The organism is Chromatocurvus halotolerans (assembly GCF_004340525.1).
GTDB classification, from domain to species: domain Bacteria; phylum Pseudomonadota; class Gammaproteobacteria; order Pseudomonadales; family Halieaceae; genus Chromatocurvus; species Chromatocurvus halotolerans.
On the sequence record NZ_SLWX01000001.1, the window covers coordinates 461,371 to 506,625 of the forward strand.

At 61.4% G+C, this 45,255-nt stretch carries 38 protein-coding genes (1 of these 38 only partly in view); 21 read left to right on the forward strand and 17 right to left on the reverse strand.

Going from position 1 to position 45,255, the window contains the following annotated elements:
* Window positions 1–760 carry the 5' portion of a UDP-glucose 4-epimerase GalE gene (galE, locus tag EV688_RS01995; RefSeq protein ID WP_117316824.1) on the reverse strand. The gene continues 275 nt to the left of window position 1, outside the view, so the window shows 760 of its 1,035 coding nt (coding positions 1–760); the start codon lies at window positions 758–760; the stop codon falls past the left edge of the window.
* A gap of 180 nt (window positions 761–940) precedes the next feature.
* Between galE and EV688_RS02000 the strand changes: the two genes are divergently transcribed.
* The 4 genes from EV688_RS02000 to EV688_RS02015 all read left to right on the forward strand — a co-directional run bounded on the left by EV688_RS02000 (window position 941) and on the right by EV688_RS02015 (window position 8,201).
* Window positions 941–1,972: an NAD-dependent epimerase gene (locus tag EV688_RS02000; protein WP_117316826.1), complete on the forward strand. Its 1,032-nt coding sequence runs from the start codon at window positions 941–943 to the stop codon at window positions 1,970–1,972.
* The gene (locus EV688_RS02005) at window positions 1,969–3,273 is read left to right on the forward strand and encodes a UDP-glucose dehydrogenase family protein (RefSeq protein ID WP_117316827.1); all 1,305 of its coding nucleotides are present in this window, start codon (window positions 1,969–1,971) and stop codon (window positions 3,271–3,273) included. Before EV688_RS02000 ends, EV688_RS02005 begins: the two co-directional genes overlap by 4 nt.
* 94 nt (window positions 3,274–3,367) lie before the next feature.
* Window positions 3,368–5,821: an EAL domain-containing protein gene (locus EV688_RS02010; RefSeq protein WP_162883867.1), complete on the forward strand. Its 2,454-nt coding sequence runs from the start codon at window positions 3,368–3,370 to the stop codon at window positions 5,819–5,821.
* 10 nt (window positions 5,822–5,831) lie between these two features.
* A complete protein-coding gene (locus EV688_RS02015) occupies window positions 5,832–8,201 on the forward strand; it encodes a putative bifunctional diguanylate cyclase/phosphodiesterase (protein ID WP_117316831.1) in 2,370 nt (789 codons plus the stop codon).
* 17 nt (window positions 8,202–8,218) lie between these two features.
* Here EV688_RS02015 and EV688_RS02020 read toward each other — a convergent pair whose 3' ends face one another.
* Window positions 8,219–8,482 (reverse strand): DUF3144 domain-containing protein, encoded by a 264-nt coding sequence (locus tag EV688_RS02020; RefSeq protein ID WP_240624306.1) that lies wholly within the window; start codon window positions 8,480–8,482, stop codon window positions 8,219–8,221.
* A 162-nt stretch (window positions 8,483–8,644) separates the two neighbouring features.
* On the opposite strand from EV688_RS02020, the gene EV688_RS02025 reads away from it, so the two are divergent.
* Window positions 8,645–9,574 (forward strand): surface lipoprotein assembly modifier, encoded by a 930-nt coding sequence (locus EV688_RS02025; protein ID WP_240624307.1) that lies wholly within the window; start codon window positions 8,645–8,647, stop codon window positions 9,572–9,574.
* Window positions 9,575–9,610: 36 nt separating this feature from the next.
* On the opposite strand, the gene EV688_RS02030 is transcribed toward EV688_RS02025, so the two are convergent.
* Complete coding sequence (locus tag EV688_RS02030; RefSeq protein WP_117316939.1) at window positions 9,611–11,410, reverse strand: S8 family serine peptidase; 1,800 nt, start codon at window positions 11,408–11,410, stop codon at window positions 9,611–9,613.
* Between the two features lie 178 nt (window positions 11,411–11,588).
* On the opposite strand from EV688_RS02030, the gene EV688_RS02035 reads away from it, so the two are divergent.
* Window positions 11,589–12,062 carry an RNA polymerase sigma factor gene (locus tag EV688_RS02035; RefSeq protein WP_240624308.1) on the forward strand — a complete coding sequence of 158 codons (474 nt, stop codon included), beginning with the start codon at window positions 11,589–11,591 and terminating at the stop codon, window positions 12,060–12,062.
* 22 nt (window positions 12,063–12,084) lie between these two features.
* Window positions 12,085–12,813 carry a hypothetical protein gene (locus EV688_RS02040; RefSeq protein WP_117316835.1) on the forward strand — a complete coding sequence of 243 codons (729 nt, stop codon included), beginning with the start codon at window positions 12,085–12,087 and terminating at the stop codon, window positions 12,811–12,813.
* Between the two features lie 224 nt (window positions 12,814–13,037).
* On the opposite strand, the gene EV688_RS02045 is transcribed toward EV688_RS02040, so the two are convergent.
* Window positions 13,038–13,469 (reverse strand): CBS domain-containing protein, encoded by a 432-nt coding sequence (locus EV688_RS02045; protein WP_240624309.1) that lies wholly within the window; start codon window positions 13,467–13,469, stop codon window positions 13,038–13,040.
* A 135-nt stretch (window positions 13,470–13,604) separates the two neighbouring features.
* On the opposite strand from EV688_RS02045, the gene EV688_RS02050 reads away from it, so the two are divergent.
* Complete coding sequence (locus tag EV688_RS02050) at window positions 13,605–14,456, forward strand: SDR family oxidoreductase (protein WP_205686581.1); 852 nt, start codon at window positions 13,605–13,607, stop codon at window positions 14,454–14,456.
* 23 nt (window positions 14,457–14,479) lie between these two features.
* On the forward strand, window positions 14,480–15,175 hold the full coding sequence (locus EV688_RS02055; protein WP_240624310.1) for a hypothetical protein: 696 nt from the start codon (window positions 14,480–14,482) through the stop codon (window positions 15,173–15,175).
* 30 nt (window positions 15,176–15,205) lie between these two features.
* Here the strand turns inward: EV688_RS02055 and EV688_RS02060 are convergent, their stop codons facing one another.
* Window positions 15,206–17,356: a 3-hydroxyacyl-CoA dehydrogenase NAD-binding domain-containing protein gene (locus tag EV688_RS02060; protein ID WP_117316837.1), complete on the reverse strand. Its 2,151-nt coding sequence runs from the start codon at window positions 17,354–17,356 to the stop codon at window positions 15,206–15,208.
* Window positions 17,357–17,419: 63 nt separating this feature from the next.
* A complete protein-coding gene (locus tag EV688_RS02065) occupies window positions 17,420–18,628 on the reverse strand; it encodes an acetyl-CoA C-acetyltransferase (protein WP_117316839.1) in 1,209 nt (402 codons plus the stop codon).
* A 268-nt stretch (window positions 18,629–18,896) separates the two neighbouring features.
* Between EV688_RS02065 and EV688_RS02070 the strand changes: the two genes are divergently transcribed.
* The 3 genes from EV688_RS02070 to EV688_RS02080 are packed head-to-tail and all read left to right on the forward strand — an operon-like array spanning window position 18,897 to window position 22,522.
* The gene (locus EV688_RS02070; RefSeq protein ID WP_117316840.1) at window positions 18,897–19,877 is read left to right on the forward strand and encodes a sugar ABC transporter substrate-binding protein; all 981 of its coding nucleotides are present in this window, start codon (window positions 18,897–18,899) and stop codon (window positions 19,875–19,877) included.
* A 9-nt stretch (window positions 19,878–19,886) separates the two neighbouring features.
* Complete coding sequence (locus EV688_RS02075; RefSeq protein ID WP_117316842.1) at window positions 19,887–21,521, forward strand: sugar ABC transporter ATP-binding protein; 1,635 nt, start codon at window positions 19,887–19,889, stop codon at window positions 21,519–21,521.
* Window positions 21,518–22,522, forward strand: a complete 1,005-nt coding sequence (locus EV688_RS02080) for an ABC transporter permease (RefSeq protein WP_117316844.1) — start codon at window positions 21,518–21,520, stop codon at window positions 22,520–22,522. The genes EV688_RS02075 and EV688_RS02080 overlap by 4 nt, the downstream gene beginning before the upstream one ends.
* Here the strand turns inward: EV688_RS02080 and EV688_RS02085 are convergent.
* Genes EV688_RS02085 through EV688_RS02110 form a run of 5 tightly spaced genes read right to left on the reverse strand, consistent with a single transcriptional unit; the run spans window position 22,507 to window position 29,379 of the window.
* Window positions 22,507–23,577 (reverse strand): adenosine deaminase, encoded by a 1,071-nt coding sequence (locus EV688_RS02085; protein ID WP_117316846.1) that lies wholly within the window; start codon window positions 23,575–23,577, stop codon window positions 22,507–22,509. The genes EV688_RS02080 and EV688_RS02085 overlap by 16 nt on opposite strands.
* Window positions 23,570–25,843, reverse strand: a complete 2,274-nt coding sequence (locus EV688_RS17635; RefSeq protein WP_240624311.1) for a nucleoside hydrolase — start codon at window positions 25,841–25,843, stop codon at window positions 23,570–23,572. The genes EV688_RS02085 and EV688_RS17635 overlap by 8 nt, the downstream gene beginning before the upstream one ends.
* Before the next feature lie 17 nt (window positions 25,844–25,860).
* Window positions 25,861–26,688, reverse strand: a complete 828-nt coding sequence (locus EV688_RS02100; RefSeq protein WP_117316849.1) for a sulfite exporter TauE/SafE family protein — start codon at window positions 26,686–26,688, stop codon at window positions 25,861–25,863.
* A 58-nt stretch (window positions 26,689–26,746) separates the two neighbouring features.
* Window positions 26,747–27,874: a purine nucleoside permease gene (locus EV688_RS02105; RefSeq protein ID WP_240624312.1), complete on the reverse strand. Its 1,128-nt coding sequence runs from the start codon at window positions 27,872–27,874 to the stop codon at window positions 26,747–26,749.
* Window positions 27,871–29,379, reverse strand: coding sequence for an adenosine deaminase family protein (locus EV688_RS02110; RefSeq protein ID WP_117316853.1), 1,509 nt, complete (start codon window positions 29,377–29,379; stop codon window positions 27,871–27,873). The genes EV688_RS02105 and EV688_RS02110 overlap by 4 nt, the downstream gene beginning before the upstream one ends.
* 273 nt (window positions 29,380–29,652) lie before the next feature.
* Here EV688_RS02110 and puuE point away from each other — a divergent pair, with 273 nt between their 5' ends.
* From puuE to EV688_RS02145, 7 genes are all read left to right on the forward strand, one after another.
* Window positions 29,653–30,573 carry an allantoinase PuuE gene (gene puuE / locus EV688_RS02115; RefSeq protein ID WP_240624313.1) on the forward strand — a complete coding sequence of 307 codons (921 nt, stop codon included), beginning with the start codon at window positions 29,653–29,655 and terminating at the stop codon, window positions 30,571–30,573.
* 3 nt (window positions 30,574–30,576) lie between these two features.
* Complete coding sequence (locus EV688_RS02120) at window positions 30,577–31,215, forward strand: cupin domain-containing protein (RefSeq protein ID WP_117316855.1); 639 nt, start codon at window positions 30,577–30,579, stop codon at window positions 31,213–31,215.
* Between the two features lie 329 nt (window positions 31,216–31,544).
* The gene (locus tag EV688_RS02125) at window positions 31,545–33,962 is read left to right on the forward strand and encodes a TonB-dependent siderophore receptor (protein WP_117316857.1); all 2,418 of its coding nucleotides are present in this window, start codon (window positions 31,545–31,547) and stop codon (window positions 33,960–33,962) included.
* Between the two features lie 162 nt (window positions 33,963–34,124).
* The gene (locus EV688_RS02130; protein WP_117316858.1) at window positions 34,125–35,423 is read left to right on the forward strand and encodes an NCS2 family permease; all 1,299 of its coding nucleotides are present in this window, start codon (window positions 34,125–34,127) and stop codon (window positions 35,421–35,423) included.
* Between the two features lie 17 nt (window positions 35,424–35,440).
* Window positions 35,441–36,010, forward strand: a complete 570-nt coding sequence (locus EV688_RS02135; protein WP_117316860.1) for a phosphoribosyltransferase — start codon at window positions 35,441–35,443, stop codon at window positions 36,008–36,010.
* 9 nt (window positions 36,011–36,019) lie between these two features.
* Complete coding sequence (locus EV688_RS02140) at window positions 36,020–36,949, forward strand: ChaN family lipoprotein (RefSeq protein ID WP_117316862.1); 930 nt, start codon at window positions 36,020–36,022, stop codon at window positions 36,947–36,949.
* Window positions 36,946–37,542 carry a nucleotidyltransferase family protein gene (locus tag EV688_RS02145; protein WP_162883868.1) on the forward strand — a complete coding sequence of 199 codons (597 nt, stop codon included), beginning with the start codon at window positions 36,946–36,948 and terminating at the stop codon, window positions 37,540–37,542. The genes EV688_RS02140 and EV688_RS02145 overlap by 4 nt, the downstream gene beginning before the upstream one ends.
* Window positions 37,543–37,813: 271 nt before the next feature.
* On the opposite strand, the gene EV688_RS02150 is transcribed toward EV688_RS02145, so the two are convergent.
* The 3 genes from EV688_RS02150 to EV688_RS02160 form a co-directional block, all read right to left on the reverse strand.
* Window positions 37,814–38,209 carry an antitoxin Xre/MbcA/ParS toxin-binding domain-containing protein gene (locus tag EV688_RS02150; protein WP_117316867.1) on the reverse strand — a complete coding sequence of 132 codons (396 nt, stop codon included), beginning with the start codon at window positions 38,207–38,209 and terminating at the stop codon, window positions 37,814–37,816.
* Between the two features lie 312 nt (window positions 38,210–38,521).
* On the reverse strand, window positions 38,522–38,701 hold the full coding sequence (locus EV688_RS02155) for a hypothetical protein (protein ID WP_117316869.1): 180 nt from the start codon (window positions 38,699–38,701) through the stop codon (window positions 38,522–38,524).
* A 277-nt stretch (window positions 38,702–38,978) separates the two neighbouring features.
* Window positions 38,979–39,566, reverse strand: a complete 588-nt coding sequence (locus EV688_RS02160) for a TetR/AcrR family transcriptional regulator (protein ID WP_117316871.1) — start codon at window positions 39,564–39,566, stop codon at window positions 38,979–38,981.
* A 127-nt stretch (window positions 39,567–39,693) separates the two neighbouring features.
* Between EV688_RS02160 and EV688_RS02165 the strand changes: the two genes are divergently transcribed.
* Window positions 39,694–40,119, forward strand: a complete 426-nt coding sequence (locus tag EV688_RS02165) for a nuclear transport factor 2-like protein (protein WP_131917531.1) — start codon at window positions 39,694–39,696, stop codon at window positions 40,117–40,119.
* Window positions 40,120–40,735: 616 nt separating this feature from the next.
* On the opposite strand, the gene EV688_RS02170 is transcribed toward EV688_RS02165, so the two are convergent.
* Window positions 40,736–42,070, reverse strand: coding sequence for a hypothetical protein (locus tag EV688_RS02170; protein WP_205686582.1), 1,335 nt, complete (start codon window positions 42,068–42,070; stop codon window positions 40,736–40,738).
* Between the two features lie 1,319 nt (window positions 42,071–43,389).
* Here EV688_RS02170 and EV688_RS02180 point away from each other — a divergent pair.
* Window positions 43,390–44,301 carry a lysophospholipid acyltransferase family protein gene (locus EV688_RS02180; RefSeq protein WP_117316877.1) on the forward strand — a complete coding sequence of 304 codons (912 nt, stop codon included), beginning with the start codon at window positions 43,390–43,392 and terminating at the stop codon, window positions 44,299–44,301.
* Window positions 44,302–44,479: 178 nt separating this feature from the next.
* On the opposite strand, the gene EV688_RS17350 is transcribed toward EV688_RS02180, so the two are convergent.
* Both EV688_RS17350 and EV688_RS17525 read right to left on the reverse strand, forming a co-directional pair.
* Entirely contained in the window at window positions 44,480–44,776 is a 297-nt protein-coding gene (locus EV688_RS17350) for a hypothetical protein (protein WP_162883869.1), read from the reverse strand.
* A 152-nt stretch (window positions 44,777–44,928) separates the two neighbouring features.
* Window positions 44,929–45,255: hypothetical protein (locus EV688_RS17525; protein ID WP_207895401.1), on the reverse strand; the 327-nt coding region annotated here is incomplete at its 5' end.

Below are 45,255 nucleotides of genomic sequence, written 5' to 3' on the forward strand. Positions count from 1 at the left end.
CCAGAGCCGCGAGCGCCGCGACGTGGCCGCGGGCCAGGTCGGTCACGTGGATGTAATCACGCACGCCGGTTCCATCGACCGTGGGATAGTCGCCACCGAAGATCGACAGTCGGGGCAGCTTCCCCACGGCCACCTGGGCAATATAGGGCATGAGATTGTTGGGAATGCCCTTGGGGTCCTCGCCGATCAGGCCGCTGACATGGGCTCCCACCGGATTGAAGTAGCGCAGCAGGGCAATCTGCCAGTGCGGCTCTGCGACGCAAAGATCAGCGAGTATCTCCTCGATCATCAGCTTGCTGCGACCATAGGGATTGGTGGCAGACAATGGAAAGTCTTCCTGAATCGGCACCGTGGCGGGATCCCCGTACACCGTCGCCGATGAACTGAACACCAGCCGCGACACCCCGGTCGCCTGCATTGCCCGCAGCAGGCACAGCGTCCCGGTAACATTGTTGTCGTAGTAGCGAAGCGGCTGCGCAACAGATTCTCCGACCGCCTTCAGCCCCGCGAAGTGAACCACGGCATGCGGACGCTCCTTGCGCAGAATGGTCTCCAGGCCGGCGGCATCACGAATATCACAGTGATGGAACCGCACCGGCCGGCCGATGATTCGCTCGAGACGCGAGAACACGGCGGGCGAGCTGTTACTCATATTGTCCAGCACGACAACGTCAACGTCTCGCGCGGCAAGCTCCACGCAGGTATGGGAGCCGATATAGCCCGCTCCCCCCGTGAGGAGGATCGTCGGTTTCCCCGTCATGGTTTCCTCGCTGTTCGCTGTGCACCGGCCGGACAGTGTACGTGCAGGCTCTGCACGCCGGAAGCGCCACCCCGATACGGCGATCACACTTCTGTATTTTTGCCGTGCCCGACATGTCCCCTGCTGTTACCATCCCAGCGCAATAAGAGGCTGACAACAACGCGGGATTCAGCGAAAGCCATGAAAGTGCTAGTGACCGGTGCCGCCGGCTTTATCGGCTATCATGTAACGTGCGCGCTGCTGGCGCGCGGCGACAGCGTGGTCGGCGTCGACAACCTGAATGACTACTACGATGTGGCGCTCAAGCGCGCCCGCGTAGCCGCGGTCCAGCCTCGGCAGGCGTCGGACTTCCTGTTTCTGGAATACGATATTACCGACGCGCCGGCAATGCAGGCGCTGTTCAAGGAGCAGCAGTTCGACGCGGTGATCAACCTCGCGGCACAGGCCGGTGTACGCTACTCCATCGACAACCCGCAGGCCTACATCGACAGCAACATCAACGGCTTCATGACGATACTCGAGTGCTGCCGGCACCACCCGGTGAAGCATCTCGTGTATGCCTCCAGCAGCTCCGTCTACGGCGCTAACCGCAAGATGCCCTTCGCGGTGACGGATAACGTGGATCACCCTGTCTCGCTGTACGCGGCGACCAAGAAAGCCAATGAACTCATGGCCCATACGTATTCTCATCTTTACGGTATACCGACCACCGGGCTGCGGTTTTTCACGGTCTACGGACCCTGGGGCCGCCCCGACATGGCCTGCTTTCTGTTCACTGAAGCCATTGTCAGGGGAGAGCCCATCAGGGTATTCAATGAAGGTCGCATGCAGCGTGATTTCACCTACATCGACGATATCGTTCACGGCGTACTGGGTTCCCTCGACAGACCCCCGGAGGCAGGCGAGCTAGGCGCTGCCGGGAATCCGGATGCCGGCAGCAGCAGTGCCCCCTATCGCGTATTCAACATCGGCAATAACCGGCCAGTGCCACTCATGGACTTCATCCACGCCATCGAAACCGCGCTGGGGCGCGAGGCTGTCAAGGAATACCACCCCATGCAGCCCGGTGATGTGCCCGCCACCTACGCCGATATCGATGCACTCAAGGCCTGGACAGGTTACACGCCGGTCACGCCGCTGCAGGAAGGCATAAACCGCTTTATTGCGTGGTACCGGGAATACTCAAAGGACAGTAAGGAACCCTCTGCATGAATGTTGTCATGATTGGTGCGGGCTACGTCGGACTGGTCTCCGGCGCCTGCTTCGCCGAGTTCGGCGCTCAGGTCACCTGCGTCGACAAGCTGCCGGAACGCATCGACGCACTGAACGCAGGACGCATACCGATCTACGAGCCTGGCCTTGAAGACCTGGTAGCGCGCAATGTTCGCGGCGGCAGACTGCGCTTCACGACTGAGCTTGGCGACAGCGTTGCCGCGGCGGACCTCGTGTTTATTGCAGTGGGCACACCGACCCGGCGCGGCGACGGCCATGCGGATCTTCAGTACGTCTACGCCGCGGCCTCTGAAATCGCCACCTACCTGACCGGCTATACCGTGATTGTCGACAAGTCCACCGTGCCGGTCGGTACCGCGCGCGAAGTCCAGCGCGTCATCCGCAAGGCCAACCCCGACGCGGATTTCGATGTGGCATCCAACCCCGAATTTCTGCGCGAGGGATCGGCCATCGGCGACTTCATGCGGCCCGACCGCGTGGTTCTCGGCGTGCAGTCCGAGCGGGCCGAGAAGCGTCTGCGGGAGCTCTACCGGCCACTGAACCTGATCGAAGCGCCGATACTGGTGACAGACCTCGAAAGCGCCGAGCTGATCAAGTATGCATCGAATGCCTTCCTGGCCACCAAGATCAGCTTTATCAACGAGATGAGTCAGCTGTGCGAGGCCACCGGCGCGGACGTCAACGCCGTCGCCAAGGGCATGGGCATGGACAAGCGCATCGGCAACAAGTTTCTCCACGCCGGACCGGGCTATGGCGGGTCCTGCTTTCCCAAGGATACGCTGGCGCTGATTCGTATCGCACAGGAGCACGGCGCCTCCAGCCGCATCGTCGAGTCGGTGGTCGAGGTGAACGCCTCGCAGAAAGCACGCATGGTCGCCAAGATCCGCCAGGCGCTGGGCGGCAGCGAGGCCGACAAGACCATCGCCGTACTGGGGCTGACCTTCAAGCCGCAGACGGACGACATGCGCGATGCACCCGCACTCGCAATTCTGCCGGCGCTGGCCGACCGCGGCGCCATCATACGGGCACACGATCCGGAGGGCACTGCCGAGGCCCGGACACTGATGCCGTCCGGCATCGATTACGTCGACACCATCGAGGATGCGCTCCGCGACGCCGATGCCGTGGTTCTCATGACGGAGTGGAATCAGTATCGCGGTCTGGACCTGCGCGAACTGCGCTCGCTGATGCGTGGCAATGTGTTTGTGGACCTGCGCAACGTCTACGAACGCCGGACAATGGAAGACGCGGGATTCGTGTATTCCGCGGTCGGTCGCTAGTGGGTCACACGGCGCCTTCCTGTTGCGGCTGACGCGGCTCCCGTCATTCTTTACACTGCACCGGCAGGCATTTGCGCCAGGACGGAAACACGACATGGGAGAGCAGTCCCGCAGGCAGGCATATATACAGGCCAGGCAGCTTGAGGATTTCATTGGCCAGGCACCTGCGACGAACGCGGCAACGCTGGCGGTATGGCTCATCTTTTATATTGGCCTCAGGGACAATATGGCCGCGATACCGCTTATTCTCTCTGGCCTGATCATGTTTGTCGCCTGTGCCTCGCGCATTCTGATCTGGCACTCCTACCAGAAACAGCCTGAAACACGGGCGGCCGAAAGCTGGCGTTGGCGCTACACCATCGCCACGGGCGGTATTGGCGTCGCCTGGAGCCTCCTCTATTTTTCCTTGCTGGATTTTCAGGATCTGTCGGTAGTGGCTCCCGTCCTCATGCTGTTTTTCGGTATCGCAGGCACGGCAGCGATCGCTCTGTCGTCCTACATGCCCGCGTTCATGCTCTACAGCTACCCGCAGATAGCAACGCTGATAGCGATGATTCTCGCGCAGACTCAGATCAACCTGTCGTTCCTCATGTTCACCGTGTTGATCTATGCACTGCTCATCACTCTTTACGCGCGTCAGATGGGGCAGCGCAATCGCAGGCAGCTGGCGCTGTCGGCGGACAATGCCGGTCTGGTGCATGAACTCGGAGAGGAGGTCGAGCAGCGCGAGGCGATCATCCAGCAACGCACGCAGGCGCTGCGCGACAGCAACCTGCAGCTCGAACGACAGATTCAGCACAGGGAAGCTGCGGAAAAAGCCGTACAGGTTCAGTACACCCTTCTGCGCTCGGTGCTTAATTCGACAACCGATCTCATCTATTACAAGGATTACAGGAACGAGGATGGCCTATACCTGGGCTGCAACCAGGCATTCGCCGACTTTCTCGGCAGGGATATCGAGCAGATTACCGGCAAAAACGACATTGCCCTGTTTGGCCAGGTTACCGGCGGTCTGCGCCGACTGGATGACCGCGAGACAATGGCCAACGGACACGGCACCCAGGAAGCCTGGGTGACCTATCCCGATGGTCATAAAGTGCTGCTCAGCACTTTGAGAACCCCCTTCCGCGATGACGCGAATGAAATCGTCGGTGTGCTGGCCATTGCGCGTGACATTACGGAACAGAAAAAATCCGAACAGACGCTCAGGCGGCAGCAGCAGGCACTGCAGCATCTCGCCCACCATGACCAGCTTACCGGCCTGCCGAATCGACTCAAGCTCATAGAAACCGTGGGCAAGGCCATCGGCGAAGCCATTGATCACGGCACACAGCTCGCCGTGCTGTTCGTGGATCTCGATCACTTCAAGGACATCAACGACAGCCTCGGACACACCATTGGCGACCAGCTGCTTGTCGCCATATCCCAGCGCCTGAAGAAATCCGTGCGTGCCGCCGACATGGTTGCCCGTCTCGGCGGCGATGAGTTCACCGTACTCATCCGGGACCTGAAAGACGAACAGGGAGCCATTGAGGTCGGTGAAAAGATTCTCGATGCTTTCCGGGAAGCGGTCAGTATCGACTCGCACACGCTCAAGATCACCGGCAGCGTCGGCATCAGCCTGTACCCGAGGGACGGAGACGATACGGAAACCCTGTTGCGTAATGCCGACGCCGCCATGTACCGATCCAAGCGCGATGGTCGCAACGCAGCCCGATTGTATGCGGCGGACATGACTGAACAGGCCATGGCGCGCCTCGCGCTGGAATCGCAGCTCCACGAGGCGATCAGAAACGAAGAATTCACCGTGCGATACCAGCCGCAGGTGGACATGCGCAGCGGCAGCGTGGTCGGCGCCGAGGCATTGCTGCGCTGGAATCACCCGATGCATGGACTGATAGGACCGGACCAGTTTATCGACGTCGCGGAAGACACCGGCCTGATTATTGATATTGGCGCCTGGGTCCTCGAGCAGGCCTGCCGCCAGAGAGAGGCCTGGAAACGCGCCGGCATCATGCAACTGACCATGGCGGTGAATATTTCCGCGCGTCAGATGCTGGATCCGCGCTTTGCCGACACGGTGAGAGAAAAAGTGGTGTCCGCCGGATGCAACCCACACGAGGTCGAGCTGGAAATTACCGAAGGCCTGCTTATCCAGCACCCGGAGAACGCGCGGCGGACCCTGCAGACTTTCCGGGACATGGGCATACAGGTCGCCGTGGACGATTTCGGTACCGGCTACTCGTCTCTCGCCTATCTCAAGCAGTACCCGATCAGCAAACTGAAAATCGATGCCTCATTTGTCCGTGATATCCAGCACGACAGCAACGATCAAGCCATCGCGAGCGCCGTCATTGCGCTCGGCAGAAGTCTGGACCTCGACGTCATCGCCGAGGGTGTCGAGACCGGGGAACAGTCAGCCATCCTGATACGGCATGGCTGCTTCCTGGCCCAGGGCTACCTCTACAGCCGATCTCTGGACGCTGCCGGTTTCCAGCGTTTTGTTGAACAGCGGTCCGGCGCCGTGCTGCCGCACCCGATAGCGTGAGTACCGACGCATGCCCTTGAAGCGCCTCACGATTGCCGGAAAGATCAACACCCTCATCACGGTCCTGGCTGTGCTCGCCGGACTGCTGGTCGTGCTATTCACGGCCCAGCGTGAGTATGACTACCAGCGCGACGAGCTCGTGCTGCAGGTATCCGCCGCCGTCGCCGGCAGACCACAGCTGCAGGCAATTCTCTATTTCAACGACGAAGAACAGACGGACGCCTCCCTGCAGCAATTCATGGGCATCTCCCCCGCCGTAAAGTACGCCGTGCTGCGCAACAGCGTGGGAGAGATCATTGCCTCCAGGGCCAGATCCTGGGTCGACATCAACAACCTGCCACGCTTCAGCGAGGCGCGGCGGGATGTGTCCGCCACCGACAACTCTTTCAGTCACTGGCGCAGTCGCAGCGTTGATCCGGCATACGCCAGCCTGGCCCGCGTGACTGGCGGCGAATCGATGACCAGCCTTGCCGTGCCGATTCTGTCGGCGATCAACCCCACCGTGCGAGACCTCACCCGACGAGACTTCGGCGCCGCGCTGACAGACCCCGGTGAGGCGCGCAGCCTCTTTGTCACGGGCTATCTGGAGGTTGGCATCGCGGGGCTGGCACTCCGGGCGCAGACACTGCCGGCACTCGCCAGCTCTGCCGCGATCGGACTTGCGCTGGTCGCGTTCTGCCTGATTGTTGCGCGGATCACGACCCGTCGCATCACCGCCCCCCTGGGAGAACTCGCTCGCGTTGCGGACGACATCGCCACCGGCAAGCAGACGGAACTGCTGAAAATCCGCGGTTCGGGGGAGGTCCGCGACATCGCCGCGGTGCTGAACAGCATGATTTCGGGCATGCACCGCGAAAAGACCCGCATGCATACCGACAACCGTCTGATGAGCCTGAAAGTCAACGAGCGCACCGCCCAGCTGAGTGAGCGGGAGCAGGAGCTGACGCTCGCGGTGCAGCAGGTCAGCGAGACGCAGGATCGCCTTCGCCATCTCGCGTACTTCGACTCGCTGACCTCCCTGCCCAACCGGCGTCTCTTTACCGAACAGCTGACGCTTCTGCTGCGCCTCGCGGCTCGCAGCGAGCAGATGGTTGCGCTGCTCCTGCTGGACCTCGACAACTTCAAGCGCGTCAACGACTCTCTCGGGCATCGGGTTGGCGACATGCTGCTGCGCGAAGTCAGCGCGCGACTCGCGAGCAGCATCCGGGAATCCGATGTCCTGCATAGAAACGCCGGAAACGAGCCGTCCCAGATTGATCTGGCCAGAATGGGTGGCGATGAATTCACGGTTGTGCTCAATCAGCTGGAGGACCTGGCGGGAGCAGAGCTGGTCGCAAGCCGGCTTGCCCGTAAGCTGTCGCAGCCCTATACCCTGGACGGTCAGGAAGTCGTCATCACCTGCAGTATCGGCATTGCCGCCGTTCCGCTGCATGCCCACGATGTCGAGGGACTGTTGCGCGCGGCCGGCGCCGCCATGTTTAACGCAAAAAAAGAGGGCCGCAATCGCTTCCTGATTTTCCGCGATGATATGGAGGGCGCCAATCTTGAGCGACTCAGGCTCGAGACAGATCTGCGCAACGCGGTGAGCCGGGGCCAGCTGCGCCTGCACTATCAGCCACAGATCGATGTGCAAACCGGCAGTGTGACGGGAGCCGAGGCGCTGGTCCGCTGGCAGCACCCCGAATTGGGCACCGTGCCCCCGATCCGTTACATACCCCTGGCGGAGGAGCTTGGGATTATCGACGAGATAGGCGAATGGGTTCTGCGACAGGCTTGCCGCGACCTTACGGAATTGCGCAGCCGCGGTCATGAGCTTCGGCAGGTGTCGGTGAACGTCTCCGCACTGCAGCTCTCCCGGGACTTCGTCAGCGTGGTGGCGGACGTACTGGAAAAAAACAGGCTGGCGCCGGACTCACTCGTGCTCGAACTGACAGAGGGCGTGATGATCGATAACGACGATGGCGCAATGCGCAACTTCACGGCACTCAGGGATCTTGGCGTGCAGCTGTCGATCGACGACTTCGGCACGGGCTACTCATCGTTAAGCTACTTGACGCGCCTGCCCCTGTCGGAACTGAAAATTGACCGCAGCTTTGTCCAGGGACTGGATCAGGGCACGAAAGGCGGTGAACTGGTTCGCGGCATTATTGCCATGGCGAACAGCCTGCACCTGAATCTTGTGGTTGAGGGTGTAGAGACAGCCGAGCAGCTGGCCTTTTTCAGCGAGCAACGCGTGCACGCCATACAGGGCTATCTGTTCAGCGCCGCGGTTCCGGTGGAGCAGTTGCAGGGGCTGCTATCTCCGGGGCATTTCGCTGCCCGGATCGACGATATCCAGGCACAGGATTCCGGCGACGCGGCCGGCATGGAGCAAGCCTGACCGCGCGCCGCCGACGGTCACACGGAATCGGCAGACTGCTGTTTCTTCAGGGCCTGGATGTTCGCGAGGTTCTTGCGATAGGCATCCGCTACCTTGTCGACACCGGACTCGGTCAGGCCGCCCTCGTTTCCGGCAACAGAATACGTCGCGTGAACGCCCGACGCCGTCATAAGCGCCCAGGAAATGACATCCGTGCCAATGCCCTCGTCTTTCATGGTGTTGGCCAGGGCGATAAACCGCTCCATGCACGCCTGATGCTGCGCATTCTTGTCTTCTGCCATGTCACAATACTCCTGTTCCGGATCAGGGGAACGAGTGTAGCATTTCCGGTGGGCCGATTCCCGACCGTGTCGCGCCGGGTCGCCGCCCTGTTTTGCTTGAGGAGACCGGCGCACTTGGGTAGTCTGCCCGACTTCCCTGCCAGAACCCGAAAGAGATCGTTGATGCGCAGCGTAACCCCCTGGCTGCTGATGCCTGTGGCACTCTTTTCGGTGTCGGGGGCCGCGTGGGCCGACAACACAGAGACGCTGGATTTCAACAGGACCTGGTCTGCAAAGGTCGGCGCCGGCCGCGAATACGACAGCAACGTGACAGTCAGCGAAGTGGACTCCAGCTCCGGCGAAAGTGATTATGCCTGGACCATGGACCTGGGGGTTGGGGTCAATCAGAGCCTCGGGGAAAAGACAGACCTCTCCCTGAATTATGATTTCAGCCAGAGCCTGTACGACGAGTTCTCCATTGTCGACCGGCAAACGCATATTGTCGGCGCAAACCTCTCCACGGACCTGACGCGCACCAAGGCCGGCCTTTCCGCCTACTACATCAGCTCACGACTGGACGGGGACCCGTTTCTGGAATACCTGCGGCTGTCGCCGTCACTCTCGGGTTTCGTGTCGAAGCGCTGGTTTGCCCGCAGCGCTTACGTCTATGCCGAAAGATCCATTGACGGTCGCAGCGATCGCGACGCGAATACGCACTCCCTCGAAGGAGACCTGTATTACTTCCACCGGGGACTGCGCAGCTACTTCAATATTGGCTACCGCTACCGGGACGAGGACACGGTCCTGGACGCGCTGGATTTCCGATCACACGGTATCAAGATACGCTATATCCGGCGCTTCGCCATCGGAAGCACGCAAGCCAAAGGCGAAGTGTCGTGGCGCTATGAAGAGCGGCGCTACCTGTCTCCGGACCCGGTCATCAGCACAGAGCGTTCCGATGACCGGGGCCGGTTCAAGCTGGATCTCGAGGTGCCTCTGGGCAACCGCACAACCCTGAAGTGGTACTACAGCTACGGGGACTTTGCATCAAACCTGCCACGGGCGGACTTCACGCAGACCATTGTCGGCACCCGCCTCGAGTTCAAGTGGTAAGGGCGCGGGAACGTCGCGTGACACCGGCCGCAGCTGTCAGCTGCTGGCGTCTGCCCCGAGTGTCAGCAGACCGTAGCCGTAGATATCATCGCGCCCGGGCGGCCCAAGATCGAGGGCATCGCGCAGAAGACGCGTGATGATATCTTCGCCGGGGCTGAGGTGCTTCTGCCTTGCGGCGGCCGTCACCGCAAAGGGGACCGCGAAAGAGGTACCCGAGGAAGCCCCGTAACCTCCCCCCGACAGCGCGTGTCTGAGGTCAACCCCCGGTGCTGCAAGGGCGAGATAATCCCCGCGGTTGGCGAGCCGGAAAACCTGGTTGCGGTCATCCACAGCGGTAATGGCCACAACCGACGGGTACGCGGCCGGGTACATGGGCTTGGCCACCGGTCCGCCGTTACCCGCTGCCGCCATGATGATGACATCCCGACCCACTGCGCGCCGCAGTGCTGTTTCAAGAAGGCGGTTGGGGGGGCCCGCCAGACTGATATTCACAACGTCGACCCCGGACGACATGAGCCAGTCCAGCGCGCGAATCAGGCTCACGGTGCTGGCGATCTCCCCGCGCTCACCGTCCAGCTCGAAAACCGATGCGCTGAACAGCTCGGCATTCGGCGCCAGACCACGATAATCGTCGGCATTGCCCGCGATGATCGAGGCGATCGCCGTACCGTGAAATACCGGCGTGTCAATACCGTCGCGCGCGAATGACCGGGCCTGTATGCGCGAATTCGACAGCGCCGGATGCGATGTGTCGACGCGACTGTCAATCATGCCCACCTTGAAGCGCAGGCTATCGAGATCACCGGGGACCGCCATCACGGATCGGGGAGGCAAGCCCTCGCCCTCTGACGCAACCGGCGCTCCCGCCGTGTAGATGTGGTTCAGGTCGACATCAGCGCGATCCTTGCCGACCACATCGAGCACGCCACGGCGCACCTGGGTGATGTCGAAGGATGAGGGTGCGGCCACTTCCGCCAGACGCAGGCCCAGACCTGGAAGTTCGGTCACCGTATCGAACAGATATCCCTGTTTACCCAGTTCCTCGAACACCGAAGGCTCTGCCATGACCAGCCACTGCTCGCGAAGGATGCGGCTCTCGTCCATTTCCAGATCGCTCTCCAGGTCCTCGACAATGCCTTCTATGTGGTTCTCGAGGCGCTCTTCAACAGTGGCTGCGACCCGACTCTCAACGCTGTCCTCCACTGCGTCCTCGACTGCACCCTCAACCCCCTCCTCGACCGTCGATTCGACACTGTCGGCAACCTGCTCCTCGACACCGCTGGCAACGCTGTCTTCAACAGCCTCGGCCACCGCGTCTTCCACGCCTGCCTCGACGCTATCTTCAACCGCCTCAGCAACGGTGCTCTCGACGTCTGCCTCCACGCTGTCCTCGACGCCGGATTCAACGCGCTCCGCAACCTGCTCCTCGACATTGGACTCCACGACATCCTCAACGCTGCCGGCAACCCGCTGCTCGACATCATCTTCTACCTGAGTCTCCACGGTCTCGGCCACGATTTCCTCGACCGAGCCCTCGACCTTTGTGTCGATTGTTTCCTCGACGGTTTCCTCGATGTTCTGCTCGATCTCTTCCTGAATGTTCTGCTCGGTGATCTGCTCCACGTCCTGCTCTACCCGCGACTCGACTTCCTCCTCGATACTGTCTTCAACCTCCTCCTCGACCGGATCCGGGCCGAGATATCCGCCCACCGGCAGCTGCGCCAGGGCGGGCGCGGCGATCAGCGCTGACGCGACGGTCAGATACGCGAGGACCCTGCGCAAAGGAGAGGCAATAAAGCGTGCGTAGCGTTGGACAATAGCGGAGGCGGATGGCATGGGGGTCACCGTAATGATCAGTTGGAGGGCGCCCCCTATATGAAAGAGCCGCCCTTGCTTATACTGACGCGTTTCCGGCATTTTAATTCCCGTCCGGGAATAAACACGTGCAACAAACCGTCACAAAACTACCGAGGACTATATGCCGTCGCTCAACACAAGGCAACGCAGTGATCTGATGTCGGAACTGGGCGGTCTGCGTCGGTTCTGCCTGTCACTGACGGGGGCCGCGGCGGATGCAGACGACCTGCTGCAATCCACGGTTGAGCGGATGCTGGAAAAGGGAATGCCGGAAGATGCTCACACAGCGAAGTGGGTATACCGCGTGTGCAAGAACATCTGGATTGATGAGCTGCGCGCCAGGCAGGTCCGACAGCGTCATGCAACTGCGGTACAGGCAGACGACGAGGTTGAACAATCGCCGTCGGCAGAGACAAAAGCGGGCGGTGAACAGCATCTGGCGGCAGTCAACGACGCACTCATGCGCCTGCCACCGGAGCAGCGACTGGCGCTGATGCTGGTCGCCGTGGATGGCAAGAGTTATGCCGAGGCAGCAGACATTCTGCAGGTCCCGGTGGGAACAATCATGAGCCGCATTGCGAGGGCTCGAAAGCATTTACTGGAGGACAGGGTCCTGCTCCAGCAAAAGTGATGGTGCGAGACCCCGAGGCAGAATGATGACAATCAGTGAAGCGGATTTTGAGCGGCTGTCGCAGCTGCTGGATGGCGAACTGGACGCGGCGTCACGACAGCAACTGGAGCAGCGTATGGCGCTGGAACCCGAGCTGGCCAGTGCCTGGCAGGAGCTGCAGACAATCAACGCGACATTGCGACAGGCCTACGCCGGCGCGGCAACCGGCATCCCGCAGAGAATCACGGCGATGCTGGATTCCGCAGCGAGCCGGGGCCGCGCGAAGGACAACGTGGTGCCGTTTTTCCGGCGCCAGCCTCTGTGGCCAACGGCGCTGGCGGCATCCGTCGTGCTCGCGCTTGCCATCGCGCTGATCCCGGACGACACCGGCTCGCCCGCGTCGACACCGGGCCTGACGCTGGCCGCAGCGCTGGAATCACTGCCATCCGGCGACACCTGGACAGCCCTCGAGGATGGGGGCCAGATACAGGCAGTGCTGACGTTCGCCAGCCGGAACGGCGGCTGGTGCCGTGAATTTGCGCTGAAGCAGACGAGCCGCACAGGGTCCCAGCGAGGGGTTGCGTGCCGCACAGACGGACAGTGGCAGACCGAAGTCGTTGCGCAGGCGCCGGAGCAGGAAAGCAGTGACGTGTATCGACCGGCGGGCGCCGGCGACAGCCAGGCCGTGCACCATTTCATACGGGACCAGGCCGCGGACATTCCTCTCAGCGGCCCTCAGGAAGCCGCGTTGATCAACAGCGGCTGGCGCTGACTCCAGTAGCAGCGCCCTTGACGATCGCCCGGCCCGGGCGTTCAGCTTGCTGATGCGGATTCCAAAAAGGTGTGGCGGGTCGACGAAAGCCGCCGCCCGCCCCTATTCTGAAGCTGGACGGCACCCAATGACGTTGCGCCGCTGCCACACAAGGGTCTCACTCCGCCCTTGTGCGGTTAACGTCCCGCCGGCGCCATTATTCCCGGGGTTCGCGGTTTGCGCGCTCAGGAGACCCGCTGGCGTGAAACCTTGCGTCGGGAGTGCTCCATCAGGGCCCAGAGAATATTGCTGGAGCTTACCTGGCCAACCAGCCGCCCGCCCTCGATAACCGGTCGTCGACGCTGGCGTGTCCTCAGCATGTCCTGGGCAACCTCCACAATATTGTCCTCTGGCCCACAGCTGTTGATATCCGCCGTCATCGCCTCGTGGACCAGGGACAGCTCCGGATCGCCATCGTTATAGATTGTGGTCAGCACCGCCTGTATGCAGTCCAGTTCAGACAGGACGCCGACCGGACGCCCTGTGTCGTCCACGACGGTAACGCCGGTCAGGCGATGGTCCACCAGCATTTCTATGGCTTCAACCAGATTGACATCCCGCCGGATAGTCAGCGGTTTCTTGCGCATGCAGTCGGCAATCCTGGTGGGTTGTGTCATTGCAGTTACTCCGGGCACCGAAAAATGAATACGGCGAAAACGTTACCCTGACAGCGGGTTGGAGTCCAGCCGCGACTGCACGGTCCGCATGCCGGCATGCTAACCTTGCAGGATCAACGGCAGAGGACATGACGCATGAACGAACCCATGGATTTCAGCAAATGCGTGGTCTGGATCACCGGTGCGTCTTCCGGCATCGGCGCCGCACTGGCGACACAGCTGGCAAAGCGGGGTAGCTCGCTGGTGCTGTCGGCCCGCGATACCAGCGCACTGGAATCGGTACGCAACGAGTGCCTGCGCAACGGTGCAACGCCCGATACGGTCATGGTGCTGCCGCTGGATGTTCTGGATATTGACGCGATGGCCGACAGGACGGCCGAGGTGGTCGCGCAGTTTGGCCGTATCGACCTGCTGCTGAACAACGCCGGTGTCTCCCAGCGCTCCACCTGCGTGGACACGGACCTGAGCGTGTACCGACAGATGCTGGACATCAATGTGCTCGGGCCCATCGCCCTGAGCAAGGCCGTTCTGCCGATGATGCTCAAGCAGGGAAGCGGCACGATTGCAGTAACCTCAAGCGTTGCAGGCAAGGTGGGAGCGCCCCTGCGGACCGGCTACTGCGCCGCCAAGCACGCGGTCATGGGCTTCTTCGATGCCCTGCGCACGGAGATCGGTCCGCTGGGGCTGCAGGTAACAACCATAACGCCGGGCTTTATTCGCACCAATGTGGCCCGCAACGCGCTCAATGCACAGGGAAAGGCCGCGGGAATGTCGGACGACGACATCGAGGGCGGAATGTCTGCCGACGAGTGTGCCACCGCCATTATCGAGGGCTTCGTTGCCGGACTGCCGGAAATCGCGGTTGGCAAGGGACCGGAAATGGCGCTGCTCGATCTCAAGCGGACAGACCCCGAGGCCGCCTTCCGAATGCTGGAGGAAATGGCGGTAAAAAGTGGTGCCATCGCGGTACCGCATCGCCAACACTGAGGAAGGGGCCGGCTGCAGTGCGCATGAGCAGTCGCGTACGCCTGACCGTCCAGCGACTGCTCACGGCGACTGTGATCGCTGCCACGCTGGGCGGCTGCGGCGGCTATCAACTGAAGAATCTGGCCAAGTCCGACATTGATCTCGTGGCGGACGAATTTATCCGCGAGACCCGACAGCTGACCCGGGAGCTCGTGATCAAGCTGTATGCCCGCAACCCCGTGGAGCTCGACAAGGTGCCGGGCATGACTGTTGAGCGGCGGCTGCAGATGCTGCACGACTCCCCTGCCAGACTGGTGTTCGAAGAACTTTCCGGACGTCAGGAGATCGCCGCCATGGAAGTGGTGTTCAACCCGGAGTTCCAGGGCGACAGGGTCTTTGCACTCGCGGCGGGACTCGGCGGGATGTTGCGGCGCACCTACGACTATCGGCGGGAGTCCTACATGGCGCGGTCCCTGGATGCCGAGGCGCTGGCAACCAGTGCCCGCAATATCGAGATTCTGGTGTGGCGCCTGAAACACACCCGGCACGCAAATGGGGACCCCTTCCTGATTACCAGCGAGTACGGCGGGCTTACCGACAACCTCAGCTTCGAGCGGCTGTTCGGCAAGCTGATCGCCCTGCAGGACATGATGTCGAGAATCGCCGGCGATGCCGGCGACCGGCGGGTGACCCGGGTGATCTACACTGCCTCATCGGTGTTCATCCCCCTGCCAATCTAGAACGGGCCACGGAGCCTGGAGGGCCGTTCGCTATGCCGCCCGGGCACTCTCCTCGCCGGCGCGCTCGACCGCGATCGCCGGCGGTGCAAAGCGCTCTCCGTAGGCTGCCGCCAGTTCACGACAGCGGCTGACAAAGCGACCGTAGCCGTAGGTGCTCACGAACTGCAGCAGGCCACCGGTCCAGACCGGCGCGCCGATGCCCATGATGGAGCCGATATTGCCATCCTCCTCGGAACGCAACACGCCGCTCTCCAGACATTTCAGGGCCTCAATGACCTGCCGGAACAGCAGCCGGTCCTTGATATCCTGCTCCGGCATGCACACGTCGCTGCGGTAATAGAGGTCCAGCAGGCCCGGCCAGATGTGCTTGCTGCCGTCCTCGGCATACTCGTAGAAACCGCCGCCGTGATGACGGCCGCCGCGGCCATGCTCCTCGACCAGTGTCGCGACCACGCCGCGGGCGATACTGCCATCGCCCCAGGCATCCTCCACCCCCATGTCCCGCCAGGTGGCCTGCGCCTTGCGCGACAGTTCCAGGCTCACCTCATCGTAGACGGCAAGCGGTCCCACCGGCATGCCGACAGCCTTGCCCAGGTTATCGATCAGCGACGGATGCAGGCCTTCGTAAAGCAGGCGCACGCCCTCGTCGAGATAGGTTCCAAAGGTCCGCGATGTGAAGAAACCCAGGGAGTCGTTGACCACGATCGGCGTCTTACGGATCTGGCGTGCGTAATCAAAGGCCCGCGCCAGCGCGACATCCGACGTCTTCTCGCCCATGATGATTTCCACCAGCGGCATCCTGTCGACGGGAGAGAAGAAATGAATCCCGATAAAGTGCTCCGGTCGGCGGCTGCCCTCGGCCAGCCGGGTGATGGGCAGGGTCGAGGTGTTGGAGCCCCAGACGCCGTCCTCTGCCAGGTACGGCTCACATTCGCGGGTGATCTCGTGTTTCAGGGACAGGTTCTCGAACACCGCCTCGACCACGAGATCGCAGCCCTCAAGATCCTTTGGCTCGCCCGTCGGCGTAATCAGCGCCAGCACCTGCTCGCGCTTTTCCGGCGTCATGCGGCCGCGATCCACCCGCTTGTCCAGCAGCCGCCGGCTGTAGTCCTTGCCCTTTTCGGCGGCCTCCCGTGACACATCCTTGAGAACGACCTCGATACCCGCCATCGCAGACACGTAGGCAATGCCCTGCCCCATCATGCCGGCACCCAGCACGCCGACTTTTTTCGTCGTCTGCGGCGGAACATCCTGCGGGCGACTGGCGCCTCCATTGACCTTGTTCAGGGCAAAAAAGAAGGTGCTGATCTGGTTCTTGGCAACGCTTGTCGTCACCAGGGATGCCAGCCCGCGGGACTCCACCCTGAGCGCGGTTTCAAGATCCAGGCGGGTCGACTGCACAGCCACGTCGAGAATCCTGTGTGGCGCCGGCAGCAGGCCACGCGTCTTCTTGCGCAGCATGGCCGTCGCCACCGGCAACATCTGGGCGACCTTCGGCGAGTTGGCATCGCCACCGGGTATGCGGTAACCCTTCGCGTCCCAGGGCTGCACCGCCGATTCCGGCTTGTCCCTGTTGGCAAGAACCCACTCGCGCGCGGCGGCGAGCAGATCGCCGGGCTCGCGCACCAGCGCATGGATAAGTCCGTCATCCAGCGCCACGGCGGGTGCGACGCGCTTGCCTTCGAGCAGATACGGCAGTGCCTTCTCAAGCCCGAGCAGACGGGTGAGCCGGACCACGCCGCCACCCCCGGGCAACAGACCCAGCGTCACCTCCGGCAGCCCGAGCTCGACAGAGCGATCATTCCAGGCGACGCGGTAGTTACAGGCCAGGCAGATCTCGAAACCCCCGCCCAGCGCGGCGCCATTGATGGCGGCAGCCACGGGTACCGGCAGCGTCTCCAGCCGCCGCAGCTGGGATTTGACGATCTCGAGGCCCTGCATGAATTCGCCAACATCATCCGGGGTGACCGCGAGCAGGCTGTGCAGGTCACCGCCGGCAAAAAACACCTTCTTGGCCGAAGCGAAGATCACGCCGGCGAGCCCCTCCTCCTGCTCGAGGCGATCCATGGTCTCGCCCATGGCATCGCGATACTCCGCGTTCATGGCGTTGACCGGACCTGTCATGTCCATGGTGACCGTGACAATGCCATCGGCGTCTTTTTCGTACTGGAATACACTCATGGTGAAAACAACTCCCGCGCGCTGCGCGCCGCTGTGTGCGTTCTGGCTGGAAAGCCTTGGGTATCAGACGCGTTCGATAATGGTGGAAATGCCCATGCCGCCGCCCACGCAGAGCGACAGCATCGCGCGGCGCAGGCCGCGACGCTCAAGCTCATCCAGCATGGTGCTGACCAGCATCGCCCCTGTCGCCCCCAGGGGGTGACCCATGGCGATGGCGCCGCCGTTGACGTTGGTGACCTCGTGGTCGATGTCCAGATCCTTCATGTAGCGCATGGCAACCGAGGCAAAGGCCTCGTTGATTTCCCAGAGATCAATATCCTCTTTTTTCAGCCCGGCCTTCTGCAGGCATTTTTTCGCGGCGGGGCCGGGCCCGGTCAGCATGATCACGGGATCGGTCGCGAGCACGGCGGTCGCCACAATACGTCCCCGTGGCGTCAGCCCCAGATCCTTGCCGGCTTTCTCACTGCCAATCAGCACGGCACTGGCGCCGTCGACGATGCCCGAGGAATTCCCGGGGGTATGCACATGCTCGATATGATCCAGCATGCTGTATTTGCCGAGAATCACATCGTCAAACCCCAGATCGCCCATCATGGCAAACGAGGGATTCAGCTGCGCCAGGGTTTCCACGGTTGTGCCAGGCTTGATGAAGTCGTCACGCTCCAGGATGGTCAGACCGTTTTCGTCCAGCACCGGCACCACCGAACGATCGAAGTAGCCGCTATCGCGTGCCTGTGCCGCTCGCCGCTGTGACTCGGTGGCGTAGGTATCGACATCCTCGCGGGAATACTGTTCGAGGGTGGCGATGGTGTCCGCGCCTATGCCCTGGGGGACAAAGCCGGTTTTTGCGGCAAAGGCCGGATCGCCACCCATGGCACCGCCATTGGAGCCCATGGGCACCCGCGACATGCTCTCGACGCCGCCGGCCACCACCAGGTCTTCCCAGCCGGAAGCGATTTTCTGCGCGGCAATGTTCACCGCCTCGAGGCCCGAGGCACAGAAACGATCGAGCTGCACACCGGCCACCGACTCGTGCCAGTCGGCGTTCATGACGATCATCTTGGCGACGTCACTGCCCTGCTCTCCCACCGGCGTGACGCAGCCCATGACGACGTCGTCGACGTAGGACGTATCGAGATCGTGGCGGCTCTGCAGTGCACGCAGCAGGCCGGCGCCGAGATCGATGGGCTTGACCTCGTACAGGCTGCCCCCCGGCTTTCCCTTGCTGCGCGGCGTGCGCAGGGCATCGTAAATGTAGGCGTGATGGCTCATGGCGGGTAACTCCCCGATAAAATGACTCACACCAGTCTGCCGCTGCAAGGCAGGGCAGACAATGACACTGGGCACTAAAATAATTGACTGAAAGTGACAGCATCAGCGTCATCGAGCGCAACCGGCCGACAGCGCGCCGTCAACCCGTTTGCGGGACGCGGAACGCGCCCTTCGCGCTTGCCCGTGGCACCAGTTCTTGCTTAACTGCCCGGGCTGCATCGTAGCCATCGCAGCGTCCATTTTCCGTCTGCTGAACCGGAGACCCGGCATGCCAAACGCCCACCATCCATCACGCATTGCCAGCGCACTGCTGTTTGTCGCGGCCCTCCTGCTGGGTGCCTGCTCGCAGGAAGAGCCGGGGGCCACCGCTGCAGGCGGCGCGCAGGACAGTCCGGACAGACCGCGCGTGGCCTTGATCATGAAGTCGCTGGCCAACGAGTTCTTCATCAGCATGGCCGAGGGCGCGCGCGCCCACCAGGCGGCAAACCCGGAGCGCTACAGCCTGGTGGTTAACGGTATCCGCAACGAGAGCGATCTTGCCCAGCAGGTGGCGCTGGTGGAGCAGATGATGGCGACCGACGTCGATGTCATCGTGATCGCACCGGCGGATTCCAGGGCCCTGTTGCCGGTGGCCCGGCGCGCTGTGCAGCAGGGCATTGTGGTGGTCAACATTGACAACCAGTTCGATCGGCAGCTGCTCGCAGAGATGGATATTGCCATTCCCTTTGTCGGTCCGGACAACCGCGAAGGCGCGCGGCGTGTCGGCGAGCGCCTCGCGGCAGAGCTGGAACCCGGGTCCGAAGTGGCGATCATCGGCGGCATACCCGGTGCTTTCAACGCCCGTGAGCGTGCCGCCGGCTTCATGGACGCCATGCAGGCGGCGGACATCACCGTGGTAAGCACCCAGGCAGCGGACTGGGAACAGGCCAAAGCCGCAAACATCGCCTCGGCGCTGCTGCGTGAGTATCCACAGCTGGACGCCCTGCTGTGCGCCAATGACAGCATGGCGCTGGGTGCGGTCGCCGCGGTGCGCCAGGCGGGCCGTGAGGGCAGCGTCAGCATTGTCGGCTTTGACAACATCGCCGCCGCCAACACACTGGTGCAAAGTGGCAGCATGGTGGCAACCGCCGACCAGCACGCGGACAAGCTGGCGGTCTACGGTATCGAGTACGCATTGGACATCCTCGACAGCGGCCAGGTGCCGACCGACCGGACCACCCCGGTTGACGTGATCAGCGGCGACCGCTGAGCGTCGCCCATGTACGCCAGCCATGCTGATAGCGGCTCCCCCGGCGCTGCCGGCGTTCCGCTGCTGGTAACGCAGGCCATCGCCAAATCCTTTGCAGTGCCGGTGCTCAAGGCGATCGACTTCACGCTGCAGCACGGGGAAGTCCACGCCCTGATGGGCAGCAACGGCGCCGGCAAGAGCACCCTGTGCAATATCATCGCCGGCGTGCTGCCAGCCTCCGGCGGCAATCTCGAACTGCGCGGCCAGCGTTTCCAGCCGGCCGGCATCCGGGACGCCGAGGCACAGGGCATCCGCATGGTCATGCAGGAACTCAACCTGTTTCCCACGCTAAGCATTGCCGAGAACCTGGCCTTCGGTGAGTTCGGTGCCCGAGCGGGCATCCTCAGTCACGGTCGCCTGCACGCACGGGCGCGGGCGGCGCTGGCAACACTCGGCCTCGAGGATCTCGACCCGGAGATGCCCGTGTCCCGCCTGGGCGTCGGACAGCAGCAGCTCGTGGAGATTGCGAGGGTCATCAGCCGGCCCCTGTCCCTGCTGATACTCGACGAGCCCACCGCCGCACTGACCGACCCCCAGATCGAACGACTGTTCACGAGCCTGCGAAAGCTGACGGCGCGCGGCGTGGGAATCCTCTATATCTCCCATCGCATGGATGAGATCCGCCGGATAGCGGATCGCGTTTCCGTGCTGCGGGATGGGCATCTGGTGGCCACGGCGCCCTCTGGCGCCCTCGACAGTGACCAGATCATCACTCTGATGGCGGGTGAAAAGGCAGTCGATGGCAGTACGACCACCCAGCGCCGGACGCCGCGGACCGAACCTGCAAGCCCCGTTCTCAAGGTGGAACAGCTGGGTCGGCGCGGGGCTTTCAGCGACATCAGCTTCACGCTGCACGCCGGTGAGGTGCTGGGCATCGGCGGCCTGATCGGCGCCGGTCGCAGCGAGCTCCTGCGGGGTATCTTCGGTGCTGACCGCGTGGATAGCGGCGGTATCCGCCTGGCTGCGGATCAGTTCGCCCGGCTCCGGCGCATGCGCTCACCGCAGGAGGCGGTGCGCGCCGGGCTGGGATTGGTGGTTGAAGACCGCAAATCCCAGGGACTGCTGCTGCAGGCCAGCATCGCCCACAACCTCAGCCTCGCCCGCCTGCCGGACCTGCACAGCCGGCTCGGCATGATGGACACGGCGCGGGAAACCGAACTCGCCGCCACCATGTGCCGCAGCCTGGACATCAATTACCGCGCACTGGATCAAACGCTGTGGGAGCTCAGCGGTGGCAACCAGCAGAAGGTGCTGATCGGCCGCTGGCTGCTGAAAGCGCTGCCGATCCTCCTGTTTGACGAGCCCGGGCGCGGCGTGGATGCGCGTGCCAAGGCGAGAATCCAGCTGCTGGTGCGGGAGCTGGCCGCAGCAGGCAAGGCGGTGGTGGTGGTGAGCAGCGAAACCGAAGAGCTCAGCGCCCTTGCGGACCGCATTCTGGTGCTCTCGAACGGGCGCGTCGCCGGGGAATTCGCAACCGGCAACTTTGACGAGAGCGCCTTCCTCTCCGCCTGTTTCCGCTTCTACAGCGACGGCACGCAGGACAGGCACCCGGGCGGCGAGTCTTCAGGCAAACCGGCCAGACACGACAGGAAAACCACGCCATGACCACCCACAGCCTCCGACGGATCCGCCTGCCCTGGAATTCCCTGGGACTGATTGCCGTGCTGTGTGCACTGGTACTGCTGTTCAGCCTGCTGAGCGACTATTTTTTCAGCGCCGGCACCTTCCGCAGCCTCGCCAACCAGATCCCGACGCTGACCGTGATCGCGGTGGGTATGACCTATGTGCTGCTGATTGCAGGCATCGACCTGTCGGTGGGCTCGGTGATGGCGCTGGCCGGTGCCGTGACCGGGGTGCTTATGGTCGACCTGCAGTGGCCCCTGCTGCCGGCCATTGTCGCCGCGCTGGCAGCGGGCCTGGCCTGCGGCAGCGTCAATGGCTTTATCAGTGCGCGCTGGTCCATCCCCTCCTTTGTCGTCACCCTGGGCATGCTGGAAATTGCCCGTGGCGGCGCCTACCTGACCACAAACTCGGAAACCCGCTACCTGGGCGACGCCGTCGCCATCATTGGCGATCCGCTGGCGGGACCGGGAGTTTCTGCCGCCCTGCTGTTCGCGGTCGCGGTGGTTGCCGTCGGCCAGTTCGTGCTGGTTAAGACCGTGTTCGGGCGCTATATGGTCGCCATCGGCACCAACGAGGAAGCCGTGCGACTGTCGGGCATCAACCCCCTGCCCTGGAAGATCGCCGTGTTCGCCCTCGCGGGGCTGCTCGCCGGTCTCGGCGGCATCTTCCAGCTCGGCTATCTGCAGAGTGCGGACCCGAATGCCGGCATTGGCCTGGAGCTGTCGGCGATCGCCGCGGTGGTGATCGGCGGCACCAGCCTGTCCGGCGGGCGCGGCTCGGTCGTCAACAGTTTTCTCGGCGTCCTGATCATCGCGGTCATGGAGACCGGTCTGGCGCAGCTCGGGGTGTCCGAGCCGGGCAAACGCATCATCACCGGCAGCGTGATCATTCTCGCCGTGCTGTTCGACCAGTTCCGGGAACCCCTGGGCCGCCGTTTCACCCGCTGGCGCTCAGCCGCGGGCAGCGCTCAGGAGGCGGCGTAGCGGTCCAGCCGTGCCAGCAGGTCGGCCCGCTGATCGGGGCCGAGAAAGCTGGCGTGGAAGCCGTTGCGCGAAAGCGCCAGCGCCTGCTCCCGACGCATGCCCAGGGCAGATCGCAGGGCAGTGTAGTTCTCGTTCAGATAGCCGCCGAAGTAGGCGGGGTCGTCCGAGTTGACCGTGACACATAGACCCTGCTCGAGAAGATCGAGTATCGGGTGCTGCTGCAGCGTGTCCACCACGCACAGGCGCACGTTCGACAGGGGGCATACGGTGAGCGGCACCTGATCCTGGCGCAGCCGCTCCAGCAGCGACGCCTCCTCCACCGCGCGCACGCCGTGATCGATGCGCTCCACGCCAAGCACGTCCAGGGCATCGCTGATAAAGGTGGGCGGGCCCTCTTCACCGGCGTGCGCCGTCAGCCGCAGATTCAGTTCACGCGCCGCGCTGTACAGACGGCGGAATTGGGCCGGCGGATGGTCGCGCTCGGCGCTGGCAAGGCCGATGGCCACGAAGTGTTCCCGCCAGGGCTGTGCCTCGCGCAGCAGGTCGAGTGCGCTGTCCTCACTGAGATGGCGCAGGAAGCTGAGGATCAACAGCACAGACTGCCCCCATTCACGGCGCGCGTCGTCGATGGCGGCGACAAAGCCGCGCATCACCACGTCCAGTGTGACACCGAAGGGAGCATAGGTCTGGGGCTCCACCATGATCTCCGCGTGCAGGATGTTCTGCTGCCGGCACATCCGCAGGTAGTCCATCATCAGGTGATAGAAATCCGCCTCCGTGCGCAACACCGACGCCCCCAGGTAATACAGATCGAGGAAGCTCTGCAGATCGGTAAACTCGCAGGCGCGCTCGATGTCCGCCACACTGGCGTGGGGAATGGCGACCGCGTTCTTCTCCGCCAGTTCGAGCAGGCGCGCGGGCTGCAGGCTGCCGTCGATATGCAGGTGAAGCTCGCACTTGGGCATGGCGGCGAGCCAGTCATGCTCCCGCCTCTCCTCCGCGGGCAGTGCTTCCGTCGACAGGGCTGCTTCCGTTGATACCCCGGTGCTATTCATCACCCGCCCCTCCCTGCGCATCCGTGAGTGTACTGATGAAGTGCTCGAAAGCCGCCTCGGCATCCGTCTGCTGACAGACCAGCGTAGTGGCCGGTGCATCAGGCAGCAGGCGAAGGACGCCGGCGGATTCCGCATCGAGATGACGCCGGGGCTTGCCGCGCCAGTTCGCCGCGGGCATGTCCATGTCCGAGGTTCCGGGCCACGGCCGGTCGGTATAGCGGTAATCGACACTCAGCGCCAGCGGCTCGCCGCCGCAGTAGCGTTCGCGATCGACAACCGCCAGTGCCGCAAGCACATCCCAGAAATAGTATTCCCCGGAGTCGATGAACCAGTCATTGGCGTCGAGGACCGCGCTCCAGAAGTCGGCGGCGGGGTTGTCGGCACGCTGCTTGAACGCCTCGGCAACGACCGGCGTGACCTGCACATGGTTGGTGACGTCCAGGCCCACAAGCTCCATCGGCAGACCCGACTCCAGCACGCGACGGGCGGCCACGGGATCGACATAGAGGTTCCACTCGGCGCGCGTGTTCGGGTTGTTGTCAGTGAAGCCCGGCACGATGATATTGCCGCGCGCGTCCAGCGCGCCACCCATGATGACAAGTCGCGAGACGCGATTGCGGTCTTCCGGGTATCTGTCCAGCCACTGTGCAATATTGGTCAGGGGGCCCGTGGCCAGCAGCACCACCGGCTGCTCGCTGTCCGCGATGGCCGCGTGAATCAGCTCCACCGCGTGACCGTCGTAGGGCTCGCGCTCGCTGGCCGGCACCGGCACGCCCGACAGGCTGTCCATGTCATCCTGCCAGGCCGTGGGAAACACGAAATAGCCGTCGAGGGGCCAGGGGTCGCCGCAGCTCACGGGAATGGCGTTGCCCGGCCGCGTCAGGTCCATCAGGGCCAGCGCATTGCGTTCCCCGGGCTCGCAGTGGGCTTCTCCGCTGCCGGCGACGGTAACCGCACGCAGATCGATCGCGGGTTCGCGCAGGAGGAACAGCAGGGCCGCCCAGTCATCGATCGCCATGTCGGTATCGAAGATCACCGGAACTGTCGACGAGTCGGCTTCTGCGTGGCCTGCCGATGCGGACGGCGCTGCCGCTATACCGACATCCGCGGCGGTCAACGCGGCAGTTGCCGTGTCACCGGCCGCGTCACCGTCGGCGGGACCCGGCAGCGTGTCTGAATAGTGATCCCAGCCATCAATGATCGCGTCGATGACGGCGCTGCCCACGCGGTAGGCGGCTTCCAGCGCCGGCAGGCCATTGTCCGGATAAGGCGCCGTGGTGCTCCAGGCCGGCGCCTTCCCCGGTGGCGGCAGCGTGTAGTTGCTGACGGTACGCAGCACCATGACCCGGCTGGCATCCACCAGCCCTGTCCGGTCAAGGCGGTGCAGTGCCGTGAGGGTGCCGCTGTCCTCCATGTTCGAGGTCATGAAGCTGGCGTCGTCGCCGGCGTAGACTCGCAGCCAGTCGTTGGCCCAGGTATTCAGCATGCCGCCATGCCAGTAGGTACTGGCAGAGAGGGTGTCACCGCGGGTCACGAAGGGCGCGCGCATGGCCTCGGGATACCCCTCGTACTGCTTGCGGAATTCGCGGATGCCAGGCATGTCGGGAATGTCGACATTGCGGCTTGTCTCGAAGGCCCATGCCGCCAGCTGCGGATTCAGCGGAAAATGAATGGTATCCAGGGTCCAGCCATCGGAGACGTCCTGTGGTCCCTGCGCCGGCTCCTTCGCGCCCAGCGGTATGAAGCCATAGGGCCAGTGGTCGGGAATCTCCCGTCCGTCAATCTCGTAAACCAGATCACCATCGACCACATGATTGGCCCAGACCGCGGAACCCAGCGAGACATCCTCGGGGTCGCCGCCGGAGATGCCCGCGACCAGCCAGTAGGCACGCGACAGATCGAAGCGCGCATCGAGGCCGAGCGCCATGATGGACGCGGTGGCATTGGGGATGCCGCCACCGACGCAGAGGATCAGCACGCCATCGGTAGTCAGGAACAGCGGGAATTCGCCGAGGGGGAACGGGTATTCCTGCGCAATATCGCTGCGCTCGGCCCAGAACTGCAGCTCGCCGGGCTCATCGCCCCGCGCCTCACCATTCTCGAACATGGTCACGACCACGGCCTTGATCGGCAAGGGCGATGTGGCTGACGCTCCGGCGGCGAACGCGGTAGTCACAGCAAAGACCGCAAGGGAAACCAGCCGTGCGGCGACAGACGCCAGCAGGCGGGGACGATATCGGTCAGGGCCTGTGCGGGCTGCTTTCATTCAGACATCTCCTGTTATCAGCTTTCGGCAAGCCACTGCCATAGCATGCGCAGGCCGACGAGGGTAAGAAATACGGCAAACACCTTTTTCAACGCCACGCCGCTCAGCCTGCCTCCGAGACGAACCCCCAGCGGAGCCATCAGATAGGTCAGCGGCGCGATGACGGCAAAGCCGGGGAGATTCACCAGGCCCACGGTACCCGGTGGCGCGTCGGCGGGTGTCGAGGCTGTCAGCAGCAGCAACAGCGCTCCCGGCAAGGCAATGACCAGCCCGAACAGCGCCGAGGTTCCCACCGCGCGGTGAGCCGGAACATTCCAGCTGGTGAGTGCGGTGACGCTGAGAGTACCGCCGCCGATGCCCATCATCACGGACAGGGCACCGATGGCGGCTGCCACCGCGCCCTGGGCCGGCGCCGCGGGCAGCGACTCCCGCAGCGGCGGTGCGCCGGGACGCAGCAGAGTGTTGGCCGCGATCAGCAGCACAACCACCCCGAACACCCCGGTCAATAGCACCCCGTCGACCCGGCTGACCACCTGGGTTCCCAGCACAACCCCCGCCAGCAGAAACCACAGCCAGCGCCGGAACAGCGCCAGGTCGACATTGCCGCGACGGTGGTGAGCCCGGGCGGAAGCAATACTCGTGGGCACAATCACCATGAGCGAGGTACTCGTGGCGACCACCATGGCGGTCGCCGGCGAGATGCCAAGGCTCTGGAAGATCAGAAACAGGACCGGCACGATGACAATCCCGCCGCCGACACCGAGCAGTCCCGCAAGAAGACCCGCAAGCAGTCCGGCAGCCATCAGCGCTGCGATTACCGGCAGCCACTGGGTGGCCGAATCCATCACGACATTTCCTCAGGTATGCGCCGTGGGCGCAGGGCACATCAGCCGGGCCACAGGCTTACTCGGATGACTGGAGGTCATCCGCCGTTGGCGTTCGCTCACGATAGGTCTCCCAGTTTTCCAGCAGGGTATCGATAACGCGGGAGCCCACGAGGTAGGCGGACTCCAGTGAGGCGTCGAGCCCCGCGTAGCCCTCGTTCTCCGCAAGCAGGTTCTCCGCGGCGGTGACACCGGGCGGTGGCATGGTGTAATTGCTCGCCGTGCGCAGGACCATCACGCGATCGCGATCGGCGCGTCCCGCGTTGTCAAGATAGGTGATCGCCTGCAGCGTGCCCGTATCCTCCATGGCGGAAGACACGAACTCTCCCTCGCCATCGGTCCAGTAATCCACCCAGTCGTTGGCCCAGTTATTGAGGATCTCACCGTGCCAGAAGGTCAGCGCGGCAAGGTGATCGCCCTTCAGGACAAAAGGCGGCCTCTGTGCGTTCGGGTGCTCCGTGTACAGCGCGCGGGTCTCGGCCAGCGCCTCGTCATCGGGCAGCTCCATGTCCTGCGTCAGGCGAAAGGCCCAGTCGGTCAGCGCCGGGTTGAGACGGAACATCTCGCCGGTGGGTTCCGGTCGCTCGGGATCAAAGGGGCCGCGGGTGTAGCGCGCGAAATAGCCATAATCCCAGTCGTCGGGAATCTCACGGGCGTCAATCTCGTGGGACAGGTCGCCGTCCACGAGATACTCGGCCCAGGCGGCGGAGCCGATAGAGGCATCCTGTGGATCAAAGCCGGAGATGCCGGCGACCAGCCAGTAGGCCTCGCTCACGTCAAAGCGCGGATCCATGCCCAGCATCATGACCGAGGCCGCCGATTTGGCGGTGCCGATGCCGGTGACCATCACCATCAGCCCGCTTTCCGGATCGTGGTGCAGGCTGTGGTGTCCGCCAAACTCATAGACCTCGGTCAGGTTGCGACGCTCGTTCCAGAGCTGGAACTCACCGGCCTGGTCACCGCTGTCCTCGCCGATCTCGAACATCGTCACCACCACCGCTCTGATCTTCACCGGGTCCGGCGTCGAGGTCATCGCGGCTGAATCTGTCGATACCTCAGAGGTATCACTGCAGGCGGCCACCGCCAGCAGCAGCGAGAGCTTCAGCAACAGGCCCGGCAGGCGTTTACACATACGCGGAGTTATCATGGCAGATCCTTGTCAGTTTCGGCGGAAAGGGAAAGGTCGCAGAGTCCGTAGCGGCGACAAACAAACCCGTGGCTGCGCGCCTCGCTGGCAAGCACTGCCGCGGGCTGTCGCTGCAGGCGGCGCTCGAAATCACCGAGACGGACGGCAAAGTCACCCAGCAGCTGTGCCTTTACCGCATCCTCGACAAAGGCATACTGCAACGAGTTGCGACTCAGCGTAACCAGCTCGGGCCAGGATAGATTGTACTCGCGCACGGCGACAAAGAACTCGTCAGTCAGGTTGGAATCCCACATGCCGCGATCGTCGGTGGACAGCGCCACCGGGATGCCGGTGCGAAGATACTCGGGAAACGGATGCTCACCGTAGTCGGACACGTACTCGAGCAGCAGGTTGGACACCAGGTTGATCTCCACCAGATAGGGGCCATGACGCATCAGGCGCATGCTGTCGTCATCGGTAATGAGATTAACGCCATGACCGATGCGCTCGGCACCGAGCAGCAGGGTATCGCGCACGTGATCATTCGGCTCGTCCACTTCCCCGGCGTGAATTGACAGACGAACGCCGTGATGCTCGCGACGCAGCTCGCGCAGCGTCTGCAGAAAGCGCAGCGGATGGCCCTTATCGTTGTCCTCGCGACCGACAAAATTGACGCCGACCCACAGGTCGCGGTTGCGCGCGACGAAGGCGTAAAGCGTGCGCAGCATGTCCTCTGCCGCGGGCGCGAAGCGCAGCACCGCCACCTGCAGCCGCACGGTGACACCGGTCGCGATAGCGTCAGGCTCCTGAAGTCGCCGGCGATAGATGTCGGCGACCTCGTCCGGCGGATAGAGGCTGCCATCGGCACGCTTGAAACCGAGCACGCCAATCATGGACTCCAGATATCGCAGGCCTTCGCGCCCGAAGGCCTGCATGTTCAGCACCAGAGCATCGGCGGCATAAAAGGGATTGGCGTACAGGTCCCCCATACGCTGCCAGTGCGTCTGGAAGAATTCGTCACGACCCTCGTGGGGTTTATCCAGCACCATGCTGTTCACCCAGGCGCGCTTCTCCCCGGCATCCAGTTCGGCAAGCGGCTTGAACTCCGATTTCTCACAGTCATCCAGGTGCTCGTAGCTGCTCTGCTGCAGGGTGACGAACAGCAGCAGGTAGGGATCGCGGCCAAACGCGTCGCCGCCATAGGGCCGGCAGTTGTTGATACGCACGCGAGTGTAGAACGTGTAGCCATGTCGCGCCTGGTCGAGCGCCAGCTGATAGGTCCAGTCGTCAAGCACGGATCCTGACAGGTGGTTGTGCAGGTCACCACCCTTGGGCATGGCATACAGGAAACGGTAAAGCTCCTCGTCGGTCGCCGCAGCCTTGAACGCCTCGAACCACTGGGCGATGTTCTTCCCGGGGGGCGGCAGAGCGGCACTGGCAGAGCCGGAAAAAAGCAGCACTGCGGACAGGCAGGCGACTGCGAGCCGCAAGCGTCGATACGCCTCCGCAGACAGGAGGCGCGGCATGGAAAATCTCACTGTGTCATCTCTCTCAGCTGGCGGATGATGGGTAGGCGTTGCAGAGCAAGAAGAATGCCATACCTTCTTATCCCGGTCTCCGGACATTATGCCATGCACCGGGCAAAGGACGCACCGCGCTCGTGCGCGGCGCACCGTTTGAGGGCAAACTTCGATGGAAAACCGACGCGGATGGAACCTGACCGCAGCCCCATTGGAATGGTATGTTAATTGCTCATTGCTCTCAGCAAAGCGGCGGTAACCGAACCACAGCGAGGCAGCATGACCGGATTCAGCAGTTACCCCCGCGACATGATCGGCTACGGGCAACGGCCCCCCGCAGTCCACTGGCCGGGCGGTGCACGCATCGCTGTGCAGTTTGTCATCAACTACGAGGAGGGCGCTGAGAACAGCGTGCTCCACGGCGACCCCGCATCAGAAACCTTCCTGTCGGATATCACCAATGCTGTGCCCTTCCCCGACCGCCACATGAGCATGGAGTCGCTGTACGAGTATGGCAGCCGGGCCGGCTTCTGGAGACTGCATCGCCTGTTCACCTCGCGCAGACTTCCGGTTACGGTATTCGGCGTCGCCATGGCGCTCGCCCGTAACCCGGACGCGGTGGCTGCCATGCGCGCGGCAGAGTGGGAGATCGCCTGTCACGGTCTGCGCTGGATCAGCTACCAGGAAATGCCGGCGGCCGTCGAGCGCATACATATGGAAGAAGCGATCGCGCGCCATACCGAGATCGCCGGCGCGCCGCCGCAGGGCTGGTATACCGGGCGCGACAGTCCGAACACGCGTCGCCTGCTGCGGGAGACAGGCGGCTTTCTTTACGACTCGGATTCCTATGCCGACGACCTGCCCTACTGGATTGACGATGGCGAATCGCCTCATCTGGTGATTCCCTACACGCTCGATTGCAACGACATGCGTTTTGTCACCGCCCAGGGATTCAACTGCGGCGACGATTTCTACCGCTATCTGCGCGATGCCTTCGATGTGCTTTACGCCGAAGGCAGCGATCTGCCAAAAATGATGACTGTCGGGCTGCACTGCCGCATTGTCGGCCGTCCGGGACGTTTCCTGGCGCTGCAGCGTTTTCTTGACCATATCACCGGACACGACCGGGTCTGGGTATGCCGACGCAGCGATATCGCCCGCCACTGGCACACGCACTTTCATCCTCGCCACAGGAGCTGACCCATGTTTCAACTGACCGCCCAGGGCGCCGCGGATTGTCTTCTCACAGCCGTTATTGCAGGTGCCGTTGCCGTGACGCCCACCCCGGCAAAGGCCCGGGAAGACGCAGCGACCGCACCTACCGCCGAACAGGTTGTCGAGCAGCTCGGACTTGAAGCCCATATCGAAGGCGGGTTCTTCAAACGGACCTATGCCGCAGACAGGCATCCGACGGTTGCCACGGCCCAGGGTGAGCGCCTGCTCATGAGTTCCATTTTCTACCTGCTGACCGGGCAGTCGCCCGTTGGCCACTTCCACCGTAACCGCTCGGATATCGTGCACTACTTCCATCTCGGCGATCCGGTCACCTATTACCTGCTGCAGCCGGACGGGTCGCTGCGGACGGTCGTCATGGGCGGCGATCTGATGGCGGGCCAGCAGCTACAGCTCACCGTCCCCGGTGGCGTGTGGAAAGCATCGCGCCTCTTGGAGGGCCCTCACGGCTATGGACTCATCAGCGAAGCGGTCTCGCCAGGCTTTGACTACGCCGACATGATGCTCGCCGAGCGCCGCGACCTGCAGGCGCAATACCCCGAACACCGGGACCTGATCCGGGAACTGACCCGCGCCAGGGATAGCGTCGGTGGAACACACGCCCAATAATGCCGGCGTCGACAGCGGCAGCCTGGCATGGAAAGTGCTAACCCAATTCTGAGTCAGCGCAAAGCACCCTGGGGGGGGTCGCATATCAAAAGGGGGAGAGTCGGGTCCATTCGCCCTCTACGGAGGGCTTTTTTTCAGGCTGACCCAGCGCCTGACCGACAAAATTACCCAAGGCGATCGTTGACGACCGCAACCGGGCTAAGCACCATTCCGGTGCGTTCCGCGCCGTCATGGGACATACCGTTGAAGCATGGCGAACACAGTGTGGCAAACCAGCGGCTGCCAGTATCTGCTGACGGTCGACAAAACAGCATCTTTGAGGAGCAAGCATGAACATACCCGTCAAACGGCTTCCATTGGCGGTAGCCATCACTGCGGTCCTGGCGTCCACCCAGCCACTTCTTGCCCAAGAGCAGGCCGGGGCGAATGCACTGGAGGAGATCATTGTCACCGGCTCCCTGCGCAGCCTGCCCGGGGAGGACGTCGACGTTTTCGGCTTCGGCAAATCGCTGCTGGAAACGCCGCGCTCCGTGTCGACGATCAGCGCCGATCAGATGGAACGCTTCAATATCAACGATATCGACGAACTGGTCGCCTTTTCACCGGGCACATTTACCCAGTCCTTCTTCGGTGTCGCGGGCTCACTGGACATTCGCGGCACACCCGGCGAAACCTACTTTCGCGGAATACGTCGCGTGGATAACCCCGGCAACTACGCCACGCCCATCGCGGCCGCGGACCGCGTCGACATCGTTCGTGGCCCGGCCTCTCCCATTTACGGCCCCTCCAAGATCGGCGGCTACCTCAACTTCAATCCGAAGTCAGCCAGAGCAGGCTCCGGGGATTACCTCGAGGAAACCACTGGCGGCGTCTCCTACACCACCGGCAAATGGGACCGCAACGTCATCAGCGCCGATGTCGGCGGCCCCCTCTCGGATCGTGCCGGCTACTACCTGTACGGCGAATTCGAGGATTCCGACAGTTTCTATGACAACACGGACATCGAGCAGACCATTCTGCAGGCGGCCTTCGATGTCGATATCAATGACAGCCTGCACATCCAGTTCGGCGCCATGTACCACGATTTCCTGAGCAATCAGGTGGCGGGCTGGAACCGGCTGACGCAGGACCTGATCGACAACGGTACCTATGTCACGGGCACGGCACAGCCACTGGACACTGACGGGGACGGCAAGATTTCCCACGAGGAATACCTGGCAACTTCAGCGGCGGGCTCCGACGGCCAGACAATCTCCCAGTTCATCCCCTTCCCGTTTCTTGTCGACCAGGCCAACCTGAACCCGCTGAGCGCACTCGAGAACCCGGGCACCACGACACTGAGCCGCAGCAACGTTCTGGCAGACCCGAACGATGAGCTGGATAACAAGACCCTGACTCTATATTTTGACGCCATCTACCAGGCCGAGAATGGTCTGCAGGTCAAGAACCAGCTGTTCTATGAAACCCTCGAGAACAACAACGAGAACGCCTACGGGTTTTCCCAGAACGGTGAGACCTGGGTGTTCGAAGAGAAGCTGGTTTTCGCCTATGAACTGAACTCCGGGGGCATCACGTCCAACCTGCAGTTCTCGCCCTCGTTCCGCTATACGGATTTCGAGCGGGGCAATGACTTCGAGAATGAGTTTTTCGACCGTCGGGACCTGAGCCAGTCCGCCGCCGAGCGGGATCCGTCGCTGGACACCCGCCTGCTGTCCACCCAGATCGACAACAACTGGAGTGACTACCGCTTTGGCGACTACAGCATGTGGGGCCTGGCCTTCCTGGGTGACTTTGTCTGGGATAATGGTCTCAACATCACCCTGGGTCTGCGGCAGGACTGGGTTGACATGGAAACCAGCGAGGACCTCAACCGCCTGCTGTTCCCGGATCCGGCCCTGGTCGCCGGCAGCCCCGACGGGATTGTCACTTATCGGGACAGCGACGAAATCTTTTCCTGGACCGTCAGTGTCAGCTGGGACACGCCGATGGGGCTGATTCCCTATGCCACCATCTCGGAGCAATCCACAGTGATCGCCGACCAGATGGGGGACATCCCCGAGACCCTGGTGCAGACGGGCAATGCGACAGACACCTCGGAACTCATCGAGGTCGGTGTCAAGGGCAGCTATCTGGAGGACTCGCTGTATTTCGCGCTCAGCTATTATGAGCAGGAGCGAACGGACTTCAGCGCCCAGTCCATCGTGACCAACGCCTCGACCGAGGCCAAAGGCTATGAAGCAGAGCTGCGCTGGGTCATTACGCCGAGGCTGGTGGTAACTGCCGCCTGGACCAATCTGGAAATCACCATGGTCTCTGCAGTCGAGAACGGCAACCTGTTCAGCTTCTTTGGCGCCGACGACATCCCGCAGGTTGACCCCACGCAGATCTACGGCGGACAGGTTATCGGACTGATTCCCGCCGGCGATGGTCTCAAGCAGGGCATCCCGGAAAACATCTTCTCGGCAACCGCCACCTACGACTTCGACAACGGATTCGCGGTGAACGCTAGCGTGATCGATGTTGACTCAACCTTCTCGGGCTTTTCACGCTCGGTCGAACTGCCTGCCTATACGCTGGTCAACGCCGGCGTGACGTGGGCGTCGGACGACTGGAAGGTCAGCCTGAGCGGCAAGAATCTCACAGACGAGGAGTACTTCCGCTCCAACTTCCCGAACCTCTTCGGCGGCCAGATCGTTCTGCCCGAACTGCCACGCCACTGGGTTGCCAAGGTGGATTACCGCTTCTAGCGGACCAACCTGTGCACCCCGCGACCGGTCGGTAACGCGGCCGGTCAGAATCGCTTTCCAGCCCTCTCCGGAGGGCTTTTTTTCGCCGGTGCGCCAGTCACGCGTGGCATACTTGGCCAGCCCCTCAAGGCCCGGACAGAAGAACCACAGGGAAAAAACCGCATGAAGGTGTCTCTCGAACGCGTCTTTCAACTCAGCGCCAACGGCACAACCGTGCGTCGCGAACTGATGGCGGGACTCACCACGTTTCTCGCCATGGCCTATATCACCGTTGTTAACCCCAACATTCTCTCCGAGGCGGGGATGGACTTCGGCGCCGTGTTTGTCGCTACCTGCCTCGCCGCCGCACTGGGGACGCTGGTCATGGGGCTATATGCCAATTACCCGGTAGGTCAGGCACCGGGCATGGGGCAGAACGCCTTTTTCACCTACAGCATTGTGCTGGGTCTCGGGGTCGCCTGGCAGACGGCGCTCGGGGCAGTCTTTATCTCTGGCGTGATCTTCATCGGGCTAAGCGTTCTGCCGATCCGCGAGTGGCTCATCAACGCCATACCGCATTCCCTGAAGCTCGGAATCTCTGCGGGCATCGGTCTGTTCCTAGGCATCATCGCCCTGTCCGGCAGCGGCATCGTGGTGGCTAACCCGGCTACCCTCGTCAGCCTCGGCGACCTCACCAGCCCCGACGCCCTGCTGCTGCTCGCCGGCTTTTTCCTCATTGCCGCGCTGTCCGCACGCCGCGTGATGGGAGCCGTTGTGGTCGGCATGCTGCTGGTTACCGTCATCGGCTGGCTGACCGGCAGCGCGGAGTTCCGCGGCGTGGCCTCCGCACCACCCAGCATGAGCACCCTGCTGCAGCTCGATATCGCCGGTGCCTTCAACGTCTCCATGATTACCGTGATTCTCACGCTGCTGCTGGTGGATGTCTTCGACACCGCCGGCACGCTGGTGGGCGTGGCCAGCCGTGCCGGTATGCTCGACGAGCGCGGCAGGCTGCCGCGCCTGCGTCGCGCGCTACTCGCGGATTCCGGCGCGACAACGGCGGGGGCGCTGCTCGGGACCTCCTCAACCACCAGCTTTATCGAAAGCGCCGCCGGTGTGGAGGCCGGTGGCCGCACCGGCCTGACGGCAGTCACCACCGCGATCCTGTTCCTCGCCTGCCTGTTCGTTGCGCCGCTGGCCCAGAGCGTGCCGGCCTTCGCCACCGGCGCCGCCCTGCTTTTCGTCGCCTGTATCATGGCCCGCGCACTGGAACATCTGGCCTGGGACGACATCACCGAGTCCGCACCGGCCATTGTCACGGCGCTGGCCGTGCCGCTGACCTACTCCATCGCCGATGGCATCGGCCTCGGTTTCATCACCTATGCGGCCATCAAGCTGCTGTCCGGCAGGCCGGGGCAGTGTCCCTCCGCCGTTTATGCGGTAGCGCTGGTGTTTATGCTAAAGTTCGGCTTTCTCGCCTAGGCAGACGACGACCTCCGATGGACAAGGTTTACATTACCGCCAATGAACTGCTGATCGACTCGTTTCGCCTCGCAGAAAAAATACACCAGAGTGGCTACCGGCCGGATTTCATCATCGGCGTCTGGCGCGGCGGCGCACCTGTGGGCATCGCCATCCAGGAATACCTCGAGTATGTCGGCATCTCTACCGACCATATCGCCATCCGCACCTCGTCCTACTACGGTATCAACAAGCAGAACAAGACGGTACGCGTGCACGGGCTCGACTACATCATCGACAACATCAACGCCGAGGACGACGTACTGCTGGTGGACGACGTGTTCGACTCGGGGCGCAGTATCAGCGCCATCTTCGACAAGCTGCGCAGCAAGACACGGCGCAACATGCCGCAGAACATGAAGGTGGCAACGCCCTGGTACAAGCCGTCCAAGAACGTCACCGATATCACGCCCGATTTCTACGTCCATGAGACGGATGCCTGGCTGGTATTTCCGCACGAGCTCGTTGGCCTGACCGCCGCGGAGATCGCCGAGAACAAGCCGGGGATTGCCGACACCCTCGCAGAGCGCATTCGCGACCTGCCGTAGGCCACTGACGTGAGCGCCAGCGGCATCAGCACCGCCCTTCTCGCAGCCACGCTGCTCGCAGCGCCGGTATCGACGACGGTTGCTCAAGCGGACGCGGCGGGTCGCGTTACCGCGTGGTCATCAGCCAACGCACAGGTGATTGATCAGGCGGAGCTGCGCCAGGCCATTACCCGCGCCGATTACCTGATCATCGGAGAAATCCACGACAACCCGCATCACCATCAGCTGCAGGCGGATCTGCTGGGGCACTTTGCCGACAGCCAGGACGCTGCCATCAGCGTCGGCTACGAACAGCTCAGCGTGGACCAGCAGCCACTGCTGGACGCCTTTCATGAGCAGGCGACGGCAACGGCGGACAGTTTCGGCGAGGCGGTAGCGTGGTCGCAAAGCGGATGGCCGGACTACAACATCTACCAGCCGCTGTTTGCCGCGACCCTGGAACGCGGACTGCCGATCATCCCACTGATGTTCCCGCTCACCACCACGCGCGACATTGTCAGTAACGGGATTGAGGTGGCGCTGGCGGAGGATGCAATGGCACAGCTGCGTCCGGACACCTTGCTCAGCGCCGACGCGCGTGCGTCAGTGGAAGCGGAAATGCAGGACGCTCACTGTGGAAAGCTGCCTGACGCCATGCTACCGGCCATGGTCGACGTGCAGATTGCGCGGGATGCCTTCATGGCCTACCGCATCGTGCAGGCCGCCGAGCGCGCCGTGATCATTACCGGCAATGGCCACGCGCGACGGGACCGCGGCATTCCGCAGTTCATCCAGCGCCTGCGACCCGACGCAGCCATCGTGGTCGTTCATCTGCTGGAGGTGGCCGAGGGCGACCGCGTCGCTGAACAGGCGGTCGAGCGCGCAGGCACTGACATTACCGATTATGCGGTGTTTACTCCCGAGCATCCGCGAAGCGATCCCTGCCTGGCCTTCCAGTGAGCGTCACCACCGCCGACGGCGGCTGCGCTGGCATACTGCTGCTGGCGGCAGGTCGCGGTCAGCGTTTTGGCAGCGACAAGCGGCTCGCCAGACTCCCGGCCAGCGGCACCACCCTGCTAAAAACCACATTGGCCCATGCCCGGGCGAGTGGCATGCCCGTTCACGTCTGTCTGCGGACGGAGGATCATGCGCTCGCCGACGCGCTATCTCAGGATGCGGTGAGCACCCGGGTGTGTCAGCGTGCACACGAGGGCATGGGCGCAACCCTCGCCGAGGCCGTAGCCGGCACTGAAGGGTGGGACGCGGCGCTTGTCGCGCTCGCGGACATGCCATGGGTCACCGCCACAACCTACCGGGCACTGGCAGAGGCCTGTCGCCGCGAAGCGATCACCGTTCCGCGCTATCGTGGCCGTCGCGGCAATCCGGTATGTTTCGGTGCCGGGTGGTTCCGCGCGCTGCTGCAGTGTGGCGGCGATTCCGGCGCGCGGGACCTGTTGCTGGCAAACCCCCGCGCCATCCTCGAGCTGGACGTGGACGACGCGGGCATCCTGAGAGATGTCGACCGCCCCGCCGACCTCGAGGCTATGCGCTGAGCGCCTCGGGTTCCTGTAGATGACAAAACAAGTTGGTAAAAAGTTTTCATCCAATGCTGAGGTTCACGGCCGACCGGCCCACAAACAAGTTGGTAAAAGCGAGGGGCTTTTACCGCACCAGCTGTAACTTGAGTGAAAAACTAGTTGGTAATTAAGAAAAGTCAATCCTGAGTACATGGCCAGCGTTGGCATGTCTCAAGGAAATGTCTTAAGAAACATATAGATAGAGCTCACTGCGATAGCTGTGGTCGTCTGACGCCCGTTATTGACATCAACTGAAAATTCCGCGCTCCAGAGCGACAATAAGGTCCTCCACACGACGAGCCCCAGTTTCAGTCACGGCGGTTTCCAGCGGAGTGGAAGTTCCTAACGCGTATACCGATGAAGAAAGCCAGGTGCGGGCGTCTTCCTCGCTGCCACTCATCAGGTTGGTGGCAAGACTTAGCAGGTGAGCGTAGCGAACCACCCGATCGGATTCACGCGTAGACAACAGTTGGTCGCGTTTGAACCACCGACGGACAGTGGAGTCAGACATGCCCAGAAAGCGCTTAAAGAAATCCTTCGGCTCAATGCCTAGGTGCTTGGCCAGGTTTTCGCCAGCAGAGAGCGGTAAGCCTATCTTGACCAGCTTCTCCAGATTGAATACCTCCCCTTTCTTAAAGCGCAACCAAGCACGCGACTATAAATGCCCAATGGGGTATCCGGATCGCTGATAATACTTTCGTCGGACAGGGCATCCAAGAATACGGACCGGCGCTCCTCCTCGGTGCGGCTCAACTGAGATTGAGGATTGGTGCCCATTAGCTCGATCCCTTTCGAGTTGTCAGTTGATAAGACCACTTGCAAACTAATGTAATGGAATGCGAGCTGGTTTATTGAGGTATCTTCTGCGACTGGGCGATGATAGCGCGAAGGTGTGCATGACAGTCAATGTGCCAAGTCTTGCTCTAATATAATGGCAGCTATCGGCCAGATGGCGTCAGTTGTCGTCCCGTGCTTGACTCTGGGTCATGCCTAATCTCACTGCAACAATTACAAGCCCAACCATGGCGATACCGAAGACTGCCAGGGCGGCGACTGATTCATCCAGTGCCAACAGTATCCCACCCGCGGCGTTGAGCATCATCAGCACGATGAGGCCTAACTGGTAGCTATTCATTTGCCCTCCTGCACCTTTAGAAAAACTCGGGAAAGCGGCGACCACCTTGGGATACTCAAAACCTTGGTGTCAATGCGCTAAGCAAAGCCTGATTTTACTTGGGAAAATTAGATCTACTGAGTTTTCCGTGCACTAAGCTGCGCGGCAAAGTGTGCCGCGTTCTTAAGGTATCCTGACCACGGGCCTGCGCATGGCCGCTGCCGAAGAGCGGTCGTTCAAGCTCCGAGCACTTATAGGCAGCAGTCGGCCAAGAACGGACATACGGGATTTCGGTGAACTAGCTGGCGCCTATTCGGCAGGTGGCATAGGACACGACAGAGGTCTTGAGCTCCTCGATACGCCAGCGTCGCTCGCGTGGCGGTAGTGGGTAGCACCTGTCAACGGTTGAGCATACGATTTCTACGATGTGGCGTGACGTCCTGAGCAACACCTTAGGGTCTGCTGTGTCCCAGTGTGCCTGAAGCAGGTCGGCAACCAGCCTCGTTGAGTTCGCTAGCGAGGTTTCCTCGGCGTCTCTGAGCTCTGGCCACACGCGCATGGCACCCCGAAGTGCAACGATGCCGCGCTGCTCTTTTGCAGCGTCCCAGTATGCATCGATGAGCGTGTTGAAGAATTCCTCGATTGTCGCGCTCGCCGCGATGCTGGTCGATGCGTTCTCAATCCAGAGCTGCTCCGCCTCCACGAAACGGGCGGCTAGGGCGATGACGGCCGCCTCCTTGTTATCGAAGTGACGATACACCGTAGGGGGAGTCACGCCCGCCGCAGCGGCCAACGCATTCGTGTTCAGGTGTCGCAGGCCCTTGGACTCGAGGAGTTCGGCCGCCGCATCGAGAATTCGTTCGCGAACGCTCGGTCTCTCGCTCATTACACACACTTAGTTTAAAAATTAAGCTTGCACTTTAAGTAGTATTTGCTAGATTAGCAAAGTAGCAATTGCTACTTTATTGTTGACGTGAAGAACCGATATGTCTGTAAACGCAATTTCTGTATTCATGAACTACTTCGATGCCTTTGAGCGAGCGGTGGTCGATGGGCGCTGGCAGGAGGTCGAGGAGATGCTCACTGAGCAGGTGACCTACAAGGTGGAAGGGGTGCCATTCGCATGTGAAATTGACGGAAGGGCAGCGGTTATGGATGCTTTTCGCAAGTCGACACGCGCCTTTGATGCCACTATGGATTTCCGACTGCTGGAGATCCTGTCTATAGTGCGTCTTGCTGACAACCACATTCGCGTTGAGCTGCTAAGCGGGTATGGCCGCGACAAAGTGGGCTCCATGACAGCGCCTGTCGCCATTGAAGTAAAAACAAATGGGAGTCGCGTGAGCAGCCTGCGGGACACCTACGATCCCACTCTCTCAATGCCGGCGCTGAGTTGGTTGGCAGCTAACCTTGGTGACGCCGACCCTAGCTACGTCTAAATGCGCTTCAAGGGCCGGTTTGGGTCGGAAGCGGACATTTGTCAAAGTAACGCCCCCGAACAATTGATCCTTTAATTTCCACAGACCAAACGGGGCCATTCGGCCTACGCCGCGCGATAGACGGCACCCTAGCTGTAGCCTGTCGCCATGCCCTGGCGTGAAATGCTTGAAATAAAGCCCACCAGCAGGTGCAGTAGATCGCGATAGCACAAAGGGAACAATGGGTGCCTCTGGCGAGCTCGGGACGTAGCTACCGCCGCAGATCAGCCGGTGAAGGAGAGGTTTCTGGTTTTGTAGAACGCTCTATTAGGCGGACCAATTTCTGAATCGATGGTGCTGCCTGTCTGAGGATGCGATCGAGGATAGATCTTCGACCGCTGTTGTTGAACTGGTTTCGAGGCAGAAGCCCGTTTGCAGGCGACATTTTTCAGGGCTTCAATAATAAGGGCGAACGAATCACTAGAATCTTGTGGAGTCTGAACGTATCCCGCGACGTCTTAGTCTTTTATGCGCTCAGAGCGTCATCGGCCTGGATTGCCCAGATATTTGATCGGAGACATGCCCATGTTCACAACAAATCCTTAAATTCTCTGGGTTACACTCCCGCCTGAACGCACTAGAACACGGCGAGCGACATAGTCATTGCAAAGAAGATGACCAGCAAGGTAATGATACCGATGGCGTAATTACGTCGTACATGTTCCTTGTCTTCCTCTGGCCTCGAGAAAGCAAAAAACGACGTGGGCAACAATATGACGTTGGCAATGATCACAAACAGCATGAACGCGGCGGTGGGAAATAGGTCGGATATTGCTATCCCATCCCCGGTTGCGCCTCGCGCGAGCCAGGGTAGTCCGAGGGCCAGGTCGATGGAAATTACGATGCCTATGAACGCTTTGGCGGCGTCCTCCGCGGTATCAATCACTGCGGCGACCAGACTGACCGCGGCTCGCGTCAGGGCAAAACCGTACTCGCGCCCGGCTATGAGGCCGAGAAAGACCCAGGTTGTGGACAACGGTATGTCAGAAACCTCCTTAAAGAAGAACAGTAAGGACGCGTAGAGAAAGTCGATGATGGACGCTGAGCGGATGTCTACCACGCTTGTCTTCGTGCGCAGAATGCGCTGCACCGGCCCGCCTGCATTGGCAAAGGTAAATGCGAGGAAAGCAAGAATAATCAGCACTCCGGCAACGCCCTGTGCTGCGGTCAGATTCCGCGGCAAAAAGACAAAAATATTGGCGAAATCCTGCACCAACCAGATTGACCAGAGATAGGCAGTGGTGACCCACTGGGTGATCACCCAATACAGGCCGCGGTTGACGCGGAATGCGAATAGCAGCGCGGTTATCTCGGCGGCCACCGCAAGGCCGACGCCCGTCACCAGGACCTGGGGGTCGTCAATCGTGCCAAAAAGGTAGTACTGCGCAAGAAAAAAGCCACCGCCCACCAGTCCAATCAGTCCAAACGGCACATGGGTTGATAGTTCGGAACCATCAAAATAACGCTCGAGGGTTCGGCTGATCAGCAGGTAAACACCAAGGCCAATGACAAACGCCAGCGCATAACCTGTTAATGATTTCTCTATCATGGAACCAAAGCCGCCGACGGTGGCGAAAATCGTCAACACCATGAACGTTGTCGACACCGGGATACCGAGGCGGGTCACGAGCAGTAGGACCAATGGCGGCAGTGTGTGGTACCACTCGACGGTGATCTCCGGATACTTACCGGCGTTGGACAGGCGACCAAAAGACGGGTCGCCATTGTTTATCACCCAGCCCGCAATAAAGGTGACGACGAGAACGCTGCCAGCGAAGGCAAACAGCACGGTCCAGTGCCGCTGTTGGTTGGAACTGATAAATGTACCGAGGGTTTGCAGCGCATCGTTTCCCACGACCGCATACGCGGCGAACGCGAATCCGATCAAAGCCCAGACGTCCAGGCCTAACATTCTTGAATTTCGCTCATGGGAAAATGGCTTTGTTCAAAGACAAGGGCCGGAGTCTAAGGACTCTAAATGACAAAATTGTTACTGTATGTCCGGAATCCGCCAGCCAGCGATTTCGGTTTTTTGGCATAGCCCCTATCAAGTGGCATTAAGCGATGGGCAGCAGGCGGTGCAATTTCTATGACTGCTTTCGGTTTTGGTCGAAATTTTTGCCAAAGGTCGACGGTTGACGTGCCATAACATCTGCCAGCTCTACTGGCTATCAACAGAACTAATCGGTGTGAAAGTCGGTCACGACGTCGACACAGCTAGGCGACGCCTCGAGCATCCGAGCTGAAAGGCTCGCTTATAAGCTCATCGGAGGGCGTGCGTCTCTCGGCTCGCTCCGAGGCCCAAAAAATCCCCTGCACCTGACTCACCCCCCGCTGACGGGCGCGAATAGCGAGGTGCCGAGCAAGATCCTCGCCATAGTTGTTAACCGAATAACTCACAGATTCATGCTGCCCGCTTTCGGTTGGCCAGTGTGCCTCCCAGTACCAATGCTCCTTCTCTCGGCCGTCCGCGAGGCGATACTTTTTTGCATATCGGTAAACACCAGTTATTCCTGTCTTATTGTTGCAACGACGGATACTGGCGAATTCCTTGCGAGTCAGGGGCGGGTATTGTTCCAGCAATTGATCCCTATATTTTCTTGCCGCAGCCAGAGCGCCCCGCTTCCCCCCATATTTTTTATCCGGGAAGTTCTTAACAAGCGCCTTGCCGCGACGCCGGAGACTTACGCGCCAGGCATGGGTGTAGTGAGTGTCATCATCAATACGTGAAATCCCGTACATAGCTGGGCTTCTACTGGTCATGGGGCTGCCTTCGATGCTCTTCAATTCGCGCGGAGATGTAACATCAACCAGAAAATCAAGATTCGCATCTATTGTTTACAGGCCAATGACACACTTGCGATATTTTTATGAACGTGTGCCCAGCGATGAAGTAGTGAACTAGCTGACGCCGCTCAGCACGGCTCTACGTCTAAGAGACGGCTGCTTGTTCATCATCGGCTTAAGCGCCAACAAGATGCGACCACTGCCCCGGGATGTAAAGAGTTCTGACAGTCGGCTATCGGCCCAGAGTGTGTAAAAACGCTCAATTGATTTACTGGTTAAAGTTTTAGGGCACCTCTCTCAGCTTTACACCCGATTCAGGCTATGAGCTATATAAACCGAGTGTGGATAGCCCGTGTGCTCTCATGGAGCATTCTGGAGTTCTTGTAAAAGCATGAGACCACCTGCTATTACGCTGCTAGGGCCTCCATCAAGGTGTCAGTGCCCATGATCTTCATAAGGGTTCTACCAGCTGTCATTAAAACGACACAACGGTGTTACATCATCTTTGGAGATGCCAACGGCGATCTCGCGATGCAGTCGATCAACGCCCGCCCCACCATAAGCTACGTACAACCAGGCGAGCGATCAGCACGCGCTCGGGCTATCGACATGATCGAGCGGATAAGTGGTCGGCTTGCGGTTGAATCCATTTACCACCGCCTCAAGGGCGAGGATTTCAATCCGTCCACATTTTTTGCACGGGCGCTGGAGCTCGCGGACATTAAGTATCAGCTGCACGGAGTATGCCCAACGGCGCTGCCCAAGTCAGGACCACTCGTGTTGATCGCGAACCACCCATTTGGCGTGGTCGACGGCCTGATGCTCTGTGACATCGCCAGCCGAATGCGCGGCGACTTCCGCATTCTGATAAACGCGCTGCTGTGTCGCGATGCGGATCTGGACCGGTTCTTTCTGCCCGTCGACTTCAGAGATAACCGCGAGGCGAAGCAGATCAACATCCAGACCAAGCAGACCGCACTTAAGACACTCGCCGGCGGCGGTGTCATCCTCGTGTTTCCCAGCGGCGGTATCTCCACCCGTCAGCACGGCGGCTTTGGTGCCCTTGCGGATTTTCCCTGGACTACGTTTACAGCGAAGCTGATCGCAAAGTCGCAAGCAACTGTGATGCCGCTGTTTTTTCATGGCACAAACAGCCGTCTGTTCCACATTGTCAGCGGCGTGAGTGATTCGCTACGCGCATCTTTGTTGCTGCACGAAGTCCGCAACAAGATGGGCGGTCGCTTTGACGTGACGCTTGGCGCACCGGTTACCTATGAGAGTATCGCGCACCTCGACCGCCGCAACCTCACCGAGCACCTACACGCCCTCACCTGGAGCCTTGCCGAAGGGCATTAAGCGACCCGACATCAGAAAGTTAGCGCACGCTGATGAGGTGACGCAGATGGGGTTCGACACTTTAGATTTCCTCGCATGGATAGTGGCCCTTGTGCCTACACTGCGTGTCGACGTTACCGAAGATTACGAGGTTCCAGAGGTCTAGTTTGAATGACTAGGACTGGCCGATTCCAGCCGGTCACCGCGAGCGCCTGCCGCCCCCAGAATACACAATGTGATTCCTTTCACGCACAGGAGGAATCGAAGGATGTTCTATTTCGTTGACGACACGGCAACCCGAGACCCTTGGAACAAGGGCAAGCTGATAGACCAGAAAAAGCCCTTGAAGATGAAGGAGGTCTGGACAATCCGCATCCGCCTCCAGATAGCCGACGATGTGCGCGGTCTGGCCCTGTTTAATCTCGCCATCGACAGTAAGCTGCGGGCCTGCGACTTGGTTAAGCCCAAGGTCGCTGATGTGACGCATGGCATCCATGCGATGTCCCGAGCCACCGTCATGCAGCAAAAGACGCACCAGCGGGTCCAATTCGAGATTACAAAAACACCCGTGTCTCGGTGGCCCACTCGATTGAACAGGCGCAGCTCCGATCCGCAGACTACCTGTTTCCGAGCCGGATACGAAGTTCGTTACACGTTTTTACGCGGCAGTACGACTGGCAGACTCAGGCTACGCGGCAGTAGTTTACGTCTTCTCTTCTGTGGCTCGCGTTCAGATGGAACCCCAATGGAGAAAAGCCGATCGAGCAGCTTGTCTGAGAGTAAAGTGAACAGGAAAAGGCCTGCGAAGAAAATCGACATGGCTATGGCCACCAGCCAGAGTCCGTCTAGAAACAGTTGCACAAGGCTGTAGGACGTTGATTGAAGTGGTCCAATGGATGTGACCAACCCAGTTAAGGATAATATCCTGAACTGGAGGCGGTACAACATGAACACGAGAAAGAAGTATTCGAAGGA

What these genes read in the sequence shown, in the direction of transcription:
- EV688_RS02000 (WP_117316826.1), top strand. Translation starts at nt 941, where the DNA reads ATGAAAGTGCTAGTGACCGGTGCCGCCGGCTTTATCGGCTATCATGTA.
- EV688_RS02005 (WP_117316827.1), top strand. Translation starts at nt 1,969, where the DNA reads ATGAATGTTGTCATGATTGGTGCGGGCTACGTCGGACTGGTCTCCGGC.
- EV688_RS02010 (WP_162883867.1), top strand. Translation starts at nt 3,368, where the DNA reads ATGGGAGAGCAGTCCCGCAGGCAGGCATATATACAGGCCAGGCAGCTT.
- EV688_RS02015 (WP_117316831.1), top strand. Translation starts at nt 5,832, where the DNA reads ATGCCCTTGAAGCGCCTCACGATTGCCGGAAAGATCAACACCCTCATC.
- EV688_RS02020 (WP_240624306.1), bottom strand. Translation starts at nt 8,482, where the DNA reads ATGGCAGAAGACAAGAATGCGCAGCATCAGGCGTGCATGGAGCGGTTT.
- EV688_RS02025 (WP_240624307.1), top strand. Translation starts at nt 8,645, where the DNA reads ATGCGCAGCGTAACCCCCTGGCTGCTGATGCCTGTGGCACTCTTTTCG.
- EV688_RS02030 (WP_117316939.1), bottom strand. Translation starts at nt 11,410, where the DNA reads ATGCCATCCGCCTCCGCTATTGTCCAACGCTACGCACGCTTTATTGCC.
- EV688_RS02035 (WP_240624308.1), top strand. Translation starts at nt 11,589, where the DNA reads ATGTCGGAACTGGGCGGTCTGCGTCGGTTCTGCCTGTCACTGACGGGG.
- EV688_RS02040 (WP_117316835.1), top strand. Translation starts at nt 12,085, where the DNA reads ATGATGACAATCAGTGAAGCGGATTTTGAGCGGCTGTCGCAGCTGCTG.
- EV688_RS02045 (WP_240624309.1), bottom strand. Translation starts at nt 13,469, where the DNA reads ATGACACAACCCACCAGGATTGCCGACTGCATGCGCAAGAAACCGCTG.
- EV688_RS02050 (WP_205686581.1), top strand. Translation starts at nt 13,605, where the DNA reads ATGAACGAACCCATGGATTTCAGCAAATGCGTGGTCTGGATCACCGGT.
- EV688_RS02055 (WP_240624310.1), top strand. Translation starts at nt 14,480, where the DNA reads ATGAGCAGTCGCGTACGCCTGACCGTCCAGCGACTGCTCACGGCGACT.
- EV688_RS02060 (WP_117316837.1), bottom strand. Translation starts at nt 17,356, where the DNA reads ATGAGTGTATTCCAGTACGAAAAAGACGCCGATGGCATTGTCACGGTC.
- EV688_RS02065 (WP_117316839.1), bottom strand. Translation starts at nt 18,628, where the DNA reads ATGAGCCATCACGCCTACATTTACGATGCCCTGCGCACGCCGCGCAGC.
- EV688_RS02070 (WP_117316840.1), top strand. Translation starts at nt 18,897, where the DNA reads ATGCCAAACGCCCACCATCCATCACGCATTGCCAGCGCACTGCTGTTT.
- EV688_RS02075 (WP_117316842.1), top strand. Translation starts at nt 19,887, where the DNA reads ATGTACGCCAGCCATGCTGATAGCGGCTCCCCCGGCGCTGCCGGCGTT.
- EV688_RS02080 (WP_117316844.1), top strand. Translation starts at nt 21,518, where the DNA reads ATGACCACCCACAGCCTCCGACGGATCCGCCTGCCCTGGAATTCCCTG.
- EV688_RS02085 (WP_117316846.1), bottom strand. Translation starts at nt 23,577, where the DNA reads ATGAATAGCACCGGGGTATCAACGGAAGCAGCCCTGTCGACGGAAGCA.
- EV688_RS17635 (WP_240624311.1), bottom strand. Translation starts at nt 25,843, where the DNA reads ATGAAAGCAGCCCGCACAGGCCCTGACCGATATCGTCCCCGCCTGCTG.
- EV688_RS02100 (WP_117316849.1), bottom strand. Translation starts at nt 26,688, where the DNA reads ATGGATTCGGCCACCCAGTGGCTGCCGGTAATCGCAGCGCTGATGGCT.
- EV688_RS02105 (WP_240624312.1), bottom strand. Translation starts at nt 27,874, where the DNA reads ATGATAACTCCGCGTATGTGTAAACGCCTGCCGGGCCTGTTGCTGAAG.
- EV688_RS02110 (WP_117316853.1), bottom strand. Translation starts at nt 29,379, where the DNA reads ATGCCGCGCCTCCTGTCTGCGGAGGCGTATCGACGCTTGCGGCTCGCA.
- puuE (WP_240624313.1), top strand. Translation starts at nt 29,653, where the DNA reads ATGACCGGATTCAGCAGTTACCCCCGCGACATGATCGGCTACGGGCAA.
- EV688_RS02120 (WP_117316855.1), top strand. Translation starts at nt 30,577, where the DNA reads ATGTTTCAACTGACCGCCCAGGGCGCCGCGGATTGTCTTCTCACAGCC.
- EV688_RS02125 (WP_117316857.1), top strand. Translation starts at nt 31,545, where the DNA reads ATGAACATACCCGTCAAACGGCTTCCATTGGCGGTAGCCATCACTGCG.
- EV688_RS02130 (WP_117316858.1), top strand. Translation starts at nt 34,125, where the DNA reads ATGAAGGTGTCTCTCGAACGCGTCTTTCAACTCAGCGCCAACGGCACA.
- EV688_RS02135 (WP_117316860.1), top strand. Translation starts at nt 35,441, where the DNA reads ATGGACAAGGTTTACATTACCGCCAATGAACTGCTGATCGACTCGTTT.
- EV688_RS02155 (WP_117316869.1), bottom strand. Translation starts at nt 38,701, where the DNA reads ATGAATAGCTACCAGTTAGGCCTCATCGTGCTGATGATGCTCAACGCC.
- EV688_RS02160 (WP_117316871.1), bottom strand. Translation starts at nt 39,566, where the DNA reads ATGAGCGAGAGACCGAGCGTTCGCGAACGAATTCTCGATGCGGCGGCC.
- EV688_RS02165 (WP_131917531.1), top strand. Translation starts at nt 39,694, where the DNA reads ATGAACTACTTCGATGCCTTTGAGCGAGCGGTGGTCGATGGGCGCTGG.
- EV688_RS02170 (WP_205686582.1), bottom strand. Translation starts at nt 42,070, where the DNA reads ATGTTAGGCCTGGACGTCTGGGCTTTGATCGGATTCGCGTTCGCCGCG.
- EV688_RS02180 (WP_117316877.1), top strand. Translation starts at nt 43,390, where the DNA reads ATGATCTTCATAAGGGTTCTACCAGCTGTCATTAAAACGACACAACGG.
- EV688_RS17350 (WP_162883869.1), bottom strand. Translation starts at nt 44,776, where the DNA reads ATGGATGCCATGCGTCACATCAGCGACCTTGGGCTTAACCAAGTCGCA.